The sequence below is a fragment of the Variovorax terrae genome, assembly GCF_022809125.1.
GTDB classification, from domain to species: Bacteria; Pseudomonadota; Gammaproteobacteria; order Burkholderiales; family Burkholderiaceae_C; genus Variovorax_A; species Variovorax_A terrae.
Genome location: NZ_JALGBI010000001.1, coordinates 2,576,430 through 2,632,027, shown reverse-complemented (window position 1 = coordinate 2,632,027; position 55,598 = coordinate 2,576,430). Strand labels below are relative to the sequence as shown.

52 protein-coding genes (2 of these 52 cut by a window edge) are annotated in these 55,598 nt (G+C 69.3%); 29 read left to right on the top strand and 23 right to left on the bottom strand.

Annotated features, from left to right (window positions below; translation table 11 throughout):
- Both MMF98_RS12385 and MMF98_RS12380 read left to right on the top strand, forming a co-directional pair.
- Positions 1–183, top strand: the 3' end of a protein-coding gene (locus tag MMF98_RS12385) for a Bug family tripartite tricarboxylate transporter substrate binding protein (protein ID WP_243306577.1). It extends 804 nt beyond the left edge of the window; only the last 183 of its 987 coding nucleotides appear in the window; its start codon lies beyond the left edge, outside the window; it ends in the stop codon at positions 181–183.
- Positions 184–192: 9 nt separating this feature from the next.
- Positions 193–1,326: a mandelate racemase/muconate lactonizing enzyme family protein gene (locus MMF98_RS12380; protein ID WP_243306576.1), complete on the top strand. Its 1,134-nt coding sequence runs from the start codon at positions 193–195 to the stop codon at positions 1,324–1,326.
- A gap of 63 nt (positions 1,327–1,389) precedes the next feature.
- Here MMF98_RS12380 and MMF98_RS12375 read toward each other — a convergent pair whose 3' ends face one another.
- From MMF98_RS12375 to MMF98_RS12350, 6 genes are read right to left on the bottom strand one after another with little or no spacing between them, the layout of a single operon-like run.
- Positions 1,390–3,714, bottom strand: a complete 2,325-nt coding sequence (locus MMF98_RS12375) for a molybdopterin guanine dinucleotide-containing S/N-oxide reductase (protein ID WP_243306575.1) — start codon at positions 3,712–3,714, stop codon at positions 1,390–1,392.
- A 49-nt stretch (positions 3,715–3,763) separates the two neighbouring features.
- Entirely contained in the window at positions 3,764–4,738 is a 975-nt protein-coding gene (locus MMF98_RS12370; protein ID WP_243306574.1) for a Bug family tripartite tricarboxylate transporter substrate binding protein, read from the bottom strand.
- A 29-nt stretch (positions 4,739–4,767) separates the two neighbouring features.
- Positions 4,768–5,637, bottom strand: a complete 870-nt coding sequence (locus MMF98_RS12365; RefSeq protein WP_243306573.1) for a sulfurtransferase — start codon at positions 5,635–5,637, stop codon at positions 4,768–4,770.
- A 29-nt stretch (positions 5,638–5,666) separates the two neighbouring features.
- Entirely contained in the window at positions 5,667–6,650 is a 984-nt protein-coding gene (locus tag MMF98_RS12360; protein ID WP_243306572.1) for a Bug family tripartite tricarboxylate transporter substrate binding protein, read from the bottom strand.
- A 51-nt stretch (positions 6,651–6,701) separates the two neighbouring features.
- Positions 6,702–8,063 carry an adenylosuccinate lyase gene (purB, locus tag MMF98_RS12355; protein WP_243306571.1) on the bottom strand — a complete coding sequence of 454 codons (1,362 nt, stop codon included), beginning with the start codon at positions 8,061–8,063 and terminating at the stop codon, positions 6,702–6,704.
- Positions 8,060–9,532 (bottom strand): FAD-binding oxidoreductase, encoded by a 1,473-nt coding sequence (locus MMF98_RS12350; RefSeq protein WP_243306570.1) that lies wholly within the window; start codon positions 9,530–9,532, stop codon positions 8,060–8,062. The genes purB and MMF98_RS12350 overlap by 4 nt, the downstream gene beginning before the upstream one ends.
- Positions 9,533–9,620: 88 nt before the next feature.
- Here MMF98_RS12350 and MMF98_RS12345 point away from each other — a divergent pair, with 88 nt between their 5' ends.
- Complete coding sequence (locus MMF98_RS12345; protein ID WP_243306569.1) at positions 9,621–10,400, top strand: IclR family transcriptional regulator; 780 nt, start codon at positions 9,621–9,623, stop codon at positions 10,398–10,400.
- A 119-nt stretch (positions 10,401–10,519) separates the two neighbouring features.
- Here MMF98_RS12345 and MMF98_RS12340 read toward each other — a convergent pair whose 3' ends face one another.
- From MMF98_RS12340 to MMF98_RS12325, 4 genes are all read right to left on the bottom strand, one after another.
- Entirely contained in the window at positions 10,520–11,893 is a 1,374-nt protein-coding gene (locus MMF98_RS12340; protein WP_243306568.1) for an MmgE/PrpD family protein, read from the bottom strand.
- A 231-nt stretch (positions 11,894–12,124) separates the two neighbouring features.
- Complete coding sequence (locus tag MMF98_RS12335) at positions 12,125–12,730, bottom strand: DUF4337 domain-containing protein (protein ID WP_243306567.1); 606 nt, start codon at positions 12,728–12,730, stop codon at positions 12,125–12,127.
- A 10-nt stretch (positions 12,731–12,740) separates the two neighbouring features.
- On the bottom strand, positions 12,741–13,226 hold the full coding sequence (locus tag MMF98_RS12330; protein ID WP_243306566.1) for a dihydrofolate reductase: 486 nt from the start codon (positions 13,224–13,226) through the stop codon (positions 12,741–12,743).
- Between the two features lie 11 nt (positions 13,227–13,237).
- Positions 13,238–14,089 (bottom strand): thymidylate synthase, encoded by an 852-nt coding sequence (locus MMF98_RS12325; protein WP_243306565.1) that lies wholly within the window; start codon positions 14,087–14,089, stop codon positions 13,238–13,240.
- A gap of 224 nt (positions 14,090–14,313) precedes the next feature.
- Here MMF98_RS12325 and MMF98_RS12320 point away from each other — a divergent pair, with 224 nt between their 5' ends.
- Complete coding sequence (locus MMF98_RS12320; RefSeq protein WP_243306564.1) at positions 14,314–14,940, top strand: LysE family translocator; 627 nt, start codon at positions 14,314–14,316, stop codon at positions 14,938–14,940.
- A 36-nt stretch (positions 14,941–14,976) separates the two neighbouring features.
- On the opposite strand, the gene MMF98_RS12315 is transcribed toward MMF98_RS12320, so the two are convergent.
- The gene (locus MMF98_RS12315) at positions 14,977–16,398 is read right to left on the bottom strand and encodes an FAD-binding oxidoreductase (RefSeq protein ID WP_243306563.1); all 1,422 of its coding nucleotides are present in this window, start codon (positions 16,396–16,398) and stop codon (positions 14,977–14,979) included.
- 3 nt (positions 16,399–16,401) lie between these two features.
- Positions 16,402–16,773: a DUF2069 domain-containing protein gene (locus tag MMF98_RS12310; RefSeq protein ID WP_243306562.1), complete on the bottom strand. Its 372-nt coding sequence runs from the start codon at positions 16,771–16,773 to the stop codon at positions 16,402–16,404.
- A gap of 21 nt (positions 16,774–16,794) precedes the next feature.
- On the opposite strand from MMF98_RS12310, the gene MMF98_RS12305 reads away from it, so the two are divergent.
- The gene (locus MMF98_RS12305) at positions 16,795–17,997 is read left to right on the top strand and encodes a YihY family inner membrane protein (RefSeq protein WP_243306561.1); all 1,203 of its coding nucleotides are present in this window, start codon (positions 16,795–16,797) and stop codon (positions 17,995–17,997) included.
- 6 nt (positions 17,998–18,003) lie between these two features.
- On the opposite strand, the gene MMF98_RS12300 is transcribed toward MMF98_RS12305, so the two are convergent.
- The gene (locus MMF98_RS12300; RefSeq protein WP_243306560.1) at positions 18,004–18,939 is read right to left on the bottom strand and encodes a LysR substrate-binding domain-containing protein; all 936 of its coding nucleotides are present in this window, start codon (positions 18,937–18,939) and stop codon (positions 18,004–18,006) included.
- Between the two features lie 175 nt (positions 18,940–19,114).
- Here MMF98_RS12300 and MMF98_RS12295 point away from each other — a divergent pair, with 175 nt between their 5' ends.
- From MMF98_RS12295 to MMF98_RS12285, 3 genes are read left to right on the top strand one after another with little or no spacing between them, the layout of a single operon-like run.
- Entirely contained in the window at positions 19,115–20,119 is a 1,005-nt protein-coding gene (locus tag MMF98_RS12295; RefSeq protein ID WP_481000462.1) for a porin, read from the top strand.
- 38 nt (positions 20,120–20,157) lie between these two features.
- Positions 20,158–21,120, top strand: a complete 963-nt coding sequence (locus MMF98_RS12290) for a Bug family tripartite tricarboxylate transporter substrate binding protein (RefSeq protein WP_243306558.1) — start codon at positions 20,158–20,160, stop codon at positions 21,118–21,120.
- A 12-nt stretch (positions 21,121–21,132) separates the two neighbouring features.
- Entirely contained in the window at positions 21,133–22,986 is a 1,854-nt protein-coding gene (locus tag MMF98_RS12285) for a CocE/NonD family hydrolase (RefSeq protein ID WP_243306557.1), read from the top strand.
- An 18-nt stretch (positions 22,987–23,004) separates the two neighbouring features.
- Here the strand turns inward: MMF98_RS12285 and MMF98_RS12280 are convergent, their stop codons facing one another.
- Both MMF98_RS12280 and MMF98_RS12275 read right to left on the bottom strand, forming a co-directional pair.
- Positions 23,005–23,337 carry an Mpo1-like protein gene (locus tag MMF98_RS12280; RefSeq protein ID WP_243306556.1) on the bottom strand — a complete coding sequence of 111 codons (333 nt, stop codon included), beginning with the start codon at positions 23,335–23,337 and terminating at the stop codon, positions 23,005–23,007.
- Positions 23,338–23,410: 73 nt separating this feature from the next.
- A complete protein-coding gene (locus tag MMF98_RS12275) occupies positions 23,411–25,498 on the bottom strand; it encodes a TonB-dependent receptor (protein ID WP_243306555.1) in 2,088 nt (695 codons plus the stop codon).
- A gap of 221 nt (positions 25,499–25,719) precedes the next feature.
- Between MMF98_RS12275 and MMF98_RS12270 the strand changes: the two genes are divergently transcribed.
- From MMF98_RS12270 to MMF98_RS12240, 7 genes are read left to right on the top strand one after another with little or no spacing between them, the layout of a single operon-like run.
- Positions 25,720–26,229, top strand: a complete 510-nt coding sequence (locus MMF98_RS12270) for a hypothetical protein (protein WP_243306554.1) — start codon at positions 25,720–25,722, stop codon at positions 26,227–26,229.
- A 50-nt stretch (positions 26,230–26,279) separates the two neighbouring features.
- On the top strand, positions 26,280–28,364 hold the full coding sequence (locus tag MMF98_RS12265; protein ID WP_243306553.1) for a hypothetical protein: 2,085 nt from the start codon (positions 26,280–26,282) through the stop codon (positions 28,362–28,364).
- 3 nt (positions 28,365–28,367) lie between these two features.
- Positions 28,368–30,983: a fused MFS/spermidine synthase gene (locus MMF98_RS12260; RefSeq protein WP_243306552.1), complete on the top strand. Its 2,616-nt coding sequence runs from the start codon at positions 28,368–28,370 to the stop codon at positions 30,981–30,983.
- 57 nt (positions 30,984–31,040) lie between these two features.
- On the top strand, positions 31,041–31,859 hold the full coding sequence (locus tag MMF98_RS12255; protein WP_243306551.1) for a peptidyl-prolyl cis-trans isomerase: 819 nt from the start codon (positions 31,041–31,043) through the stop codon (positions 31,857–31,859).
- Positions 31,856–32,809 (top strand): HupE/UreJ family protein, encoded by a 954-nt coding sequence (locus MMF98_RS12250; protein ID WP_243306550.1) that lies wholly within the window; start codon positions 31,856–31,858, stop codon positions 32,807–32,809. Before MMF98_RS12255 ends, MMF98_RS12250 begins: the two co-directional genes overlap by 4 nt.
- 1 nt (position 32,810) lies before the next feature.
- Positions 32,811–33,443 (top strand): putative 2OG-Fe(II) oxygenase, encoded by a 633-nt coding sequence (locus MMF98_RS12245; protein ID WP_243306549.1) that lies wholly within the window; start codon positions 32,811–32,813, stop codon positions 33,441–33,443.
- Between the two features lie 38 nt (positions 33,444–33,481).
- Complete coding sequence (locus tag MMF98_RS12240) at positions 33,482–33,907, top strand: copper chaperone PCu(A)C (protein WP_243306548.1); 426 nt, start codon at positions 33,482–33,484, stop codon at positions 33,905–33,907.
- Positions 33,908–33,949: 42 nt separating this feature from the next.
- On the opposite strand, the gene MMF98_RS12235 is transcribed toward MMF98_RS12240, so the two are convergent.
- On the bottom strand, positions 33,950–35,239 hold the full coding sequence (locus MMF98_RS12235) for a cytochrome P450 (protein WP_423837597.1): 1,290 nt from the start codon (positions 35,237–35,239) through the stop codon (positions 33,950–33,952).
- A 218-nt stretch (positions 35,240–35,457) separates the two neighbouring features.
- Between MMF98_RS12235 and MMF98_RS12230 the strand changes: the two genes are divergently transcribed.
- The 7 genes from MMF98_RS12230 to MMF98_RS23640 all read left to right on the top strand — a co-directional run bounded on the left by MMF98_RS12230 (position 35,458) and on the right by MMF98_RS23640 (position 38,524).
- Positions 35,458–35,940 carry a DUF2867 domain-containing protein gene (locus MMF98_RS12230; protein WP_243307386.1) on the top strand — a complete coding sequence of 161 codons (483 nt, stop codon included), beginning with the start codon at positions 35,458–35,460 and terminating at the stop codon, positions 35,938–35,940.
- Between the two features lie 14 nt (positions 35,941–35,954).
- Complete coding sequence (locus MMF98_RS12225) at positions 35,955–36,365, top strand: DUF6404 family protein (protein ID WP_243306547.1); 411 nt, start codon at positions 35,955–35,957, stop codon at positions 36,363–36,365.
- Positions 36,358–36,921, top strand: a complete 564-nt coding sequence (locus tag MMF98_RS12220) for a GNAT family N-acetyltransferase (protein ID WP_243306546.1) — start codon at positions 36,358–36,360, stop codon at positions 36,919–36,921. Before MMF98_RS12225 ends, MMF98_RS12220 begins: the two co-directional genes overlap by 8 nt.
- Positions 36,922–36,984: 63 nt before the next feature.
- Positions 36,985–37,371 (top strand): YciI family protein, encoded by a 387-nt coding sequence (locus MMF98_RS12215; RefSeq protein WP_243306545.1) that lies wholly within the window; start codon positions 36,985–36,987, stop codon positions 37,369–37,371.
- A gap of 123 nt (positions 37,372–37,494) precedes the next feature.
- Positions 37,495–37,893 (top strand): phosphopantetheine adenylyltransferase, encoded by a 399-nt coding sequence (locus MMF98_RS12210; protein ID WP_243306544.1) that lies wholly within the window; start codon positions 37,495–37,497, stop codon positions 37,891–37,893.
- 19 nt (positions 37,894–37,912) lie between these two features.
- Positions 37,913–38,371 (top strand): hypothetical protein, encoded by a 459-nt coding sequence (locus tag MMF98_RS12205; RefSeq protein WP_243306543.1) that lies wholly within the window; start codon positions 37,913–37,915, stop codon positions 38,369–38,371.
- An 18-nt stretch (positions 38,372–38,389) separates the two neighbouring features.
- Positions 38,390–38,524 carry a hypothetical protein gene (locus tag MMF98_RS23640; RefSeq protein ID WP_279343564.1) on the top strand — a complete coding sequence of 45 codons (135 nt, stop codon included), beginning with the start codon at positions 38,390–38,392 and terminating at the stop codon, positions 38,522–38,524.
- A 37-nt stretch (positions 38,525–38,561) separates the two neighbouring features.
- Here the strand turns inward: MMF98_RS23640 and MMF98_RS12200 are convergent, their stop codons facing one another.
- The 3 genes from MMF98_RS12200 to MMF98_RS12190 are packed head-to-tail and all read right to left on the bottom strand — an operon-like array spanning position 38,562 to position 43,376.
- Positions 38,562–41,240, bottom strand: a complete 2,679-nt coding sequence (locus tag MMF98_RS12200; RefSeq protein WP_243306542.1) for a GDYXXLXY domain-containing protein — start codon at positions 41,238–41,240, stop codon at positions 38,562–38,564.
- A gap of 10 nt (positions 41,241–41,250) precedes the next feature.
- Entirely contained in the window at positions 41,251–42,057 is an 807-nt protein-coding gene (locus MMF98_RS12195) for an alpha/beta fold hydrolase (RefSeq protein ID WP_243306541.1), read from the bottom strand.
- Complete coding sequence (locus MMF98_RS12190) at positions 42,057–43,376, bottom strand: O-acetylhomoserine aminocarboxypropyltransferase (protein WP_243306540.1); 1,320 nt, start codon at positions 43,374–43,376, stop codon at positions 42,057–42,059. The genes MMF98_RS12195 and MMF98_RS12190 overlap by 1 nt, the downstream gene beginning before the upstream one ends.
- Before the next feature lie 89 nt (positions 43,377–43,465).
- Between MMF98_RS12190 and MMF98_RS12185 the strand changes: the two genes are divergently transcribed.
- The 4 genes from MMF98_RS12185 (at position 43,466) to MMF98_RS12170 (ending at position 48,538) form a co-directional block, all read left to right on the top strand.
- Complete coding sequence (locus MMF98_RS12185) at positions 43,466–43,921, top strand: CBS domain-containing protein (protein WP_243306539.1); 456 nt, start codon at positions 43,466–43,468, stop codon at positions 43,919–43,921.
- Complete coding sequence (locus MMF98_RS12180) at positions 43,918–44,469, top strand: TlpA family protein disulfide reductase (RefSeq protein WP_243306538.1); 552 nt, start codon at positions 43,918–43,920, stop codon at positions 44,467–44,469. The genes MMF98_RS12185 and MMF98_RS12180 overlap by 4 nt, the downstream gene beginning before the upstream one ends.
- A gap of 338 nt (positions 44,470–44,807) precedes the next feature.
- Positions 44,808–46,718: a caspase family protein gene (locus MMF98_RS12175; protein ID WP_243306537.1), complete on the top strand. Its 1,911-nt coding sequence runs from the start codon at positions 44,808–44,810 to the stop codon at positions 46,716–46,718.
- Between the two features lie 29 nt (positions 46,719–46,747).
- Positions 46,748–48,538, top strand: a complete 1,791-nt coding sequence (locus MMF98_RS12170) for a caspase family protein (protein WP_243306536.1) — start codon at positions 46,748–46,750, stop codon at positions 48,536–48,538.
- Positions 48,539–48,557: 19 nt separating this feature from the next.
- Here MMF98_RS12170 and MMF98_RS12165 read toward each other — a convergent pair whose 3' ends face one another.
- Positions 48,558–49,778, bottom strand: coding sequence for a polyhydroxyalkanoate depolymerase (locus MMF98_RS12165; RefSeq protein WP_243306535.1), 1,221 nt, complete (start codon positions 49,776–49,778; stop codon positions 48,558–48,560).
- 127 nt (positions 49,779–49,905) lie between these two features.
- Here MMF98_RS12165 and MMF98_RS12160 point away from each other — a divergent pair, with 127 nt between their 5' ends.
- Positions 49,906–50,562 (top strand): glutathione S-transferase, encoded by a 657-nt coding sequence (locus MMF98_RS12160; RefSeq protein WP_243306534.1) that lies wholly within the window; start codon positions 49,906–49,908, stop codon positions 50,560–50,562.
- An 80-nt stretch (positions 50,563–50,642) separates the two neighbouring features.
- Here the strand turns inward: MMF98_RS12160 and MMF98_RS12155 are convergent, their stop codons facing one another.
- Both MMF98_RS12155 and MMF98_RS12150 read right to left on the bottom strand, forming a co-directional pair.
- Complete coding sequence (locus MMF98_RS12155; RefSeq protein WP_243306533.1) at positions 50,643–51,065, bottom strand: cupin domain-containing protein; 423 nt, start codon at positions 51,063–51,065, stop codon at positions 50,643–50,645.
- An 80-nt stretch (positions 51,066–51,145) separates the two neighbouring features.
- Complete coding sequence (locus tag MMF98_RS12150) at positions 51,146–52,531, bottom strand: MFS transporter (RefSeq protein WP_243306532.1); 1,386 nt, start codon at positions 52,529–52,531, stop codon at positions 51,146–51,148.
- A 57-nt stretch (positions 52,532–52,588) separates the two neighbouring features.
- On the opposite strand from MMF98_RS12150, the gene aroC reads away from it, so the two are divergent.
- Positions 52,589–53,683 carry a chorismate synthase gene (aroC, locus tag MMF98_RS12145; RefSeq protein ID WP_243306531.1) on the top strand — a complete coding sequence of 365 codons (1,095 nt, stop codon included), beginning with the start codon at positions 52,589–52,591 and terminating at the stop codon, positions 53,681–53,683.
- A gap of 3 nt (positions 53,684–53,686) precedes the next feature.
- A complete protein-coding gene (locus MMF98_RS12140) occupies positions 53,687–54,868 on the top strand; it encodes an MFS transporter (protein ID WP_243306530.1) in 1,182 nt (393 codons plus the stop codon).
- Positions 54,869–54,888: 20 nt separating this feature from the next.
- Here MMF98_RS12140 and MMF98_RS12135 read toward each other — a convergent pair whose 3' ends face one another.
- Positions 54,889–55,598, bottom strand: partial view of a DMT family transporter gene (locus MMF98_RS12135; RefSeq protein ID WP_243306529.1) — the 3' portion only. The gene runs 175 nt beyond the window's last position; only the last 710 of its 885 coding nucleotides appear in the window; its start codon lies off the right edge, out of view; its stop codon occupies positions 54,889–54,891.

Below are 55,598 nucleotides of genomic sequence, written 5' to 3'. Positions count from 1 at the left end.
ATCCAGCGGCTCAATGCCGAGTGGCAGAAGGCGCGCAGGCAGCCCGACGTGCACGCCAAGTTCGAAGCGATGGGCATGGGCGCGCTGTCGTCCGACACGCCCGGGCAGTTCGCGGCATTCCAGAAATCCGAAGCGGCTCGATGGAGCAAGATCATCCTCGACGCGGGCGTCAAGCCCGAGTGAACTCAACAAATGAAAGCTACGCGCATTGAAAAAATAGAGACCTTCCGTGTCGACCGCTGGTGCCTGCTGCGCATCTGGTGCGAAGACGGAACGGTCGGCATCGGCGAAGCCGGTGTGCATGGGTGGCCTGGCCCGACGCAGGCCACGCTGCACGCCATGGAGCCCTATCTGAAGGGCAAAGATCCCTCCCTTATCGAGCACCACGCGCAGTTGCTCCAGCGGAGCTCCCATTTCATGGGCGCGCTGATCTCGGGCGCCATCTCGGCCATCGACATTGCGCTGTGGGACATCAAGGGCAAGCGCCTGGGCGTGCCCGTCTACGAACTGATGGGGGGCAAGACGCGGGACCGGGTGCGTTGCTACATCCACGCACATGGCGACTCGCTCGACGATCTGGTGAGCGATGCGCTGCAGAAAAAAGCCGCGGGCTTCACGGCCATCCGCTTCTCGCCCTTTTCTGCGGACTACCACCTGCACCAATCCTTCGAGTCCTGGGCGTCCGACGCAGTGCAGCGCGTCGGGGCCGTTCACGAGGCCCTCGCCGGCGATGTCGACCTGTGCATCGAACTCCATCGCCAGATGAATCCCGCCGAGTCCGTTGCCCTGGCCGCGCGGCTGGAGCCCTTTCATCCCTATTTCTACGAAGACCCGATGCTTCCGGACAGCCCGGCCCTGATGGGCGAGCTCCAGGCCCGGTGCCGCTTGCCGATCGCCACGGGCGAGCGGCTCACCTCCATCTTCCAGTTCCAGGAACTGCTGGCCAGCGGAGGCTGCGACTTTATCCGCCCGGACCTGTGCCTGTGCATGGGCCTGAGCGGCAGCAAGAAAGCGGCTGCGCTCGCGGAGGCCCGCCACGTCAAGGTGATTCCCCACAACCCCTTGTCGCCTGTGTCAACGGCCGCCTGCGTGCAGCTCGATGCCTGCATCCCGAACTTCGCACTGCAGGAGTACACGGGTGAGTCCGACTACCCGAAGCGTGACCTCGTGAAGGCGCCGCTGCGCCTGGTTGGCGGCTATCTTGAAGTGCCCGAGGGGCCCGGCATCGGCATCGAGTTCAACGACGAGGCCTTGATGCGGCTCCCCGCCACCGACATCGTGCCGAACATGCGAATCGGCGTCGACGGCTCGGTCCAGGATTGGTAGCCCGGAACCCGGTTTGCCTGCTGCCGCCAAGGCCGGGCCGCGAGCATCACAAGGCAGCAGCGGTTAGACGTCGGAGCGCGAGACTGGCGACGGCGGCTCGTAGGCGCGGATGGCCGGCAGCGGGCCGTCGAAGCGCTCGGCCTGCACGGCCGTCAACTGGCCGCTGCAGCCTTGCGCCAGCGACGAGGTGCCGTGGTCGCGCGTGAGCACGTTGGGGTTGCCGTGCACGCACAGCGGCCGCTCGGCGGCGGGGTCCTGCGGGTCGTACCAGGCGCCGGTGGGCAACTGCACCACGCCGGGCATCAGCTCGTCGGTCACGCGCACTGAAGCCAGGCAGGCGCCGCGGTCGTTGAACAGGCGCACGATGTCGCCGTCGGCGATGCCGCGCGCGGCGGCATCGGCCGGGTGCAGGCGGCAGACTTCGCGGCCCTGGCGCTTGCTGGCCGTGCTGTGGCCACCGAAGTCGAGCTGGCTGTGCAGCCGCGTGGCCGGCTGATTGGCAATCAGGAACAGCGGGTGGCGCGCGTCGGGCACGTCTTGCTTGGGCAGCCAGGCCGGGTGGCCCGGGCAGTCGGCGTAGCCGAAGCCGGCCACGGTGGGCGAGCTGATCTGCACCTTGCCGCTGGGCGTGGGCAGCGGCTGGCCCGCCGGGTCGTCGCGGAAGGCGCGCAGGATGCCGCCGTCGTCGGGCCGCTGCGGCAGGCGCAGCTCGCCGCGCGCCCAGAAGGTGTCGAAGTCGGGCGCCTCGTCGCCGCGCGCCTCGAGTGCGGCGCGGGTCTTCTCGTACAGGTGGCGCAGCCAGCCGCGGGTGTCGCGGCCTTCGGTGAACGCATCGCGTTGTCCCAGGCGCTCGGCCAGGTCGGCGAAGATGTCGTAGTCGTCGCGGCTCAACCCGTGCGGCTCGGCGATGCGGTGCATCGCCACCATCAGCGGGTCGGTTGGCGTGGCGCCGATGTCCTCGCGCTCCAGCGTCATGGTGCAGGGCAGAACGATGTCGGCATGGCGCGCGGTGGCGGTCCAGGCGATCTCGTGCACGATCAGCGTGTCCAGGCGGCGGAAGGCCTCGCGCAGGCGGTTCAGGTCCTGGTGGTGGTGGAACGGGTTGCCGCCGGCCCAGTAGGCCAGGCGCACGTGCGGGTAGCTGCGGCGCTGGCCGTTGTAGTCGAAGGGCTCGCCCGGGTGCAGCAGCATGTCGGCAATGCGCGCCACCGGGATGAACTCCTTCACGGCATTGGTGCCCTGCGGCAGCGCGGCGCTGGGCACGGCGTTCAGGCGCTTGCCGTAGTGGGCCAGCGTGCCCAGCGCGTAGTTGTAGCCGCCGCCGGGCAGGCCGAGCTGGCCCAGGGCGGCGGCCAGCACGGCGCCCATCCACACCGGCTGCTCGCCATGCTCGGCGCGCTGCAGCGAATGGGCCACCACCACCAGCACGCGCTTGCCGTGCAGTTCGCGCGCGAGCTCGGCGATGCGGCGCTCGGGCAGGCCGCAAAGGGCCGATGCCCAGGCGGCGCTCTTGGGCGTGCCGTCGCTGCGGCCGAGCAGGTAGTCCTCGAAGGTATCCCAGCCGTCGCAGTAGCGCGCGATGAAGTCGCGGTCGTGCCGGCCTTCGCTCACCAGCGTGTGCACCAGGCCCAGCATGAGGGCGGTGTCGGTGCCGGGGCGCGCGGCCAGCCACTCGGCGCGCGCTTCCTCGGGCAGGTCGGGGCGCAGCGGGCTGATGTTGACGAAGCGGCAGCCGCGCTCGGCCGCCTGGCGCATCGATTCGCGCTCGATGTGGCGGCTGATGCCGCCCGAGGCCACGCGCGAGTTGCGCAGCGCCATGCCGCCGAAGGCCAGCACCACGTCGCTGTGCTCGACGATCTGCTCCCAGGTCACGTTGCGGCGCGCCACTTCGTCCATGCTGCCCAGGATGTGCGGCAGGATGACGGCCGAGGCGCCCGCGCTGTAGCTGTTGACCGAGCGCACGTAGCCGCCCAGGGCGGTGTTGAGGAAGCGGTGCACCTGGCTTTGCGCGTGGTGGAAGCGCCCCGCGCTCGACCAGCCGTAGGAGCCGCCGAAGATCGCGCCGATGCCATGCGCCTGCTCCACGCGGCGCAGCTCCCGCGCCACGAGGTCGAGCGCCTCGGGCCAGGGCAGGGGCACGTAGTCGTCGCAGCCGCGAGTGGCGTCGGGCCCGGGGCCGCGCTCCAGCCAGCCGCGCCGCACCATGGGCGTGGTCACGCGCACGCGGTGCCGCAGCGCATCGGGAAAGTTCTGCAGCAGCGGGTTCGGGTCGGGGTCGCCCGGGTGCGGCTGCACCGTGAGGCGCTGGCCGTCCCAGGCCGCGGAGAACACGCCCCAGTGGGCGCTGTGGGGCTTCATGGCGAGGCTGGGCGTATCGGTGGGCGGCATGGTGTTCACATCACGGGGGTCTGGGCGGGGCGATCCAGCGGCGGTCTCGCTATTCTGCTTTCAGGTTGCCGCGTTCGACGGCGCGCTTGTAGTTGGCGATGTCCTTCACGATGAAGCTGCGGAACGCATCGCCGGCCAGCGTGGATTCCTGCGCGCCGTCGGCGCGGTAGACCTTGATCAGCTCGGGGTCCTGCAAGGCGGCCTTGACCGCGCGCGAGAGCGTGTCCACCACGTCCTTGGGCGTGCCCGCGGGCGCGGCCAGGCCGTACCACTGCGTCATCACCACGTCGATGCCCGACTCCTTGAGCGTGGGCACGTTGGGCATGGCCGCCACGCGTTTGGCCGTGCTCACGGCCAGCAGGCGCAGCTTGCCGCCAACGATCTGGCCCATGAGCGGGGTGTAGGGCGCGAAGAAGCTGTCGACCAGCCCGCCGTACAGATCGTTGAGCGCCGGGCCCGAGCCCTTGTAGGGGATGTGCAGGATGTCGAGGCCGGCCTGCTGCTTGACCATCTCCATCACGATCTGTGCCGCGCCGCCGGTGCCGGTGGAGGCATAGGTGAGCTTGCCGCCCTTGGCCGCCGCGACGTATTCCTGCACCGTCTTGATCTTCGAGTTGCTGCCGACCATCAGGCCGAACGGCGTCTCCACGAGCTGGGCGATGGGCACGAAGTCCTCGGGCACCTTGTAGGGCAGGCTGGGACGGATGGCCGGCGCGCTGCCCAGGTTGCCGCTCATGGCGAGGATCAGGGTGTAGCCGTCGGGCCGGGCGCGCGCCACGGTCTCCGCGGCGATGTTGCCGCCGGCACCGGCCTTGTTGTCCACGATCATGGTCTGGCCGAGGTGCTTGCCCAGCGCGCTGGCGAGGGTGCGGCCGTACAGGTCGCCGCCGCCGCCGGGCGGGAAGCCCACCACCAGCCGGACCGGCTGCTCCGGGTAGGCCGCGTGCGCGGCGCCTGCCAGCAGGCCGAGGCAGGTGGTCAGCAAGGCCGCGCCGTGGCGGAACAGGTCGCGTTTGCGCATCATCGAAGGTCTCCGGTGTTGGGGTGAGAGCGTCAGGCCTGCGGGCCGGTGGCGATGGGCGCGCCGGGCTGGGCGCTCCATTCGCTCCATGAGCCGGGGTAGAGCACTGCGCCGCGAAGGCCCGCGATCTCCAGGGCCAGCAGGTTGTGGCAGGCCGTCACGCCCGAGCCGCACTGGCTGATGAGTTCGGCCGGCGGCCTGCCGCCGGTGAGGGCCTGGAACTCGCCGAGCAGTTGGGCGGGGGATTTGAAGCGGCCGTCGGCGTCCAGGTTGTCGCGGAACAGCCGGTTGCGCGCGCCGGGAATGTGGCCGCCGATCGGGTCCAGCGTTTCGTTCTCGCCGCGGAAGCGGTCGGGCGCGCGCGCGTCCAGCACCAGGCGTGCGCCGGTGTCGAGGTTGGCGCGCACCTCGCCGTAGCTGGCCGTGGTGACCAGCGCCGGCCGCAGGCTGAAGCGGCCGGCGGCTGGCGCTGCAGGCGTTTCGTCGGTGCTGACCGGCTGGCCGGCCGCCTTCCAGGCCGGCAGGCCACCGTCGAGCACGGCCGCGGCGGCGTGGCCGGCCCAGCGCAGCATCCACCACAGGCGCGCGGCGTACATGCCGCCGGCGTTGTCGTAGATGACGATCTGGGTGTCGTCGCCGGCTCCCAGTGCGGCCAGGGTGCGGGCGAAGTCCTCGCGGCTGGGCAGCGGGTGGCGGCCGTTGCGCCCGGTCCTGGGCGCGCTGAGCTGGTCTTCCAGGTGCACGTAGCGCGCGCCGGGAATGTGGCCGGCGTCATGCGCGCGGCGCCCGGCCGAGAGGTCGGCCAGCTCGAAGCTGCAGTCGAGCACCAGGGGGCGGGCAGCCTCGGGGCCGTGCAGGGCCTGCGCGAGGTCGGTGGCGGAGATCAGGGTCTGGTAGGTCATGTGAAAAAAGGGCCAGGCGGGCCGGAGGGTCATTGTGAAATCTGCTTCATCAGCTCGGGCGTGGCTGCCTCGCGGTAGCGCGCGATGTCGTCCACGATGTAGCGGCGGAACTCGTCGCCCGGCACGTTCTTTTCCAGCGCCGCGTCCTTGCGGATCGCCTGCTGTACCTCGGGCGTGGCCAGCGCGCGCGCCAGGTGCTCCGACAGGGTGCGCACGATGTCCCTGGGCGTGCCGGCCGGCGCCACCAGGCCGTACCACTGCGTGACCACGACGTTGATGCCGAGTTCCTTGAAGGTGGGCACCTCGGGCAGGGCGGGGCTGCGCCTGTCGCCGGTCAGGGCCAGCACCTTGAGCTGGCCCTGGCGCACCTGGCCGATCAGCGGCGAGGCGGTGGCGAAGAACATGTCCACCTGCCCGCCCAGCATGTCGGTGATGGCCGGGCCCGAGCCCTTGTAGGGCACATGCAGGATGTCCACGCCGGCGCGCTGCTTGACCATCTCCATGCCGATGTGGGCGGCCGCGCCGGTGCCGGTGGAGGCAAAGGCCAGCTTCTGCGTGCGGGCGGCGGCGAGCACCTCGCGCGCCGTCTTGAAGCGCGAGTTGTGGGCCACGAACAGGCCGTGCGGCGCTTCCAGGATCAGGCCCACGGGCTCGAAGTCCTCCGGCACCTTGTAGGGCAGCGTCTGCGGCTTGAGTGCGGGCGACACGGCGATGTTGCCGCTCATGGCCAGCAGCAGGGTGTAGCCATCGGGCTTGGCCTTGGCCACCACGTCGGCCGCGATGTTGCCGCCGGCGCCGGTGCGGTTCTCCACGATCACCGTCTGGCCCAGGGTCTTCGACAGCGCATTGGCGATCAGGCGGCCATACAGGTCGCCGCCGCCGCCGGGCGGAAAGCCCACCACCAGCTTGACGGGCTGCTCCGGGTAGGCCGCCAGCGCGGGCAGGGCGGCCAGGCCCAGCAGGGCGGCCAGTGCGAGCGCCATGTGGCGGCGCAGGGGGAGAAGGGGGGTCATGGGTTTTGTCTCCGGTGCGGGTTGTTGCGTGTCTTGCGCCGGGCTGCGGCTTCAGCCCTGCAGCCAGGCCTGCTGCTGCGCCACCACGCGGTCCACCGAGGTGCCGCACTGGCCCAGGTAGGCCGCGGGGTCGGTCAGGTCCTGGATCTCGGCTTCGGTCAGCAGTTCGCCCAGGCCCTTGTGCTGGCGCATGGCGTCGGCAAAGCTCAGCTTGCTGGTGATGCCGTGCATCGAGGCCTCGTAGATCCATTCGTGCGCGGTCTGCTTGCCCACGCGTTCGGACAGCTCCAGCATCACGCGCTCGGACAGCAGGTAGCCGCGCATCTTGTCGAGGTTGGCGGCCATCACGTCGGCGTTGACCTTGAGGCCTGCCAGCAGGTTCCTGGCCTGGAACAGCATGGCGCCGGCGATCAGGCAGCACTCGGGCAGGGCCTTCCATTCCATCTTCCAGGCGATGCCGTCGCGCTCGCCCTCCTGAACCATGCCCTCGACCATCATCGCGGCGTTGTAGCGCAGCGGGCGCGACAGGCCGGCCAGGTTCTCGGCCGAGGTCGGGTTGCGCTTGTGCGGCATCGTGGACGAGCCCAGCTTGCCCTCGGAGAAGCCTTCTTCCACCTCGCCGAACTCGTTGCGCTGCATGTTGAACAGCTCGTTGCCGATCTTCGAGAGCGTGGAGCCGACCATCGCCAGCAGCAGCGTGTATTCGGTGAAGCGGTCGCGCGCGGGCGCCCAGCTGATGGCGGGCGTGCCCAGGCCGAGCTTGTCGAGCATCAGGCGCTCCAGCTGCTCGGCCTGCTCGCCCAGCGAAGCCTGGCTGCCGACGGCGCCGGCCAGCATGCCGACCAGCACGCGCGGCGCGGCCTGCACCAGGCGCTCGTGGTGGCGGCCCAGCTCGTCGAGCCAGAGCGCGCACTTGTGGCCGAAGGTGATGGGCAGTGCCTGCACCCCGTGCGTGCGGCCCGCCATCGGCGTGTCGCGGTGGGCCGTGGCCAGGCGCGCGAGCTCCCGGCCCACGGCCTGCAGGTCGCGTATCACGACCGCGTGGAACTCCTTGAGCTGCAGCGCCACGCCGGTGTCCACCACGTCCTGCGTGGTGGCGCCGTAGTGCACCCACTCGCCGTTCTCCCTGGAGCAGGCGGCCTGCAACTGCTTGAGCGCCGGCACCAGCGAATGCTTGATGCGGCGGATCTCGGCGGACATCTTCGCGAGGTCGATGTTCTGCACCTTGGCGGCCGCGGCGATCTCCTGCGCGGCGGCGGCCGGGATGATGCCCAGCTCGGCCTGGGCGGCGGCCAGCGCGGCCTCGAAGTCGAGCCACTTCTGCACGCGGTTCTCCTCGGAGAAGATGGCGCGCAGCTCATCGGTGCTCCACAGGTGCTGGAGCGATTGCATGTCGAAAACGGAAACGGTCATCGGGAAGGTTCCTGGTGGGATGAAAGCCGGTCGCGCGGCAGCAGGCGGCCGGGGTTGAACAGGTTGGCGGGGTCCACGGCCTGCTTGATGCGGGCCATCAGGTCCAGCGCCACGGCGGGCTTGTGGTGCAGCAGGGCCGATTGCTTGAGCCGGCCGATGCCGTGCTCGGCCGAGATCGAGCCCTGCAGGCGCGCGGCGATGGCGTGCACCGCGTCGTGCACCGCGTCTTCGCGCGCGAGGAAATCCGCGTCGGCCATGCCGGCGGGTTTGCTCTGGTTGTAGTGCAGGTTGCCGTCGCCCACATGGCCGAAGCAGCAGATGCGGATGCCGGGCATCAGGGCCTGCAGCGCCGCATCGGCCTCGGCGATGAAAGCGGGGATGCGCGACACGGCCACCGAGATGTCGTGCTTGATCGAGGGGCCGTCCAGCCGCTGCGCCTCGGGCACATGCTCGCGCAGCGCCCACAGCGCATGGGCCTGCGCGCCGGTGGCGGCCAGCACGGCGTCGGCCACCAGGCCATCGTCCATGGCGGCGCCCAGCACCTCTTCTACGGCCGGCGTCGGGTCCAGCCGGGCCGAGGCCTCGGACACATCGAACAGCACGGCCCAGGCGGGGGCGTCGGCCAGCGGGTTGCGCATGCCGGGGCCGGCGTGGGCCAGCACCTGGGACAGCGCCTCGCGGCCGATCAGCTCGAAGGCCGTCACGCGCTCGCCGACGGCACCGGTCAGCCGCGCCAGCAGCTCCACCGCGGCCTGCGGGTCGCGCACGGCGACCCAGGCCGTGGCCACCTTGCGCGGCGGCGCGAACAGCTTGAAGGTGGCGGCCGTGATGACGCCGAGCGTGCCCTCGCCGCCGATGAACAGGTGCTTGAGGTCGTAGCCCGTGTTGTCCTTGCGCAGCGCGGTCAGCGCCTCGAGGATGCGGCCGTCGGGCAGCACCACTTCGAGGCCCAGCGCGAGGTCGCGCGCGTTGCCGTAGCGCAGCACCTGCTCGCCGCCGGCATTGGTGGACAGCACGCCGCCGATGGTGGCGCTGCCCTCCGAGGCCAGCGACAGCGGGAACAGCCGGCCCGCGGCGGCGGCGGCCTCCTGCGCGGCCAGCACGGTGCAGCCGGCCTCCAGCGTCAGGCTGCCGTCCAGCGGGTCCACGCTGCGCACGGCGTTCATGCGGGACAGGCTCAGCACGACCTCGGTGCCCGAGGCGTCGGGCGTGGAGCCGCCGACCAGCCCGGTGTTGCCGCCCTGCGGGACGATGGGCACGCCGTGCGCCGCGCAGGCGGCCACCACGCGCGACACCTCCTGCGTGTTCGCGGGCCGGACCACGGCGCGGGCCCGGCCCGGATAGCGGCGGCGCCAGTCGCTCACGTGGCGCGCCACGTCCTCCTCGCGGGTGAGAACCTGCGAGGCGCCCACGATGCCGGCGAGCATGGCCAGAAAGGCTTCGGGCGAGGCGGCTGCGCTTGTCTCCATAAGCTTATGCGTTTTATTGAATAAAATATGTTTTAATAATCGAAACTATAAAAGACCCACAGCTCTGCTGTCAAGCTAGACTCCCCGCATGCCGCGCACCCGCCCCCTTTCTCCTGCCGAAGAACAACCCGCCAGCGGGACCGACGACGCCTCTGCGGCCGGGGCCAGGCCGCCCTCGGGCGTGCTGGAGCGCGGTATCGCGATCCTCGAGAGCTTCAATGAAGACCGGCTGCGCCTGTCGTTGCGCGAGTTCGCCGAGCTGACCGGCCTGGACAAGGCCACGCTGCTTCGCCTGCTGGGCGTGCTGGTGCGCGCGCGCATGGTGCATCGCTTCGACAGCGGCAGCTATGCGCCCGGGCCGGCGCTGCTGCACATGGGCATGCTCTACCGCAGCACCTTCGACCTGGGCACGCGGCTGCAGCCAGTGCTGCACAGCGTGATGCGCCAGACCGGCGAGACCGTGGCGTTCTACGTGCGCAGCGGCGACGAGCGGGTCTGCCTGTACCGCGAGAACACCTCCAAGGAGGTGCGCCACCATGTGGAGGTCGGCACCCGCATCCGGCTGGCGGACGGCGGCTCCTCCGCCCATGTGCTGAACGCCTTCACCGGCGGCAGGACGCCGCAGTCGCGCGAGATCCGCGACAAGGGCTATGCGATGACGCGCTCCGAGCGGGTGGCCGAGATGACGTCGGTGGCGCTGCCGGTGTTCGACAGCGACGGCACGTTCCTGGGCGCGCTGGTGGTGATCGGCCTGGCCTCGCGCTTCAGCGACCCGGCCAAGCAGCAGGCGGTGGAGGTGGTGCGCCGCGAGCTGGCCCAGCAGAGCTTCGCGACCCGCCCGCCAGCCGACTGGCAGCCGGGAGGCTGAAAAACCCGGGCGGCGTGCTCGGCCAGCCGAATTTCAAACCAAATGGCCCGAAGGTCCTCGTCGGGCGGTCATTGTTTGCTATCAAATCAGGAGTAATCGGCGCCGACACCTGAGCGCACTCAGGCCGGGCCGAACAGCGCGGCGTCGGGCGTGCAGGGCGCGTCGTCGCGGCCCGCATCGGCAAAACCCTCGCACCAGGCCGTGATGCGCCGGGCGGCCGCGTCGTCCATGCGCGGCGCAAAGCTGCGCATGCGGGCCTGGAGCTGGTCCCAGCTGAACGGGTCTTCGGGGTCGCCGCGCCGCAGTTCGCGCAGCGCGCTGAAGCGCCGGCCGTCCTGCATCGTGATCGTGACGCGGCAGGGGCGCTTCTCGGGAAAGGCGCGCTGGAATGTTTCGTCGGTGGACACCGTGATCCTGCGCGCCAGCGCCAGCAGCGCGGGCTGGGCCAGGTCCGGCGCCTCCATGTCCTCGATGCGCAGGCCGCCCGTGCGCAGCAGCGTCGCCAGCACATAGCGCAGCGAAAAGCAGGTTTCGGCCGGTTTGGCGGGCCAGTCCACGCCCGCGATCTTGAGCGCGTGCGGAAAGATCACCACCTCCACCGACTCGATCTCCAGCGGCGCGGGCTGGTGCTCGTCCATCAGGGCGCGCGCGGCGTCCAGCGGCGTGAACAGCTGCGCGCAGCAGGGCCAGGCCTTGACGGTCGTGGTGTTGAGGCGCTCGGGCGCATCGAAGCCGGCGGTCAGCGCCGCCAGCGGGCCGTCGCTGGCAAGCAGCGCGTACAGGCCGCGCGGCCCCGAGACGAAGGCCCGCGCGCCCGGCAGGCCGGCGCGCGCCGCGAAGGCCGCCATCATGCCGTTGCGCACCGCGAACGCGGGGTGCAGCGACTTGGACTCATGCGCCTCGTCGTCCACCAGTTGCCACAGGCCCGCAGACTGCGTGGCGCCGATGCCCATGGCGTGGTGCAGTTGCCCGGGCGACAGGCCCAGCGCCACGCCCGCCGCGGCCGCCGCGCCGACCGCGCCGGCCGTGGCCGTGGCATGGAAGCGCGCCGCGTGCCGGGCACCGAGCGCCTCGCCCACGCGCAGCACGACCTCGTAGCCCGCGATGATGGCGTCGGCCACGCGGCGCTGCGGCAGCGGCAGGGCGGCCGCCAGCGCGAGCACGGGCGAGACCGCGACCACGCCGGGGTGCAGCATGGCGGCGCGGTGCGCATCGTCGATCTCGCGCAGATGGGCGATGCCGGCGTTGGCGAAGCCGGCGGCCAGCGGCGGCAGGCTGTCGCCGCCGAAGACCGGCGCGGTGCCGGGGCCTGCCAGGCAGTCCGCCGCCAGCGTGCGCAGCGTCTGCGCGGCCGGCATGCCCTGTGCGGACCAGCCGGCCGTGAACCAGTCCAGCAAGGCCTGCGCCAGGCGTTCGCGCGTGGCCGCCGGCAGCGGCTTGCGCTGCAGGTCGGCGAGATGGCGCACGAGCAAAGCCTCGGGAAGAAGATCCATGTGATTCATTGTGTTTTATTAAATGAAATTAATTTCATTATATAAACCACGCGAAGCCAAGCCCCTGCTGCTGCCATCGGCCGAGCAGAACGGCGGCACCTGACTCAAGACTTGCGGCGCGCGCGTTCGGAAGCGCCGCCCTGCCAGGCAGGATGCCGGCGAGCGACGCAGTGGACGTCGTTTTTCAGTGATTCCGACCCGAGGTCCAGGTCGGATGGCGATAGCTTGCTATCAAATATGTAGCGCGGCGAGTCCGCCGACCACCACGCCGATGCCCGCCACGGCGAACATGCCGTACTCCAGCCATTTCTTCTTGGTCAGCAGCGCGATGGCCGCCAGGGCAATGGCCACCTGCAGCGCCGTGGTGGCCTGGGCCCAGCGGTGGTGCTGGTGCATCTGCGCGTCGGACTGCTCGTCCCAGGCCTTGGATTCGCCCTCGAGCTTGTCGGCCACGAGCTTGATCTCGTTCTTTTCCTTCTCGTAGCGCTCCACCTTGGCCTGGTAGCCGGTCTTCTTGTCCTCGGGCGCAAGATCGCGCGCCAGCTCGGCCAGCGACTGCTTGGTGCTCTTGGCCTGGAAGTAGTTCCACTGGTTGGAGGCCTCGGTCTTCTTGATGGCCGCGTTGTTCTTGAACAGGCCGGCATTGGCCTGCGTGGCGCCGCCCATGTAGGCGAAGATCGCGCCCACGGTGGCGATGAGGGCCGTGAACACCGCGATCTGGTTGGTCATGCTGCCGCCGCCGACGCCGTGGTGCGCCGTCTCGCCGTGCTCTCCCTGCGCGGCGTGCTCGAGCTCGTGGTCGTGCGGGCCGTGCACGTGGAAACCCCCTCCGGACATGTCAATCTCCTTAAGACTTTTTGTAGGTGACGAAGCTGTACTTCAGCCCCGTGGATGAGGTGTGGTCCTCGCGCGCGGTTTCAATCCAGTCCGGCCCGAGCTCCGGGGCGTAGGCGTCGCCGTCGAAATCGCAGTGGATTTCGGTGACGACGGCGATTGAGGCCAGCGGCAGGGATTGTGCATAGATTTCGGCGCCGCCGATGATCCAGGCGGGAGCGTCCGCCGGGCACAGCGACACGGCTTCCTGCAGTGAGCCGGCGCGAACCGCGCCGGCTGCCCGCCAGTCCGCCTGGCGCGTCACCACGATGTTCCTGCGCCCGGGGAGCGGCCGGAACTTCGCCGGGATGGATTCCCAGGTCTTGCGCCCCATGACCACCGTCGCGCCCATGGTGGTGCGCTTGAGGTGCGCGAGGTCTTCCGGCAGATGCCACGGCATGGTGCCGTCCTTGCCGATCACGCCATTGGCGGCGCGCGCGAAGATAAGTTGAAGAGACATGGCGCGACTCGCTACACCGCCACGGGAGCCTTGATCGGCTCGTGGCATTGGTAGTCCTGCACCTCAAAGTCCTCGTACTCGTACTCGAAGATCGACGCCGGGCGGCGCTTGATGTGCAGCGTGGGGTAGGGGTAGGGCGTGCGGCTCAGCTGCAGCGCCACCTGCTCGTGGTGGTTGCTGTAGATGTGGCAGTCGCCGCCGGTCCAGATGAAGTCGCCCACGGCCAGGCCGCACTGCTGCGCCACCATGTGCGTGAGCAGCGCGTAGCTCGCGATGTTGAACGGCACGCCGAGGAAGATGTCGGCGCTGCGCTGGTAGAGCTGGCAGCTCAGGCGGCCCGGCTCACCCGCCACCTGCGATGGCGCCACGTAGAACTGGAAGAAGGCATGGCAGGGCATCAGCGCCATCTTCGACAGCTCGGCCACGTTCCAGGCGCTCACGATGATGCGGCGCGAGTCGGGGTTGGTCTTGAGGGTCTTGATGACCTCGGCGATCTGGTCGATGTGGCCGCCGTCGGGTGTGGGCCAGCTGCGCCACTGCACGCCATAGACCGGGCCGAGGTCGCCGTCGGGCCGCGCCCATTCGTCCCAGATCGTGACGCCGCGCTCCTTGAGCCAGTTGTTGTTGCTGGAGCCGGTGAGGAACCACAGCAGCTCCTGGATGATGGACCGCAGGTGCACCTTCTTCGTGGTGACCAGCGGAAAGCCCTCGTTGAGGTCGAAGCGCATCTGGTAGCCGAACACGCTTTTCGTGCCGGTGCCGGTGCGGTCGGTCTTGGGCGTGCCATGGGTGTCCACATGGCGCATGAAGTCTTCGTACTGGCTTCGGACCGGGCGAGAGGCGGGGGCAGGGGCGGTGGTCATGGGCGGCTGGCAGGTCAATGGAGGGAGCCCGGCGCTCCTGAGCGCGCGGCTTCCCGTGTGCCGGCCGGGATCATTCCAGGCCAGGGAAGACAAATTCTATGCGGACCGAGCCGGTGAGCGCAGAGGGCAGTGGTGCGGGGGGCCGAGCTGATATAAAACCGGCTGGCAGCTCGCGCCCCCGCATCGTGCTGGAGGCGTGCGGCCCCTTTTCGAGGAGCGTTCCCGTGTCCATTGAACTCTGGCTGGCCTTCGTCGCCGCGTCCGCGGTCCTGCTCATCATTCCCGGGCCGACCATCCTGACGGTCATCAGTTACTCGATGGCGCATGGCCGGCGCGCCAACATCCCGCTGGTCGCCGCCGTGGCGCTCGGCGATTCGACGGCACTGGGGGTGTCGCTGCTGGGCCTGGGCACCCTGCTGGCGGCATCGGCGTTCTGGTTCACGCTGGTCAAGTGGGCCGGGGGCCTGTACTTGCTCTACCTCGGCATCAAGCTCCTGCGGGCCGGCATGGCGCCGGCCCTGATGGCCGCGCCGGCCGTGCCGGGTTCGCGCTGGCGGCTGTTTGCCAACACTTACCTGGTCACGGCCCTCAATCCCAAGGGCATCGTGTTCTTCGTGGCCTTCCTGCCGCAGTTCATCAACCCGCACGCGGCGCTGGCGCCGCAGCTCTGGGGGCTGGCCGCCACCTTCGTTACCATGGCCACGCTCAATGCGACGCTGTACGCCGTGTTTGCCGGCTCGGCGCGGCGGCTGCTGGCGTCACCACGGGCGCAGCGCGGCTTTCACATCGCGGGCGGCTCGCTGCTGTCGGTTGCAGGGGTCTGGGCCCTGCTGGCCAGGCGCCCGGCATGACGGCGCCTGGCGCGCAGCCCTGCTGAGTCTTTTGCTTCAGGGCGCCTGCACCACCCGGCCCGGGTTCATCAGGTTCTGCGGGTCCAGCGCCTGCTTGATGGCGCGCATGAGCTGCAGGGCCACGGGCGACTTGTAGGCCGGTAGCTTGTCGAGCTTCAGGCTGCCGATGCCGTGCTCGGCTGAAATCGAGCCGTTGAACGCGCGCACCTGGTCGTACACCAGCGTGTTGACGCGGTCCTCCTGCTCGCGCAGGAACGTGCGCGCATCGCCGCTGGCCGGCGCCTGCACGTTGTAGTGCAGGTTGCCGTCGCCCAGGTGGCCGAAGTTCACCAGGCGCACGCCGGGGATCTCGCGCGCCAGCAGCGCGTCGGTCTCGGCGCAGAACGCGGGGATGCGGGACACCGGGATCGAGATGTCGTGCTTGATGTTCAGGCCTTCCTCGGCCTGCGCCAGCGGAATGCTTTCGCGCACATGCCAGAGCTGGTGGGCCTGGGTCAGGTTCTCGGCCACCACGGCGTCGATCACGTGGCCGGCCTCGAAGGCCGATTCCAGCAGGGCTTCGAAGCGCTCGCGCGCGTGCTGTTCGGACTCGCTGTCGGAGTTCTCCAGCAGCACGCAGTACGGCGCGTCGGCCTGTCCCAGGAACGGCACGCGCAGCTGCGAGAAATGCTTGCCCACCAGGCTCAGCGCGAATTGGCCCATGACCTCGAAGCCGGTGAGGCCGGCGCCGAGCTGCCGCTGCGCCAGGCCCAGCAGCGCCACGGCCTGCGCCAGCGAAGGCACGGCGGCCCAGGCGGTGAGGGTGGCCGCCGGCTGCGGGTAGAGCTTGAGGGTGGCCGCGGTGATGACGCCCAGCGTACCTTCGCTGCCGATGAACAGGTCGCGCAGGTCGTAGCCGGTGTTGTCCTTGCGCAGGCCCGACAGGCCGTCCCACACCTCGCCCTGAGGCGTGACCACCTCCAGCCCCAGGCACAGCTCGCGCGTGTTGCCATAGCGCAGCACCTGGGTGCCGCCCGCGTTGGTGCCGAGGTTGCCGCCGATGGTGCAGCTGCCTTCGGCCGCCAGGCTCAAGGGAAACAGAAAACCGGCTTTCTCCGCCGTCTCCTGCAGGGTCTGCAGCACGCAGCCGGCCTCCACCGTCAGGGTGAGGTTGGCCTCGTCGATGGCGCGCACCGCGCTCATGCGCGCAAGGCTCAGCACGATCTGCGTGCCGCTGTCGTCGGGGATGGAGCCCACGGCCAGGCCGGTGTTGCCGCCCTGCGGCACGATGCTCGTGCCTGCCGCGGCGCAGGCCTTGACCACGGCCGCGACTTCAGCCGTGCTGGCGGGGCGCACCACGGCCAGCGCCTTGCCGCGCGAACGCTTGCGCCAGTCCTGCTCCCAGGCCGTGAGGTCGCCGTCGGTGAGCACGTGGGCAGGGCCGACGAGGCGGCGCAGGGTGTCGATCAGGTCATTCATGGATCAAGGAGCGGTGGATGCGTTTTTCAGGCGCAGGCGCACATGGAGCGCGCAGGCAGTGAACAGGGCCAGGCACAGCAGGACTTCGACCAGGGCCAGCCAGGCGCTGGGCGCGCGGTCGCTCCAGGCGCGCACCACGCCCTCGGTGAAATACAGCCAGACCAGCAGGCTGACCCAGCGGTAGGTGTACATGCGGTTCTTCAGCAGGCCGGCCAGCGGAATGCACAGCGGCAGCACCTTGAGCACCAGCCAGGAGCCGCCGGGACGCAGCGGGGCCAGGAACAGTTCCCAGGCCAGGCCGAGCACGATCAGGCCCAGCAGGCTGCCCACGGCGAGCCAGCGCGTGGCGTCAACGGTCTTCAAGTCATTTTTCATCTCGGTGGCATCATAGCGGCGATGAATTTCCAGCAATTGTTGAAAGACCTCTCGCACTTTCCCTGGAGGACCACGGCACTGACCCTGCGCGAGCGTTTCCGCGAAGACCACCTGGGCCTCACCGCCAGCAGCCTGACCTTCACCACCTCGATCGCGCTGGTGCCGTTCTTCACCGTGGCGCTGGCCGTGTTCACCGCCTTTCCGATGTTCGCGCAGGTGCAGCAGGTGCTGCAGAAGTGGCTGATCGACAGCCTGATTCCCGACAACATCGCGCGCCAGGTGATCGGCTACCTCACGCAGTTCGCCGGTCAGGCCAGCAAGCTCGGCGGCGTGGGCCTGGCCGTGCTGCTGGTCACGGCCATCGCGATGATCCTCACGATCGACCGCACGCTCAACGGCATCTGGCGTGTGCGGCGCCCGCGCCCGCTGGCGCAGCGCGTGCTGATCTACTGGGCGGCCATCACGCTGGGGCCGCTGCTGCTGGGCGCCAGCCTGACCATCACCTCGTACGCGATTTCGGCTTCGCGCGGCGTGGTCGGGGCGCTGCCGGGCGGCGTGCGCCTGCTGCTGGACACCCTTGAGTTCTTCCTGCTGGCCGGCGGCATGGCGGCGCTGTACCACTACGTGCCGAACACGCGGGTCAAGTGGGGCCATGCCTGGGTGGGCGGGCTGTTCGTGGCCGCGGGCATCGAGGTGGCCAAGAAGATGCTGGCGATCTACCTCGGCATGGTGCCGACCTACTCAATGGTGTACGGCGCCTTCGCCACCTTGCCGATCCTGCTGGTGTGGATCTACGTGGCCTGGATCATCGTGCTGCTGGGCGCGGTGATCGTGGCCTACCTGCCCAGCCTGCTGACCGGCGTGGCGCGGCGCGGCGGTACGCCGGGCTGGCAGTTCCAGCTCGCGGTGGAAGTGCTGCAGCAGTTGCACCGCGCCCGCGCAACCGAGGTCCGGGGGCTGACCATGACGGAGCTGGTGCAGCTTCTGCGGATCGACGCCCTGCAGCTTGAACCGGTGCTCGAGGCGCTGCTGTCGCTCGACTGGATCGGCCAGCTCAGCGAGGCGCAAGCCGGGCAGGAGCCGCGCTACCTGCTGCTGGCCGATGAGCAGACCACGGTGATGGAGCCGCTCATCCGGCGCTTGCTGCTGTCGCTGTCGGGCACCACGGCCGGCTTCTGGTCGAGCGGGCGGCTGGCCTCGGTGGGCCTGAAGGATGTGATCTGAGCCGCCTCACGCGGCCGGCGCGCTGATGATGCGGGTGTGGTCTTCCGGGCGCACGGCCGCCAGGATGGCGTCGAGCAGCAACTGCGAGAACGCGGCGTTCAGCGGCGCCTGTGCCGAGCTCCCGAGCGTGGCCACACCGAGCTGGTAGCTGATGCGCGGCTTGAACGGCCGGCTCGAGAACCCCATGGGCCGGCAGTAGCTGGCCAGCAGGGCATTGACGATCGACACGCCCAGGCCCTGGGCCACATGGCTGCAGGCGACGCTGACCGAATGCACCTCGATCGCCACGCGCGGCTGCACGCGCGCCTGGCGGAACGCCATGTCGATCTCGTGGCGGATCAGGCGCTGGCGGCCCAGCAGGATCAGCGTGGTGTCGAGCAGGTCGAGCGGGCTGATCGACGGCAGGTGCTCCAGCGGATGGCCCAGCGGCATGATGCACACGGCATCCGATTCCAGGCAGGCGCTGGCGTGCAGGCCCGGCATCTCCATCGGAAGGCGCACCAGGCCGACATCGGCATCGCGGCTCAGCAGGGCGCGCTCGGTGTCGGAGTAGGAGCCCGACAGGATCTCCAGCACAGCGTCGGGGTGTTCGCGCATGAAGCGCTGCGCGATCGAGGGCATGAGCGCCGTGGCGAGCGTGCTGGGCACGGCCACTTTCAGCAGGCGGCGCTTGAAGCCGCCCAGGCGCAGTTGCTCGGAATGGCGGCGCAGGCACTGGGCCGAATCCACCAGGCCCTGCGCATCCTGCAGCAGGGCCTCGGCCTCGCGCGTCGGCACCAGCCGGCCTTTCTCGCGCACGAACAGGCGCAGGCCCAGATCTTCCTCGAACTGCGCGAGCAGGCGGCTGATGGCCGACTGCGACAGCCCCAGGCGCTCGGCCGCGCCCGTGGCCGAGCCGCTGGCCATGATGGCCTGGAAGGCTTCCAACTGCTTGAAATTCATACGCTGAAGATGGGGTGAAACGACCCTATCTTTGCAGGGGCGCCTGCCCGAGGCAAGTCTGCCGCAAATCGCATGGGGTCATGCGCAACCGTCATACCGTTGTGGGAGTGCGCACCCCGCCAGAGAATCCGCCGACTCAAATTTTCAACACGAGGAGCGAGATTCAATGAAGCAGATGTTCATCCGCACCGCGGCTGCCGCGGGCCTGGCGGTGGTAGCCCTGTCGCAGGCGGCAGCGCAGGGCGTGCAGGTTTATGGCCAGATCCGCCTGACCGTCAACAGCCTCAAGAACGGTGACGGCAGCCGGGTCCTGGAGGAGCGGGACAATGCCTCGCGGCTGGGCTTTCGCGGCAGCGAGGACCTGGGCGGCGGCGCTGCCGCGCTGTTCGGCCTGGAGATGGGGATCGATGCGGACAGCGGCAACGCCACCGTGCCGGCCTTTCGCAACAGCTACGTGGCCCTGCGCGGCAGCTATGGCACGCTGGCGCTGGGGCGGCTGGATTCGGCCAACCCGACCGGCTCGCCGCTGTACTCGCAGGTGACGGCCATCACCTCGTTCGCCGCCAATGACGCCGGCGCGACGGCCATCGGCACCTCGATGCTGAACGCGCGCAACCGCACCTCCAACGCGATCGGCTACCAGAGCCCGGCCTGGGGCGGCTTCAACGTGCGTGCACGCTACTACCTGCGCGGCGACCCGAAGACGCCCGACGAGGAAAACGGCGCCAAGTCGCTGGACCTGGGCCTGAACTACGCCAGCGGCCCCTGGACCGCCGGCATCGGCTATGGCAAAGATACGCGCCCGGGCGGGCTGCTGCTCAACGAGTTCTCCAGCAAGTGGCAGGCGGGCCTGCGCTACAGCTTCGGCGCGATCGAGCCGTATGTGCTGGTCGGGCGCGACCAGTACCAGAACAAGCCCGGCAGCAGCCGCGCCGATGTGGGCTACCGGCTGGTGGGCGCCAAGTACAGCCAGGGCCTGCACGCGGTAGTGCTCAACGTGATGCAGCGCGATGTGCAGACCTCCCTGAACGGCCAGCGCAAGCGCCAGCAACTCGCCTATACCTATGCGCTGTCCAAGCGCACCGAGCTGCAGGCCTTCGTCGACCGCGACGGCATCGATTCGAGCCGCAGCAACGTTGCCGTGCGCGCGATCGGCGCAGGCATCCGCCACGATTTCTGACCCGCCGGCCCGCCCGGCATGTACCCTGGAGCCTTCCAATGAACAGATTCAAGCCATTCCTGATGCTCCTGCTGCTGGCGGGGCTGGCGCTGCCGGGCGCCCGAGCCGCGGACTATCCCGAGAAGCCGGTGCGCATCGTGGTGCCGTTTCCCGCAGGCGCCGCGGCCGACGCAGCCATGCGCGTGGTGGCGCGCAAGCTGTCGGACCTGTGGCACCAGCCGGTCATCATCGACAACCGCCCCGGCGTGCCCGGCATGCAGGCCGTGGCGGCGGCACCCGCCGACGGCTACACGCTGCTGCTGGGCGCCGGCTCGGGCATCGTGACGGCGCCGCTGCTGTCCAGCAAGCTGGCCTACAACCCCGCGCGCGATTTCGCGCCGGTGGGCCGCGTGCTCATCAACATCCCCATCCTGACGACGCACCCGAGCCTCAACACGCACTCGGTCCAGGAGCTGATTGCGCTGGCGCGCAAGAACCCCGGGTCGCTGAACTACAGCTCCAGCGGCAACGGCAGCCCGGGCCATCTGTCCATGGAGATGTTCCAGGCGGCCACCGGCACGCGCATGGTGCAGATTCCCTACAAGGGCGGCGCTCCGGCCGTGAACGAGCTGGTGGGCGGACATGTGCAGCTGGGCATCAACGCCGTGCCCAGCGTGGTCCAGCAGATCAAGGCGGGCAAGCTGACGCCGCTGGCGGTGGCCAGCGCGAAGCGCTCGCGCGCACTGCCCGACGTGCCCACGATGGCCGAGGCGGGCGTGCCCGGCTTCGAATACGACATCTGGTATGCGCTGTTCGCGCCGGCCCGCACGCCGCCAGAGGTGATCGCCCGTGCCAGCGCCATGTTGCAGCGTGCCCTCGGCGATCCCGAGGTGGCAAGCCAGTTGATCGCCCAGGGCGCCGAGCCTGCGCCGACGACCTCGCAGGAGCTGGCGCGCTTCATCCAGGACGACACGGCACGCTGGGCCAAGCTCGTCAAGGACCGCAACCTCAAGCTCGACTGACCGGGCCCACCCATGAACGAAGAACCGATCACCCTGGACGGCGGCGTCGTCAAGACCACCTGGCGGGTGGCCATGCGCGACGGCGTGCATCTGGCCACCGACCTGTACCGGCCCGCGGCCGAGGCAGCGCTGCCCGTGCTGCTGGAACGCACGCCCTATGGAAAGGATGCCGAAACCCGGCGCGAGCGCAGCGCCGCCGATCCGCGGCCGATGCGCCGGAGCGAAGTGGCGGCCCGGTTCGCGCGGCAGGGCTATGCCGTGGTGGTGCAGGACTGCCGCGGGCGCTTCGATTCGGAAGGCCAGTTCACCAAGTACCTGGGCGAGGCCCGCGACGGTGCCGACACGATGGCCTGGATCACCGGCCAGCCCTGGTGCAACGGCCGCGTCGGCACCTACGGCCTGTCGTATGCGGCTCACACCCAGACGGCGCTGGCGAGCCAGCGGCCGCCGGGGCTGAAGGCCATGTTCCTCGAGTGCGGTGGGTTTTCCAATGCCTTCCGCGGCGGCATCCGGCATGGCGGAGCGTTCGAGCTCAAGCAGGCCACCTGGGCGTTCCGCAATGCGCAGAACGGCATCAACCAGTCCGACGCCGCGGCGCAGCAGGCCCTGGCGGCGGCGGACATCGGCGCCTGGTTCAAGCGGCTGCCGTGGACGCGCGGCGACTCGCCGCTGCAGTGGGCGCCCGAGTACGAGGAGTACCTGTTCGAGCAGTGGGAGCGCGGCAGCTTCGACGACTACTGGCGCCAGCCCGAGCTCTACGCGGCAGGGCACTACGATGCGTTCGACGGCATCCCGGTCATGCTGCTGTGCGGCTGGTGGGATCCCTACGCCCAGACCACCACCGACAACTACCTCGGCATCTCCAGCCGGCCCCGGGGCCTGGCACGCATGGCGCTCGGCCCATGGACGCATGGCGAGCGCAGCGTCACGCACGCGGGCAACGTCGATTTCGGGGCCGCGGCCACGCTGGACGGTTCGCTGGCCGAGGACTATGTGCAGATGCGGCTGGCCTGGTTCGACCACTGGCTCAAGGGGCGGCCCATGCCGCCCGGGCAGGACGCGGCCGTGCGCTACTTTCGCATGGGCGGCGGCTCGGGGCGGCGCACGCCCGAAGGGCGGCTGGACCACGGCGGCGGCTGGCATGCGGCCCCGGACTGGCCGCTGCCCGGCACGCGGTTCACGCCCTGGTTCCTGCACGCCGACGGCACGCTGTCAACGCAGCCTGCCGCAAACGAGGCCGTGCTGAGCTACGAGTTTGATCCGGCGCACCCGGTGCCCACCGTTGGTGGCTCGATCACCTCGGGTGAGCCGCTCATGGTGGCTGGCGCCTACGACCAGCGCACCCACGCCGGCCTGTTCGGTGCCGGGCCGATTTTCGGGCCGCTGGCGGAGCGCGAGGACGTGCTGGTGTTCCAGTCGCCGGTGCTGCAGCAGGACATTGAAATCACCGGGCCGGTGAGCATCCGGCTGTGGGTGTCGTCGAGCGCGCCCGACACCGATTTCACCGCCAAGCTGATCGATGTGTACCCGCCCAGCGCCGATCACCCGCAGGGCTATGCGATGAACCTGACCGACGGCATCCTGCGCTGCCGCTACCGGCGCTCGTGGGAGGAGCCGCAATGGCTGGCGCCGGGCGAGGTGGCCGAGATCACGATCGAACCGATGCCGACGTCCAACCTGTTCCGCAAGGGGCATCGCATCCGGCTGGACATTTCGAGCAGCAACTTTCCGCGCTTCGACGTGAACCCGAACACCGGTGCGCCCGAGGGCAGCGCCGGACCCCGGCAGAAGGCGCGCAACAGCCTGCATCTGTCGGCGCAGCATCCCTCGCAGGTGCTGCTGCCCATGGTGCCGGCCCGGGATTAGGGAAAGGTGGAGGCGGGCTCAGAGCGGGATCTTGCCCGTCCAGACATCCTTGTACATCGTCCAGTCGCCCATGAAGCTGTACAGCGGGCGCTTGAAGCTGGCGGGCTTGTTCTTCTCGAAGCCGAAATGGCCGACCCAGGCGAAGCCGTAGCCGCACAGCAGGCCGGCCAGCAGCCACAGCGGCTGGCCGGTGGCGGCCAGCGCGGCGAGGCAGACCAGCGCCAAGCTGCAGCCGAGGAAATGCAGGCGGCGGCAGGTGCGATTCCGGTGCTCGTTGAGGTAAAACGGATAGAACTCGGCAAAGCTCGTGAAGCTGCGCGGGTCGACGGCTTCAGGCGTGGTGGTGCTCACGGCGTGTCTCCTTGTTGTGTCTGCCAGTTTAGGCCAGGCCGCGCCGCGCCCGCAAGAAGCCCCTGTAACGGGCTCAGAACGTCATTCGCGCGCTGATCCGCACCGTGCGCGGCTCCATCGGGTGCACATGCCGGTCGTCCACACCTCCACCGCAGTTGCCGCCCGCCACTTCGCGGGCGGTGCACGAGGCGTAGTAGTACTCGATGTCGTTGCCCTTGCGCCCGGCGATGTTGAACACGTCCAGGCCCAGGGTCAGGTGGTGGTTGACCCGGTAGCGGGTCCCCAGGTTCAGCAAGGTCGCGGACTGCGAACGCACCGTGTTGAGGGTGTCCAGCGCACGAGGGCCCAGGTAGCGCAGCCGCAGCGATGCGGTGAGCGGGCCGGACTGGTAGGTCAGGCCGGCGGCCAGCACGCGCTCGACGGCGTTGTCGACATAGTTGCCTTCGCCGGCAGGCGCGTCGCCCCGGAACCGCGCCCGTGAAAGGGCTGCGTCCAGTTCGACTTTCCAGGCCGAGTTGAGGCGCTGGCGCAGCGTGGCTTCCACGCCGCTGCGCTGGCTCGCGCGGCCCGGTTCAGTGGTGCCGGCATCGCCGACGTAGACCAGCTCCGAATCCAGCTTCAACTGCCACAGCGCCAGCGTGGCACTGGTGTCTTCGCTGGGCTGGTAGCGCCAGCCGATCTCCGAACCGGTGCCCTTGACCAGCGCCGGCACCCGGTCGGCAGGCAGGCCCGATTGCGGATCGACGCGGATGGTGGCGCCGCGCACGTCGTTGCTGTGGAAACCCACGCCGGCATTGACATACAGCTCGTTCGCCGGGTTGACGGTGTAGGCCAGGCCGAACTTGGGGCTGACGATGGCGTCGTGGCCGCTGCCGCTGTTGGCCGCGCCGTTCACCGCCTCGCGGCCCTTCACGTCGTAGCGCAGCAGGTCGCCGCGCAGGCCCGCATAGCCGCGCAGCCTGTCGGTGAAACTGAGCAGTTGCTGGGCATGCACCGAGAACAGGTCCTGCGACACCTTGTCGTCGCGCACGGTGGACAGGCGCTCGCGCGCCTCGGTGTTGTACAGGCCCACCTGCCCGATGCGGTCGCCGCGCCATTGCACGCCGTAGCTCAGCAGGCCGCTCAGCCCGCCCACGCGGTTGGCCATGCTGCGTGACGCATGCGCGCCATAGACCTGGCGCCGGTCCACCTGCTCGAACTGGTCGCCATTGACCGGGTTGTTCAGGAAGTAGGTGAAGTCCGAGAACAGGTCGAAGCGGTAGTCCATGGCGTAGAAGCCCAGCTGCGTGTCGCCCTGCGGTCCCTTGTCAAACCATTTGCCTGACAGGCTGAGGCGCCGGGTGCTGCCGCCGTCGGTGTTGTTCAGCGAGCCGAAGCGGCCGATGTCTCCGCTGTCGATCAGCCGCTGCGGGATCTGGTCGGTCGCGGTCCAACTGCTGCGGTAGGCCATGCCGGTGACGCTGAAGCCGCGCTGCTGCGAGCCCTGTGAATAGCGCACCACCGCGTTGATCTTCTTCAGGTTCTCCGCCACGTCCCAGGGGCCGTTGTTGCCCTCGACTTCGATGCCGCCCAGCCAGGTGCGGTCGTCCACCGTGCGCGACCCGGCGGCCACCAGGCGGCGGAAGTTGTGCGAGCCCAGCGTCACTTCGGCAAAGGGCGCGTCCAGCGCGCTGACGTAGTCGAGGCTGGCGCTGCCCGCCAGCGAGAAATCGCCGCTGTCGGCGAAGTAGGGGCCCTTGCGGTAGCGCACGCCCGAGACCAGTTCGGGAATCAGGAAGTTGAGATCGGCATAACCCTGGCCGTGCCCGTGGGTCGGCATGTTCACCGGCATGCCATCGACGGTGACCGCGAAGTCGGTGCCGTGGTCCAGGTTGAAGCCGCGCAGGAAGTACTGATTGGCCTTGCCGTCGCCCGAGTGCTGGGTGGCAACCACGCCGGGCACGGCTTCGACGATGTCGCCGGGCCGCAGCTTGGGGCGTGACTGGAACGATTGCTTGTCGGCGGCGCCCTCGCTGGCGCTGTCGGCGCTACCGATGGTGGCGTCCCGCGGGCCGCTGATCTCCACCTCTGGCAAGTGGCCCGGAGGGGCGTCGTGCGCGAACGCCGCGCCATTCAGGAATGCAGCCAGCAAAAGAGGGTGCCGGCAAAGTGGCTGAGGCATGTTTGTTTTGCGATTTTGTAGGAAGAAAAGCAAATTATTCATACCGCTGATGTCAATTTGATTAAGGCTTGCGCGCACCTTTTGTGCCAGCTCCGTCATCGAACCGTCACGCCTTCGTAATGACATGTTTTTAGACTGAACTTGTTCCACAGATTTGGATCAACGGCGTCCCGCCGAAGGTCTGAAAAAAATTTCAAACCCTCCTGGAAAGGCTTTCAAACATGGTTCCGCACCGATTCGTTTTGCGCAGCGCGGCCGCCGCCGCCCTGCTGGCCCTCTTGTCCGCCTGCGGTGGCGGTGATGGCGACCTCGCCACCACCACCCCGTCCGGCGGCGGCGCCACGCCCACCGCTGCCCAGCAGTCCGCCTTCATCAGCAGCTACGGCGGCGGGCTGGCCGCGCTCAATAGCTACAGCGGCCTGACCAGCCCCGCGTTCCTGGACACGATCGACGACAGTTTCCTCGACGCCGGTTACACCAAGGAGCAGATCCGCGCCCACCTGGCTCAGGAAGCCACCGCCCGTGCCACCACGCCGGACCTGGTGTTTCCCGGCGTGACGCTGTCGAACGCCACCATCACCGACTGCGACGCCAAGGGCTTCTGCACGCTGACCGCCACGGTCACCAACGCCGACGCTGACAGCACCGCCACCACCTTCACCACCCGTGTCAGGCTGCAGGACAGCAAGGTGCGCCTGTACGGCGACCAGGCCCAGGCGCCCACCGTCTGAGCCACGCCGGCCATCCCTCTTTATTTCTGACCGACCACAGGACTTTTTCCATGAAGCACACTTCCTTCAAGATGCGCGAGACCGCCCTGGCCCTGGCCGCCCTGGCCGCCGCACTGCCGGCCATCGCGCCGCAAACCGCCCAGGCCGCCGACCGTGCCAACACCAAGGCATCGGGCACCTACGTCACCGGCGACTTCCACAACCACACCACCTGCTCCGACGGCACGCTGTCGATGAAGAAGCTGATCGACAAGTCGGCCGGCACTTTCAACCTCGACTGGTTCGTGCAGGCCGACCACGGCGGCAGCAGCACCCGCAACTGCACGCTGGCGGAAGACCCGTTCGAGCCGGTCGCTCCGGCGCTGGGCATTCCCAGTGGCGACACCATTCCCAGCGGCGGCCAGCCGGCCAGCGCCGGCAAGGGGCCCAACCAGACCTGGCAGGCCACCATCGGCCGTGACGCCATCAAGGGCGACGGCACCGCCACCACCAAGGCGATGTGGCGCTGGCAGGAAATCTCGGAGTTCCAGTACCCGATCACCGAAGCCGAGAGCCGCAACCGCAAGAAGCCGATCTGGATCGGCGTCGAGCAGAACGCCCCGGGCCACGAGCACATCTCGACCACGGTGCTGAACGGCCAGCTGCCCTTCCCGGCGACGGGCAACAGCGGCAATGCCAACCTGCAGGCGCAGTACGAATACTGCTTCGACCGCAGCGACACCGACACCAGCCGCGGCGCCAACAACAACTGGGACTGCTCGGTCAGCGGCAGCAGCAACAACGCGCTGATGGACGCCACCGCCCGCAAGATCCTGGGCACCAACGCTTCCGCCACCGCCAACCTGGGGCACCTCAAGACCCTGGAAGGCATCAAGTGGATGAACGAAAAGGCGCCCTCGACCAGCTACTTCGTGCCGGCCCACCTGGAGCGCGCAGGCGCCTACAACCCGACCAGCAACAGCGGCTTCAACATCGAGCACCTGCGCAACTTCAACAACGCCGCTCCGCGCATCGCCTTCGGCTTCGAATCCATGCCCGGCCACCAGGCTGAGGCAGGCCGCGGCAGCTACGGCACCGGCGCCGTCGGCGGCGGCACCTATGGCGGCACGGGCGTCTATGCCGCACAGGTCGGCGGCGTCTGGGATGCCCTGCTGGGTGAAGGCCGCAACTGGTGGTTCTTCGCCAGCTCCGACTACCACAACCGCGGCAGCTTCGGCCCCGACCAGCGCGAATCCACCGCCGACTTCTACCCCGGCGAATACACTCGCGACTTCGTGATGGTGCGCAAGGGCAAGGGCGACCTGACCGCCGGCGGCATCATCGACGGCCTGCGCAGCGGCAACAGCTTCGTCGCCAACGGCCAGCTGATCGACCGCCTGTCGTTCACCGTCTGCGCCGCCCACCCGGGCCTGCCGCGCAATGCCGGCAAGGCGCTGCTGGAAAAGGCCGGCGCCAACGCGGCCGCCGCCAACGGCGACGTGCGCATCGACGGCTGCGCCACCATGGGCGAAAAGCTGGTGGTCCGCCCCGGCACCGACCTGGTCGTGACGGTGGTGCTGCGCGATCCCCCCGGCACCAACAACTCGCCGTATTCGTTCCCGAACCCGTCGCTCAAGCAGGTCAGCATCACCCAGCCGCTGAACCAGCCGGTACTGGACCACGTGGACGTGATCAACGGCCGCGTGAGCGGCTATGTCGACCCGTCGGACGGCGCCCGCTACGCCGGCCTGCTGAACTCGACCGCCGCCACCAACAGCTCGGCCAAGATCGCCAAGGTGTTCAACAGCAAGAACTGGACGAAGGCTGCCGACGGCACCATCAGCATGAGCTACATCGTGCCGGCCGCCACCGCATCGCAGTACTTCCGCCTGCGCGGCACCAACCTGCCGGCCTCGGTGCCGAACGAGACCGATGCCGACGGCAACCCGCTGCTGGACTTCCTGGCGAACCCGGCCGACAGCAGCCAGCCCGGCAAGATCCCTTGCAGCGACGCAGCCTGCCCGGCGCACCTGCGCACCCTGAATGGCGTGAAGTACTCCAGCTACGACGTGGCTGGCTGGTCTGACCTGTGGTTCTACAGCAACCCGGTCTACATCGAAGTGCTGAACTCGGTCAAGGTCGCCGGCGTCAAGTAATCAATGCTGCGTGCATCCGCACCGGGGGCAGGCGCCTCCGGTGTTCTCAACCCGCCGGCCCTGGGGCCGGCGGGGCAGATCCAAGCCGGCCTCGTGCCGGCCTTGTTCGTCATGCTGCTGTCCGGTGCCGCGGGCCTGGGCTGGCAGGTGGTCTGGACCGCGCAGTTCGGCGCCGGCCTGGGCCACGAGATCGTCGCCGTGCTGGCCGTGCTGGCCGCCTTCTTCGGCGGGCTGGCGCTGGGCGCCTGGGGCCTGGGGCGCACCATCGCCGCCAGCCGCCGGCCCGGCCGCTGGTACGCCGCCTGCGAGGCGGTGCTGGTGCTGTGGGGCCTGGCCCTGAGTTTTCTGATGCCCGTGCTGGTCGAGGCCGGTGCGCGGCTGATCGGTGCCGAGCCTTCCATCGGCTGGCACTGGACGGTTGCCTTTGCCCTGCCTCTGGTGCTGTTGCTGCCTGCCAGCGCTGCCATGGGCGCCACGCTGCCGGCGCTGGAAAGCCAGCTGCGCGCCAGCCACAGCCGCCTGGGCGCGCTGTATGCCGCCAACACACTGGGAGCGGTGCTGGGCCTGCTGGCCGTGGTGTTCGTGGCCTTGCCGCTGTGGGGCCTGCAGCACACGGCCTGGCTGTGTGCCGCGGCCAATGCGGCCTGCGCCCTGATCGCCTGGGGCCTCTGGCGCGACAGCACGGTCATGCCCGCCGCGCCGGCCGCGGAGTCATCGGCTGGCTGGCGCCTGCCGGGCCTGCTGCTGGCCACCGGCCTGCTGGGCATCGGCTACGAGGTGCTGGCGGTGCGCGTGCTGAGCCAGGTCACCGAGAACACCGTCTACAGCTACGCCTTGCTGCTGGCCCTGTACCTGCTGGGCACCGCGGCGGGCGCGGCCCTGTACCAGCGCTATCTGCCGCGCCTGGGCGATGCAGAACAACTGCGCGACCGGCTGCTGCGCTGGCTGGCGCTGGCGGTGCTGCTGTCGGGCGCCGGCCTGCGCTGGGCCGATGTCCTGTGTGCCTGGCCCGCGGCCTGGCTGGGGCCGGGTGCGGCGTCCGCCCTGGCGGGCGAGGCCCTGGCCGCCGCGGCCGCCATGCTGGCGCCCACCGTGGTGATGGGGGCGCTGTTCACCCACCTCTGCCTGCAGGCGCAGCACCAGGGCTGGCCGCTGGGCCGGGCCCTGGCCGTCAACACCGCGGGCGCCGCGCTGGCCCCGGCGCTGATCGGGGTCTGGCTGCTGCCGGCGGTGGGCGCCCATGCGGTCATCGCGTTGCTGGTGCTGGCTTATCTGCTGCTGCAGTGGCCTGCAGGCTGGCGCCGTCCGCAAGCCGTGGCGCTGGCCGTTGCGGCGGCGCTGCTGGTGCTGGCGCTGCCGCCCCTGCGCTTCATCGAGATCCCCGAAGGCGGCCGGCTGCGCAGCTACCGCGATGGCGTGATGGCGGCGGTCAGCGTGGTCGAGGACGAGGACGGCGTTTCACGCCTGCGCATCAACAACCGTGTGCAGGAGGGCAGCAGCGCCAGCGGGCTGGTCGAGTGGCGCCTGGCCCAGTTGCCGCTGCTGCTGCACCCGGCGCCGCGGCGCGCGCTGCTGCTGGGCCTGGGCACGGGCTTCACCGCGGCGGCGGCGGCCCAGCAGGCCGAGTTGCAGGTCGATGCGGTCGAGCTGCTGCCCGAGGTGGTGGCTGCCACGGCCCTGTTCGCGCAGGCGCCGCAGGCACCGCGTGCGGCGCGCCCGGTGCATGTGGCCGCGGCCGATGCGCGGCGCTATGTGCAGGCCAGCGGCCCGGCGTACGACGTGGTGGTGGCCGACCTGTTCCACCCGGCCCGCAGCGGCGCGGGTTCGCTCTACACGGTGGAGCAGTTCGCGGCGGTGCGCGCGCGGCTGGCGCCGGGCGGTCTGTTCTGCCAGTGGCTGGCCATCCACCAGATGGACCTGCAGACGCTGCGCAGCATCGTTGCGGCTTTCCAGCAGGTGTTTCCCAACGCCATTGCGGTGCTGACCAGCAACAGCCTGGACACCCCGGTGCTGGGCCTGGTGGCGCTGCCGGGCGACGGGCGCATCGATGTGGATGCGCTGCGGACCCGGCTGGCCGGCGTTCGCGGCACCCCCGCGCTGGCCAAGGGGCTCGCCACCGCCCGGCTGGAAGACGACTACGCCATCGCCGGCAGTGCCATTGCCGGTGCGGCCGCCCTGCGGCGGTTTGCCAGCGATGCGCCTGCCAACACCGACGACCGTCCGGTGGTGAACCACCGCGCACCCTGGGCCACCTACGCCCCCGAGTCGCGGCCGCGCGAGCGCCTGATGGCCTTGATCGACGGGCTGGTGCCCGATGCCGCCGAACTGCTGCGCCAGCCGCAGGGGCCGGATGGCCTGCGCCTGCAGGCCTACTGGCAGGTGCGCCGCCAGTACCTGCAGTTCGGCACCACCGTGCGGCCCGACCCCGATCCGGCGGTCATGCTGGGGCGCGTTGAGGCCACGCTGCTGGACCTGCTGCGCCAGAGCCCTGAGTTCCGGCCTGCCTGCGACCCGTTGATCGCCCTGGGCCGGGCGCTGGTGGCCACCGAGCCGCAACGGGTGCGCGAGCTGCGCGCCACCCTGGACCAGTTGCAGGTGCGCTGCCTGCGTCCGTCTTGAATCCGTGAACACCCGACCGTCAACGGCGATTCACATCCTTATTGCAAGCTATCCGATATGAACCTATCCCCACTTTTCAAGCAGGCCGCCCGTGAGCCGCTGCTGCATTTCCTGTTGCTCGGTGCCCTGATCTTCGGCGTCGACCACCTGCTCGACGCCGGCCGCGCGGATCCGCAGACCATCGTCGTCGGCGCCGATGTCCAGAAGGAAGCCCGCGACATCTTCGCGGCCGGCATGCAGCGCCAGCCGAGCGCCAGCGACATGAAGAAGCTGCTGGACCGCTGGACCGACAACGAGATCCTCTACCGCGAAGGCCTGGCGCTGGGCCTGGACCGGGGCGACGCGACCATCCGCGAGCGCGTCATCTTCAAGGCCCTGAGCGTGGCCCAGGCCGGCATCACCTTGCCCAAGATCGACGAGCCCGGCCTGCGCAACTGGTTCGAGGCGCGCCATGCCCGCTACGACGCGCCGGCCCGCTACAGCTTTCTGGAAGCCGTGGTGACGAGCGAGAGCACGCCCGAAGTGCTCCAGTCCTTCGTGAAGGCGCTCAATGCCGACACCAAAACCGATGTCCAGAGCGACCTGCGCGTCTTCAAGGACCGCCCCCGCGGCAACCTGCTGGAGAGCTACGGCAGCGATTTCGCCGAGGCACTGGACAAGGCGCCCGTGGGCACCTGGCAGGCCATCCCCAGCACCAGCGGCCTGCGGGTGGTCCGCCTCGAATCGAGCAAGCCGCCCATTCCCGCCAGCTTCGACCCGATCAAGGAAGCCGTCTACCAGGATTGGCGCGACGACACCATGGCCGAGATGACCTCCAAGGCCGTGCGCGAGATGGGCAAGAAATACGCGGTGCGTATCGAAGGCGAGAAGCCATGAAGTCCCTGCTTCGACTGCTGCTGGCCGTGCTGCTGGCCGGCGTGGCGGGCCTCGGCCAGGCCCATGAGATGAGCCTGGCCGAGATGACCATGCGGGAAGTCGGCCCCGGCCAGTTCATCTGGAACTGGGGGGCGCCGGCCAAGACCAAACCCATCGCCGAGGAGCTCACACCGGTCTGGCCCGCGGGCTGCAGCGGTGACGCGCGCGTGCTGAACTGCGGGCCCTCGGGCCTGGCGGGCACGCTGGCGGTCGAGGGCGTGGGCAAGGCCTATTCGGCGGCCATCGTGCGCATCGTCTGGCGCGACGGCCAGCAGAGCGTGGTCACCGTGAGCGGCTCGCAGCCCACGGTGCAATTGTTCGGCAGCGCCCGCGACGAGCGCGGCGGCTTCGAGCTGGCCTGGCTCTACACCGTGCTCGGCGTGGAACACATCCTGAGCGGCATCGACCACCTGATGTTCGTCATCGGCCTGCTGTTCCTGGTGGGCCTGAACCGCCGCCTGGTGGGCACCATCACCGCCTTCACCGCAGCCCACAGCCTGACGCTGGCGGCCAGCGCGCTGGGTTGGCTCACGCTGCGGCCGCCGCCGGTCGAGGCCTGCATCGCGCTGTCCATCGTGCTGGTCTGCGCCGAGGCCATGCGCGACCGCGAGACCCTGAGCCGGCGCTGGCCGGCGCTGGTGGCCTTCCTGTTCGGGCTGGTGCATGGCCTGGGGTTTGCCGGCGCGCTCAAGGACATCGGCCTGCCGCAGCAGAACATCACCGTGGCGCTGCTGGGCTTCAACCTGGGCGTCGAAGCCGGGCAACTGCTGGTGGTGGGCCTGGCCTGGGGCGCCGTCAGGCTGTTTGGCCGCCTGCGGGGTTTCACTTCGCTGCGCCGGCCGGCGCTGTATGTGATCGGCGCGGTGGCGGCCTACTGGTCGCTCACTCGCATCGTGGCCATTGTGGGCTGAGATGGCCGAGTCTCAAGTCTTTGCGCTGTTCCCGACCCCGGTGATGCGGGTCGAGCAGGTGATCGATGCCGCGCAGGTGCAGGCGCTGCGCGATGGCCTGCTGGGCGATGCCGCGCTGGCCAACCACCATTCGCAAGAGCTGCAGCACACCCGCATCCTGGGCCCCGGCGACCAGCCCGAACTGCTGCAGCAGCTGGCGCAGCGGCTCGGGCCGCACATCGTCGAACTGGGCAGCCTGCTTTTCGGCGAGAAGCAGCAGTGGGGCATCAAGGAAATGTGGGTCAACGCCATGCACACCGGCGGCCGGCAGGCCGTGCACAACCATGCCAACTGCTTCATCTCCGGCGTGCTGTACCTGAGTGACTGCGATGCCTCGGCCAACACCGTCTTCATGCGCAACCTGGGCGGCCGCGACTACGTGTTCGGCAACACCCATGCCGGCGCCGCGGTGGGCCCGTTCAACGCCGACAAGTGGATCGGCCCACCCCCGGCGGCTGGCGACCTGCTGCTGTTTCCCAGCTACCTGCTGCACGAGGTGCCCGTCAATCGCGGCGGGCCGCGCGTGACGCTGGCCTTCAACGCGATTCCCCAGCGCCTGGACGCCTGGGGCTATTCGATTTCCTTCTCTTCCTGATTCCTTTCCTGATTTTTTCTGATTTGCGAGTGACCACCATGAAATTCCCCCGACTCTGCCTGGCGCTGGCCCTGCTGGGCGCCGCTGCCGTTGCCGACGCCCACGAGTACTACCTGCCCGGCCTCACCTTCGTCCATCCCTGGGCCGAACCCACCGCGCCCGGCGCCACGTCGGCGCCGGTCTACTTCACCGTGGAAGCCGTCAGCAAGGGCGACAAGCTGGTGAAGGTGGTGACGCCCCTGGCCGAGAAGGTCGAGTTCCGCGATGCCGGTCCGGCCAGCAAGCCGCCGCTCAAAAGCCTGAGCATCCAGCCCGGCGGCGACACCGAGTTCACCGAAGGCAAGCGCCACCTGCTGCTGCAGGGCCTGAAGATGCCGCTGCAGTGGGGCCGCAGCTATGAGATGACCCTGATGTTCGAAAAGGGTGGGCCGTTGCAGGTCATGGTGTCGGTCGGCGCGCACTGAGGATGGCTGCGGCAGGTGCCGGGTCCGGCTTGCCGCCGTAGTTCAAACGAGGCTGAGCGGCGCGCGCAGAAAACCCCTGAACCGTGCGCGGCCTCCGCGCGTGGGCGCGGCCGTGAGCCGGTAGTGCGGAAAGCGCTGCAGAAAGCGGCCGATGGCAATGCGCCCCTCCAGCCGCGCCAGGCTCAGGCCCGCGCACTGGTGGATGCCGAAGCCGAAGGCCAGGTGGCGGTTGTCGGCGCGCGCCAGATCCAACTGGTCGGGATTAGGGAACTGGGCCGGGTCGCGGTTGGCCGCGCCGATGCACAGCGTCACCAGCGCGCCTTCGGGCAGGGCCACGCCGCCGATCTCGCAGGCGCGCAGCGCGCGGCGGTTGCCGAGCTGGTTGGACGACTCGAAACGCAGGAATTCATCGATGGCAAGGGTCAAAATGGCCTCATGTCCAGGTGCAGCGGTCGTGGAGTGCTCTAGTTTTGATAGCAGATCGGCTTTCTGGCCGGGCCATTCCTGCAGCGCCACCAGGGCGTTGCCGATCAGGTTGGTGGTGGTTTCGTGGCCGGCATTGAGGATGAACACGCAGTTCTGCAGCAGCTCCATCTCGCTGAGCTGCTCGCCCTGGCCTTCGCCCTGGATCAGCCGCGTGAGCACGTCGTGCTCCGGGTCGCCGGGACGGCGGCGGCGCTCGGCCACCAGGCCTTGCAGATAGGCCGTGAATTCGCGCACGCTGTGGTTGCCCAGCGCCTCCTGCTCGGGCGTGAGCCGCGGTTCCAGCGCGCCGAGGATGGCGAGCGACCAGCCGCGCAGCGGCGCGCGGTCGGCATGCGGCACGCCCAGCAGGTTGCCGATGATCTCCACCGGGATCGCCGAGGCAAAGTCCTCGATCAGGTCGCCGCCGCCCCGGGCCTCGATGGCGTCGAGCAGGCTGTCCACCAGGCTCACCAGGCCCGGCTCCAGGTCGGCGATGGCGCGGCGCGTGAGCGCGCCCATGATGAGCTTGCGCACGCGGGTGTGCAGCGGCGGGTCGTTGAACACCAGGCTGGTGGTGTGGTGCGCGAACAAGGGCGAGGCGCCGCCGTACTTGGGCTCGAACTCCACCTTCTTGTCCGAGCTGAACGCCTGCGCGTCGCGGTACACCGCCACCAGGTCGGCATGGCGGGTGAGGAAGTACGAGCCGTCGGGCATGCGCCGCACCGGCTCGGTGTCGCGCAGCAGCGCGTAGACGGGGTAGGGGTTGGCGTAGAAGTCGGGGGGCAGGGCGCGCAGGTCCAGGCTGGCGGCGATGTCGCGGGCGCGCCCCGGCGCCATGGGCGGGGTGATGGAGAGCGGAGAAGCCATGCGGCGTTATACCTGCGGGGCGCGCTTCATCGGTCTATGGAAATCCCGCGGCAGGGCGGCTGAGGGCGCGGGCGCGTGGACTGGGGTTTCCGGGGGCAGATTTCCCGATGCGTTCGCATCCAGCCGCGAGGGTCTCATGTATGCTTGATCTTCAAGTGTGACCCATGCCCCCAGCACCAAAGACCGTCGAGGAATGCGACTTCCCCTCCGTGAGCGTGATGGACCGCCGCTGGGTTGGGGCGGCCTACTTCCGGGATTCGTATCGTGCGCCGATGCACCGGAGCGACGCGGGCGCCGTTGACCTCTTTCTTGGAATTTTTGCACACCGCCCCACCTGGATCCGGGTGATCCTGATGATCCGCAACGCAGCGGCCTCGCTCTGTGGACTCGATGCCCCGACGGCGGCCGAGGTCATGAACCCCGTGTTCAAGGCGCGATACGCCGTCGGCGACAGGATCGGGGCCTGGCCGATCTTCGCCTTGACCGACAACGAACTGGTGGCGGGGCGCGACAACCGGCATCTCGACTTCAGGGTTTCCGTGCTGCGGATGGTGGATGGCGGAACGGCGAGCGTGGTCGTGTCCACGGTTTGCGTGGTCCACAACACCTTTGGCAAGGTCTATCTCTTCTGCATCGTTCCATTTCACTCATGGGGTGTTCGGCGGCTCATCTCGAACGCAGTGACCTCAGGAAGACTGTGAGCCGACAAGACGCCATGGATTTCAACCAGAAGCTCAAGGCGGCATTGGATCTGCTGGCATCGGCAGGCGTCTCGCGCAGCCTGTCGGCTCCGCCGAACTACGGCCTGCTCTGGTGGTTGCGCGTCCCGGTTCCGCCGCCTCATTTTTCGGGGTTCGGGTTCAATTTCGCCTTCAGCGCCGTTTGCTTCATCGTCACCTGTGCGCTCATCAATGGGGTGGCGGTGCTGCTGCAGGCCGCGGGATGGATCGCGATCGATTCCGACGCGCCGCCCTGGCAGGGGCTTGTCGTCATCATCGGCTCGGCCTGCCTGCTCGGGCTGGCGCTGGCGGCCTACTACCGCCGCAGTGCGCGCAGGAACGCCATACCGCACTGGCAGCAGTTCCGGCCGCAACCCCATGGGAAGAGGTCTCCGGCAGATGGCTGAACTGATCGAGCTTGAAACCGGGCGCCTGTACCTGCGGCAGTGGAAGGCCTCGGACCGCGAGCCGTTCGCGGCGCTCAATGCCGACCCGAAGGTGATGGCGTTTTTCCCGGCACCGCTCGAGCGCGCTGCCAGCGACGCAATGGCCGAGCGCTGCCAGGCGCTGATCGCCGAGCGCGGCTGGGGTTTCTGGGCCGTCGAAACGAAGGAGGCGCGGCAGTTCATCGGGTTTGTCGGCTTGCACACGCCGATGGCCGAGCTTCCGTTTGCTCCGTGCGTCGAAATCGGATGGCGGCTTGGCTTTTCGTCTTGGGGTCAGGGGTTCGCTACGGAAGCGGCCGGCGCGGCGTTGCGCGCGGGCTTCGAGGTGCTGCGCCTGCCCGAGATCGTCTCCTTCACCGCCGTTCGCAACCTGCGCTCGCGCGCCGTGATGGCGCGCCTGGGCATGCTTGAAGCCGCCGGCACGTTCGAGCATCCGGCGGTGCCGGTGGGCAATCCCCTTCGGGAGCATGTCCTGTACCGGCTTTCGCGCGAGCAGTGGAGCGGGCAGGGTGCCTAGAATCCTGTTCCCAGGCGCCAGGGTCTATCCCGATCCGGCGCGCGACACCGCAGGACGCCCGCCATGACCGCAAACACCGCCCTCTCGGAGTACCTCGTCATCTCTCGCGGGCAATGGGATGCGGATGTCTCGCGGGAGGCGATACAGGATGCGATCGACCGGTTCTACGCCTGGCACGACCAACTGGTGGCCGAAGGAAAGATGAAGGCCGGGCAGCGGCTGGCCAGGGAAGGGAAGATCGTGTCGAGGCACAGCGTGACGGATGGACCGTTCACCGAAGCCAAGGAGGTCATCGGCGGCTACTGGTTCATCCTGGCCGGCAGCCTCGATGAAGCCGCGCGCATCGCGGCGGGAAACCCCTGCCTGGCTTGCGGCCTGGCGTACGAGATCCGGCCCATCGACCCGGTGCGCGCCAGCGCCTTCATGGTGGCGGCGGAGACGCCCCTGTGACGACGGGGGCCGCCTCCGGCGCCAAGCCACGGCAGCGCGCGACGTCGAACGCCTGGCCCGCCGTGTTGACCTCCCCGGTCATGGCCGTCCTGCGCCCGCATGGGGTACAAACCGGTGAACACCATGCCCGGGATCGACGCCATGCGCTACTTCATCGCCGCCACGCTGCTGCTGACGGGCATCATTCACCTGCTGCCGCTCTCCGGCGTGGCCGGCCCCGAGCGCCTGTCGGCGCTCTATGGGATTCCTGTGGCCGAACCCAATCTGGAAATCCTGCTGCGCCATCGGGCGGTTCTCTTCGGGCTGCTCGGCGCCTTTCTGGTGTATGCGGCGTTTTGCCCGCAGTACCAGGCCATCGGGTTCGTGGCGGGGCTCGCAAGTGTCGTTTCTTTCGTGCTGCTGGCGGTGGCGGTCGGCGGGTACAACGCGCCATTGGCCCGAGTCGTCTTCGCGGATATGCTTGCCCTGGTGCTGCTTGTGGCGGGAGGCGCTGCGCTTCTCCTGTCCAGGCGCGGAGCGTGAAACTTCAGGAAGGAATGCCATGATGCTGCGCGACCGGCCCTACGCGGTCTTCTTCTGCCTTGCGGTGCTCTTCTTCCTGGCCACGACGTTCGGTGCGGATGTCCTGGCGCGAACCTCGGTGGGCGATGACAGCCTCGCCCAGGCGATGCAGGCGCACGCCCGCCAGGCGGTCGCCGAGCCCCTGGGCACCGCCATGCTGCTGCTGCCGTTCCTGCTGCTCGGCTGGATGTCGGCCTCCCTGGCCCGGAAAAAAGGAGTGGACCGCGGGCTCGTGGTGTTTCTTTTCGGGGCCCTGCTGCTGGGCCTGGCGTACTTTTTCGCCTACCACGATGCGCAAATCCACTTGAAGCAGCAGATGTGGACCGCCGCCGCCCTGTCCATCGGGCTGCTGCCATACCAGTGCGTTCCGCTGCTGGCCATTTGCCTCGGTTTCCGGTGGTGGGTGGCGCGAAGGAAGGGCGACGGGGCCCCGGCCTGAGTTCACGAGGAATCCGCCATGGCGCTGCACTGGAAATGCTCGCTGGACGGTCTCGACTGGAATGAGCTGTCCGCGCTCTACCGGGCTGCTCCTCGGGGCAACAAGAGCGCCTCGGGTCTCGCGCTCGAGCGCGGGCTGATCACGGACGCCTAGTTTCTTTTTTCCGGCATTCCCGGAATGAGGCGATCTTTCAAGGCCGTATCGGCTGCAGCCGCTCGTCGGCCATGCCCACCAGCAGGGCCGTGCCATCGGGCAGCACGCGGAATTCGCCATAGCGGGCCGCCGCCCAGCGCGCGGCGTCTCCTTCCCTGAAGTACCAGGCATCGCTGACCAGGATCCAGCGCCCGTCCTTGGGGCTGAGCTCGATCAGGAACTCGTCCGCCGCCAGCGGCGCGCCCGGCGCCTGCAGGCGCAGCAGCGTGGCCACGCCGCGTGCGTCGCGCCGCGCCATGGCCTGTGGGCGCCCGAGCGCGACGAGCGAGTCGAGCGAGTCGAGTTCATGCCGCACGCCGTCGGGAATGCGGAAGTTCAGCCGCATGTAGTCGCCCTGCATCAGCGAGCGCGGGTCCACCGGGGCCAGTTCGACGTACACGGGCTGGCCGTGGGCAATCAGGCGTTCCTTCTGCCAGATCGCGAAGTTGGCCACGGCCAGCGTGGCCACCAGGCCCAGCGCCACCAGCATGGGCGCGCGTTGCGGGCCTGCGGGGGCCGGCCGCTCCGGCGCGCGCGCGTGTGCATCGCGGCGCCAGGCCAGCCAGGCGATGGCGCCCAACAGGGCGCCGGCCGCGGCCAGCATCATGGCCTTGGTGGCCAGGGGCCACTGCAGCTGGTAGTAGAAGCTGCCGACGATCCAGGCCGCTGCCAGCGCGGCCGCGGCCGCCAGGCGCCAGCGCTGCGTGGTGGCGGTGAGCGCAGCCGCCAGCAGCACGCCCCCGAGCGCCGGCAGGCAGGCGGCCAGCGCCACCAGCACCCCGCCGACGGCGGCGCACAGCGGGCGGCGCAGGCTTGGCCAGGCGCGGCCTGCCAAGGCGGTGGCCAGCAGTGCGAGGCCGACTGAAGCGGCCGGCAGCAGCAGGGCGGAAGGCCCTGTGGCGCGCGTTCGCGTGCCCAGCTCGCGGGTGATGTCGGCGGCCAGTCCGTTGCCGAGCGTGCCGCCGACCAGAAAGCTCATGCCCGAGAACCAGGCCAGTCCGGCCAGCGTGGCCAGCAGCCAGCCGGTGGCGATGGACTCCAGCGCTGCCGCCCACGGCGCCCGCGCCCCGCCGTTCAGCCCCTGGCGCTGCGCAGCAAGCGCCAGCAGCCACAAGGCCAGCACCGCGTGCAGCACCAGCCACGGCGTCGTGGTGTCGCGGCGGCCGAAACCGAGCCACGGGTCGGGCGAGAGTGCCCGCATCACCAGCACGGCGGCGGTGGCGCCCAGCAACCCGCGCAACCAGGGGCGCCTGAGGGCCCAGGCCAGCACGAGGGCCATGGCGGCCAGCAGCGCGGCCGCGGCCTGGACCGGCAGGTCGCGGAAGGCGCCAAAGCCCAGGCTGCCGCCGCCCACCAGCAGCGCCGGCACCGCCAGTTGTTCGAAGAACACCGGCACGTCGCGGGTGCGCAGCACCACGGCCGCGCCGGCCAGCACCAGCAGGCCGACCAGGTAGGGGCCGGCGCCACGGCTCAGCAGATCGCCCAGCAGCAGGCCCACCACGCCCAACAATGGCACCGCGGCCAGCCACGCGCCCAGGGCCGTGAGCACCACCACCGGCCAGGGGCGTGTCTCCGAGTCGGGGCGGCGGGCTTCGGCGGGAAGAACGCCGCTCTCGATGGCAGCTTGCAAAGCAGCGCCGAGGCGGTCGCCGGCCCGGGGAGCCGCCACTTGCGGCGCCGGCGCTTCGCGCGCCGCGCCGGCCGGCTCCGGTGGCAGGTTTGCGGGCCGGCGTGCGAGCCGCAGAATGCCGTTGACGCTGGCGGCGAGCAGGCCGGCCGAGGCCAGGCCGATGAGCAGCAGGGCGCCGATGGGCTCGCCATGGTGGTCGCTGAACAGCAGCCGCACCAGGCCCGCCACCACCAGCGCATTCAGGCCCAGGGCCGCCGCACTCAGCCCGTAGATCTCGAAGCCGCGGCGCCGCGCGAACAGCGCGCAGGCGGCCGCGAGCAGCAGCAGGCCCAGCAGGTAGTGCGGCGCCACGGTCTCGTAAAACAGCCCGCCGATGGCGGTGAACGTGACCATCGCCACCGCCAGGGTGGCGGCCGTGCGCCCGGCCCAGGGGCCGGCACCGGTGATGCGCCGCGCGGCGCCGCCGAGTGCCAGCACCAGCAGCGCGGCGGCGGCCCAGGCCAGCCCGTGCGTGCCCAGGTCGCCGGGCTCGACGCGCCAGCGGTGGCCGGTGTGGGCGTGAGTCCAGAGCGAGATGGCGGTCATGGCCACCAGCGCCCAGGGCGCCCACAGCACATCGCTGCGCGCCGCGAGGCACAGCGGCAGCGCCAGCGCGGCCCACAGGGCGAACAGTTGCCAGGGGTCGGCGCCGGTCTGGTAGGTCTGGCCGAAGTAAGCGAACAGGCCGCCGGTGCCCAGCAGCGCGAGCAGGCCCAGCGGCGCGCGCGCCGCCGGCCGCCAGGCCGCGCCCAGGCCCGTGGCGAGCACAAACCCCTGCAGCAGGGCAAAGCGGCCGAAGCGGCCCAGCGTGTCCCAGTTGGCGGCGATCCAGAGGATGACGCCCAGGCCGCCGAGCGCTGCCGCCAGCACGGCCACGCTGCGCCAGAACCACGGGGCGAGCGAGGCGGGCTCCTGCTCGAGTTGCGCGGCATCGAACAGTTGCCGCTGTGCCTGCGGCGTCAGCCGGTGCCGGTGCGCCAGTTCATAGAGGGCCAGCCGCAAGTCCATGGCGCGCCGCTCAGGGCTGGAGGAAGTCCTTGAGCGCGAACAGCACCGCGTCGGGCGCTTCGGTCATCAGCGCATGGCCGGCTTCCAGCGTGACGATGCGGCCGTGCCTGGCCTTGGCCGCGAGCGCCTGCATGGCGCGGGGCGGGGTCATCTGGTCGTTTCGGCCTGCTATGAAAAGGATAGCGCACTGTGACCGCGCCGCCTGGACTTCGCCGCCCTGGTAGTCGTCGCAGGCCTTGAAGCCGAGGTGGAAGACGTTGTGCCGCGGGTTGCTGGCCAGCACCCGCTTCATCAGCGCCCGGGAGCCGCCAAGCAGCCAGGTGCCGGGGCCGAGCGAGGAGGGCGGTGGCGCCAGCATCGAGTGCGAGAAGGTGTTGACCATGTCGATGGCCTTCATCGGCTGGTTCAGCGAGGCGTCCAGCAGCGCGGGCGACACCTTCATCGGGAAGGCCGTGCCCACCATCACGAGCTGGCTCACGCGCTCGGGCGCGCTGCCGGCCACCTCGAGCGCGATCAGCGAGCCGAAGCTGTGGCCGACCAGCGCGGCGCGCGGCACGCCGGCGGCGTCCAGCAGCGCGACGATGAAGCGCGCGGCCTCTTCGACCGAGCGCGGCGGCTCGCCGGCGCTGCGGCAGTGGCCCGGCAGGTCCACCGCCAATACGTTCCAGCCGTGGTGTGCGAAGTAGCGGCTCTGCAGGATCCAGACGCTGTGGTCGTTCAGCACGCCGTGGATGAAGACCACGGTGGGTTTGGCGGGATCGAAGGGCTTGCCGCCGGTGTAGCAGTAGCTGGCGTGGCCGTTGACTTGCAGCTCCATCACGCACCTGCCTTCTCTGCGGCCTTCAGCGCGCGCTTGAGGTCGTCGATCAGGTCGTCCGGGTCTTCGAGCCCGATCGACAGGCGGATCGTGCCCTGCGAGATGCCGCCCGCGGCCAGGGCTTCGTCCGTCATGCGGAAATGCGTGGTGCTGGCCGGGTGGATCACCAGCGAGCGGCAGTCGCCCACGTTGGCCAGATGGCTGAACAGCTTGAGCGTTTCGATGAACTTCTTGCCCTGCTCGCGGTTGCCCTGGATGTCGAAGCTGAACACCGAGCCCGCGCCGCGCGCGCCGAAGCGCAGCAGCTTCTGCGCCAGCGCGTGGCTGGGGTGCGATTCGAGCAGCGGGTGGCCCACGCGCGCCACGAACGGGTGGCTGGCGAGGAACTCCACCACCTTCTGCGTGTTGCTCATGTGCCGCTCCATGCGCAGCGGCAGCGTCTCGATGCCCTGCAGGATCAGCCAGGCCGTGTGCGGGCTCATGCAGGCGCCGAAGTCGCGCAGGCCCTCGCGCCGCGCGCGCAGCAGGAAGGCGCCCACGGTGCTTTCCTCGGTGAAGACCATGTTGTGGAAGCCGTCATAGGGCGCGGTCAGTTCAGAGAATCGGCCCGCGGTCTTCGGGCCATCCCAGTCGAAGCTGCCGCCGTCGACCACGATGCCGCCGATCACCGTGCCGTGGCCGGAGAGGAACTTGGTGGCCGAGTGGTAGACCAGGTCGGCGCCCAGCTCCAGCGGTTTCACGAGGTAAGGAGAGGTCAGGGTCGAATCCACCAGTAACGGCACACCGGCTTCGTGCGCGATGGCGCCCACGGTGGGGATGTCGAGCACATCCAGCCCGGGGTTGCCCACGGTCTCGCCGAAAAACAGCTTGGTGTGCGGGCGAACGGCCGCGCGCCAGCCGTCGATGTCGCCGGGCTTGACGAAGGTGGTCTCGATGCCGAAGCGGCGCATCGTGTAGTGCAGCAGGTTCTGCGAGCCGCCGTAGAGCGCGGTGCTGGCCACGATGTGCGAGCCCGCGCCCATCAGCGTGGCCACGCTCAGGTGCAGCGCGGCCTGGCCGCTGGCGGTGGCGATCGCGCCGATGCCGCCTTCGAGCGCCGCCACGCGCTGCTCCAGCACCGCATTGGTGGGGTTGCTGATGCGCGAATAGACATGGCCCGCGCGCTCCAGGTTGAACAGCGCGGCCGCGTGGTCGCTGGACTCGAACACGAACGAGGTGGTCAGGTGGATCGGCACCGCCCGCGCGCCGGTGGCGGGGTCGGGCGCGGCGCCGGCATGCAGCGCCAGGGTGTCGAAGCCGGGGTCGGAATAGCCGGGCATGCGGTCTCCAATGGAAGTTCGGGGTATTGTGGGCTATATTTCAAGGGCGGCCCGCCCGGGTGGACGAGGCCGACACAGAGGAGAACACCATGAAAGTCAGCGACATCCTGCGCGTCAAGGGCAACACGCTCTACACCGTCACGCCCGACGAGCCCCTGGCCCGTGCGGTGGATGTGATGGCCGAAAAGGACATCGGTTCGCTGGTCGTCATGGAGCATGGCGACCTGGTGGGCATGCTGACCTTCCGCGAAGTCATCCTGAGCATCGTCAAGAACAGCGGCCAGGTCGGAGCGACCCTGGTGCGCAGCGCCATGGACGACCACCCGCTCACCTGCACTTCGGAAACCGACCTCGACGAGGTGCGCCGCATGATGCTGGACCGCCATGCGCGCTACATGCCCGTGATGGACCGCCGCATGCTCATGGGGGTGATCAGCTTCTACGACGTGGCCAAGGCCGTGGTGGACAGCCAGAACTTCGAGAACAAGATGCTCAAGGCCTACATCCGCGACTGGCCGGCGGAAGACGAGCCAAGCCAGGCATGAGGGCCCGCCAGGCGCTGCGGTCCACGGGTCCGCAGGCGCTCGCGCTGCTGCTGGGCCTGCTGGGCGCTGCTTCCTGCCTGGCCTGGTCGCCGGAAAAAGGAGAAATACCGCTGGCGCCCGATGTCTACGAGTACGTGGACGGCACGGACATCTCGCTCGCCGCGCTGCGCGGGCGGCCCACGGTGCTGTATTTCGGCGGCGACTGGTGCATTCCGTGCCAGGAGACGCGCCCCTATGTGCTGAAACTGGCCAAGGAACTGCCGGGCAAGGTCAACGTGGTGTTCTTCAGCTCCGATGACAACCGCGACAGGCCGGCCAAGCTGGCGGAGAGCCGCGCCAGCGACTACCGGATCGCCATGCCCCGGTACAGCGCCTATCCGCCGGGCAGCCGGCCCAAGGGGCTGCGCGACGTCGGGGCGTTCGGCCGCATCTACAGCTTTCCCACGGCGATCGTGCTCGACGCCAGCGGCAAGGTGGTGCAGAAATACGAGCGCGGCATGAGCATCCGCACCGAGATCGGGCCGTACGTGGCCGCCATGGCGCGGTGACGGCAGGGCCCTCGATCGCTTCCTGTTCGCTTGTTGTATTCATCCGACACCCATGAATATGGGATAGGCGGCTGGCCGAAGGCGCCGATGATCGGCAGGGCCATCCGCCCGGGCGGAACCCCATGGCGCACCGCGGGCGGGGTGGCGCAATTTCCCCACCGGGTGGCAGGCCTGCGGGCCCATCGTCCGGGCGACCTCCATCCTTGAGTTTCATGAGATCTGTCACCGCGTCCTTGTTCGAGCTTGCGCCGATGCGCACTTTTTTGGCTGTCATGTGGCGCGGGCTGGGGTTGGGGCTGCTCCTGGTCTTTGTGGCGCCGCATGCAATGGGCCAGGGGTTGGCGAAGAGTCCTGAGCCTTCCGAGAAGCGCGTGGCGCTGGTGATCGGCAACAGCACGTACAAGAACTCGCCGCTGAAGAACCCGACGAACGATGCGAAGGACATGGCGGCGAAGCTGCGCAGCCTGGGCTTCGAAGTGATCGAGCGCAGCAACCTGCGCACGCGGCAGATGGGCGCTGCGCTGCGCGAGTTCCGCAGCAAACTCACACCGGGTGCGGTGGCGCTGGTGTTCTATGCGGGCCATGGCGTGCAGATTCGGGGCGAGAACTACCTGCCCACGGTCGATGCGGAGATCGACTCCGAGGAAGACATTCCGAGCCAGAGCCTCTCGGTGAAGCAGGTCATGGACGTGCTGGACGATGCCAAGACCCGGCTCAACCTCGTGTTCCTGGACGCGTGCCGCAACAACCCCTATGCACGGAGCTTCCGTTCGGCGGCGGGAGAGGGACTGGCGCGAGTCAGCGCGCCCAGCGGCACGCTGATCTCTTATGCCACCCGCCCCGGCAGCGTGGCGGCCGACGGGGAGGGCCGCAATGGCCTGTACACGGGGTACTTGCTCAAGCAGATGGAGCAGTCGAATCAGCCGGTGGAACAGGTGCTCAAGCGAGTGGTGTCAGGGGTGAAGGCAGCATCACAGGGCCGCCAGGAACCGTGGATGGAGGGCAGCATCGAGGGCGACTTCTGCTTTGGCAACTGCGCCGCGGGCGGCACAGCGGCCAGCCCGGCGCGCATCCGCACGGCGGGGGAGATCGAGGACGACCTGTGGGAGTCGATCCGCGGCAGCGGCAGCAAGGCGGCGTTTGACGAATACCTGCGCCAGTACCCCAGGGGCAAGTACGCCGCGCAGGCGGCAAGCCTGGCGAAGGCGCCGGTGGCCGACGACAGCCAGCAGATGGCGGCATGGAGCCGGGCGGACAAGTCGCGCAGCGTGGCGGACTACGAGGCGTACCTGTCGAGCTATCCGTCGGGCCGGTTTGCGGCGCTGGCGGCGAGCCGCATCGCGCTGACGCGCAACGCGGCGGCCGACGACGAGGCCTGGGCCAGGGCGAGCCAGGCCAATTCGAGGCCGGCGCTGATGGCCTACGTGAATGCCTATCCGGGCGGGAGCCACGCCGATGCAGCCCGGCAAAAGCTGCGCGACCTGCCTGCGGCCCAGGCGCGGCCCCATCTGCCCTTCCAACTGAGCGAGGACACCTGGAACAGGCTCGAGGCTTCGGAGGCGTTCCAGAGAACCCCCGAGCCCCGGGCGATGGAAGTGCAGGTGGACTTGCGCACCAACTCGCAGGAAGGCAAGGTCGAGAGCTGGGCCAAGGAAGTGCGGCGCCTGCGCCAGCCGGCGCCAGGCTGGCTGGAGGTGCGCTCCAACACCAGCAGCCAGCAAAAGTTCAATGGCCTCATGGGCTCGACGGGCAGCGTGCAGTCGGTCCAGGAATATGCCTATTGGGCCTTTGGCGGGCTGCTGCAGATCGGCCGCCTGCAGGGCAGCACCGTGGCGAGCTACATCGCGAGCATCGACCGCATCGAGGGCAGCCTGTTCCCGATGAGGGAAGGCGCGCGCATCCGCGTGGAAGGCAAGTACAACAACGGGGCCGTCCTGAAGCTGTCCAAACAGGTCGTGGGCAAGGTGGCGGCGTCCAGCCTGTCGCCGGAACTGACGGGCGACGCCTGGCAGGTGAAGCCGGCCGAGGGCGACGTGCCGCGCAACGAAGGCAAGTACACCGTCACCGAAGACTATTTCCTGGAAGACCTGGGTGTTTTCCTGTCGCAGGTGGCGGTGCGCACCGTGCCCGAGAAGCCGCTGCTCATGTCGCCTCCCGGCGGCCAGTACTTCTGGGACATGCCTTATGGCAAGGAGATCGTGCGAACCAACTACATCATCGACCGGCACGTGCTTGCGGCGTCGAAGTAGACACACCCACCCACCCCACAGAACAGCGCATGCAAACCCAACACCCTTTGATCCGCCGGGCCCTGGCCTTTCTGATGGCCTGCCTGCTCGGCGCAGCCGCCCATGCCGCCGACGCCGAGAAGCGCGTGGCGCTGGTGATCGGCAACAGCACGTACAAGAACTCGCCGCTGAAGAACCCGACGAACGATGCGAAAGACATGGCGGCGAGGCTCAGAGCGCTGGGCTTCGAGGTGATCGAGCGCAGCAACCTGCGCACGCGGCAGATGGGCGCCACGCTGCGCGAGTTCCGCAGCAAACTCACACCGGGCGCGGTGGCGCTGGTGTTCTATGCGGGCCATGGCGTGCAGATTCGAGGCGAGAACTACCTGCCCACGGTGGACGCGGAAATCGACTCCGAAGAAGACGTGCCCAGTCAGAGCCTGTCCATGAAACAGGTGATGGACGTGCTGGAAGACGCCAAGACGAGGCTGAACCTCGTGTTCCTGGACGCCTGCCGCAACAACCCGTATGCGCGGGGCTTCAGATCGACAGGCGAAGGCCTGGCCCGAGTCAGCGCGCCCAGTGGCACCCTGATCTCCTACGCCACGCGGCCCGGCAGCGTGGCGGCCGACGGCAGCGGCAAGAACGGGCTGTACACGGGGCACCTGCTCAAGCAGATGGAACAGTCGAACCAGCCGGTGGAGCAGGTGCTCAAGCGGGTGGTGACCGGGGTGAAGAACGAATCGGCGGGGCGCCAGGAGCCGTGGATGGAAGGCAGCATCGAAGGAGACTTCTGCTTTGGCAACTGCGCGGCCGGCACGCTGATGGCCTTGGCCGCCCCATCGGCCGGCGAGATCGAAGACCAGCTGTGGGACAGCATCAAGGCCAGCCGCAGCCCCGCCGTGTTCGAGGACTACCTCGCCAAGTACCCGCGTGGGCGCTACATGGCGCAAAGCCGTGTGCGCTTGGCGAGCCTGAAGGGCGATTCCTCCAGCGAAGCCGCGGCGCGCGACGCCGAAGCGGCTTTCTGGCGCGCGGCGGAGGCGGGCGGCACTCGCGCCGAACTGCAGGCCTACCTGGCGCAGTACCCGCAAGGCCAGTTCGTGCAGACCGCGCGCACCCGCATCATCGCGATCGAGGAAACCGACGCGCGCAAGAAGAAAGAGCTGGACGAGGCCGACCGCGCCGCACGCGCATCCGCCGCCAAGGTGGCCAGCGTGGACCCCGACATGTTCATTTCGGACAAGGTGCGCGGGGAAATCGCCCGCTCGCGCGCGTTGTTTCCCCAGGCCCATCCCACCCGGACGGCCAAGGTCGTGATGGCGGTCGGCGGCAAGGATCTCAACATGACGGTGCGCCATGAGAACGGCCTCTGCGTCGTCGAGTACGGCAACGGGCTCACGGTGTTCTACCATGCGGCGGGCACGCTCGCGGCAGGGGGCACCAAGGCGCTGCATTTCCTGCATGCGCGGGTCGTGGAAACCGAGCAGGTCTTCAACGGCAGCATCGCCACGCTGTCGCCGGGGCAAAGCATGGTGGCGACGATCCAGAGCCGCGGCCTGCCCGGCGAAACCCGGGTGTCCGTGGGCGAGACGCGGGCGAGCTGGCCTGAATACAACTTTCCCTACCCCGGCACCCAGCTCAGGATCGTGCGCGACTTCGAGACGGCGGGCGGCTACCTGAAGGCCGAGGAAATCAGGCTGTATTCGCCCGAGGTGGGTTGCGCGCTGCCGGTCAGCGAGGACATCACGGAAATCCACGGCAACAAGCTGTTCGGGCAAAAGCTGCAAGGCAAGGCGCAAACCAAGGCCTTCACCCTGGCAGACCTGGCGAGCCCATGAGCGTGGCCCTGGCGCCGCCTCAACCCAGGCTGGAGTGGATGACCTCGCGCACGCGCGGGTAGATCTGCTGGTTCCACTTGCGGCCGCTGAATACGCCGTAGTGGCCCACGCCCACCTGGATGTGGTGGGTCTTCCGGTAGGGGCGGATGCTGCTGCACAGGTCCTGCGCGGCCACGGTCTGGCCGACGGCGCAGATGTCGTCGCGCTCGCCCTCGACGGTGAGCAGGGCGGTGCGGCGGATCGCTGCGGGGTTGACGAGGCGGCCGCGGTAGGTGAGCCTGCCCAGCGGCAGGTCGTAGGTCTGGAACACCTTTGCCACCGTCTCCAGGTAGAACTCGGCCGGCAGGTCGTTGACGGCCAGGTACTCGTCGTAGAACGCGCGGATGACGTCGGCCTTCTCCACCTCGCCTTCAACGAGGAACTGGTACAGGGCTTCGAAGGATTTCTTGTGCCGCTCCAGGTTCATGCTCAGGAAGGCGCCGAGCTGCACGAAGCCCGGGTAGACGCGGCGCATGTGGCCGGCATGCGGCCACGGCACGTGGCTGATCAGGTTCTGCTCGAACCACTCGATCGGCTTGCTGGTGGCCAGCCTGTTGACCTCGGTGGGGTTGACGCGGCAGTCCACCGGGCCGGCCATCAGCGTGAGGCTGCGCGGCTGGGCCGGGTGGTCGTCCTCGGCCATGAGGGCGGTGGCGGCCAGCGCCGCCACGCAGGGCTGGCACACCGCCACCACATGGGCGCCGGGGCCGATGGCCTCGGTGAAGCGCATCAGGTGGTCGATGTAGTCGTCCAGCCCGAAGGCGCCGTGGCGCAGCGACACGTCGCGCGCGTTGTGCCAGTCGGTGATGTAGACGTCGTGGTCCTGCAGCAGGGTGCGCGCGGTCTCGCGCAGCAGGGTGGCGAAATGGCCGGACAGCGGCGCGACCAGCAGCACCGGCGGGTGCTGCGGCCTGTCGCCGTCCAGGGCCTTGTTGAAGTGCAGCAGGGTGCCGAACGGCAGCGTCAGCACCGGCTCCTCGGCCACGGCAACCTCGTGCCCGTTCGCCGTTACGGAGCCGATGCCGTAGGCCGGACGCGAGTGCGTGAGCCGCAGGCGCGAGAACACCTCGAACGCCGCCGACAGCCTGCGCAGCATCGAGCCTTCGGTCTCGCGCAGCCAGAGCGCGGCGCTGCCATGCTGGGCCAGCAGCCGCCATGGCGACATCAGGTCGGACTGGGTTTGATAGGCCTGATACAGCATGGAATTCCTGACGGAGGGTCGTGGCCCCAGGGGTGCAGGCAAGTTGCGGGCCAGCCGGCTCAGGAGGGACGCCGGGCGGCGGTGGCACATCCCTTGCTGAGGCCCTGCACACTTCCAGGAGCAAGCCATGGCCAAGGCCGTTCTCACCATCAGCAGCAAGAACTACGGGGCCTGGGCCTTGCGCGGCTGGCTGATGGCCCGGCTGTCGGGGCTGGATTTCTCCGAGAAGGTCATCCCGCCGGACGACCCGGCGATGAAGGCCGAGATCCTGCTGCTGTCGTCGTCCATGCTGGTGCCCTCGCTGCTGCACAACGGCATCAAGGTCTGGGACACGCTGGCCATCGGCGAGTACCTGCACGAAATCAAACCGCGGGCCGGCCTGCTGCCGGCCGACGCCAAGGCCCGCGCCCATTGCCGCGCGATCTGCGGCGAAATGCATTCGGGCTTCAGCGCGCTGCGCGGCTCGCTGCCGATGAACCTCAAGGCGCGCTTCCCCGGCTTCAAGGTCTGGTCGCGTGCGCAGGGCGACATCGACCGCGTGATCGCGATCTGGAAGGAGTGCCTGGTGGCCTATGGCGGCCCTTACCTGTTCGGCCGGCAGCCGGGCATGGCCGACGCCATGTACGCGCCGGTGGTGACGCGTTTTCTGACCTACGACGTGGCCATCGACAAGGTCTGCGCGGCCTACTGCAAGCGCATCATGGAACTGCCCGCGATGCAGGAGTGGGTGGCCGCCGCCCGCCAGGAGCCCGAGGCCATCGACGAGCTCGAAGCCGAGTTTTGAAGCTCTGCGGTGGTTGCTATTAAAATGAGAGCATGAAATAACCGCCCGACAAGGACATCGGGTCGATTTGCCTTGAAAAATCACTTCCAGGGCGTGGGCGGCGGAATTTCGCAGACCGGATCGACGTCGATGCTCTTGAAATCCGCCGGCGAAACGATTTCCAGGTACTCCATGTCGGGCGAGTAGTCGAACAGGTAGTGGCGGATGCCGGGGCGCTGGTGCACGCAGTCGCCGGCTTCGACCCGGGTTTCCCGGTCTTCGTACATGAAGCGCGCCCAGCCCTTGAGCATGATCACGATCTGGAAATCCGCCTCATGCCGGTGCCATCCCGTGCCCTGTTCCGGTGCCATGTTGGCCTTGACCAGGTGGGCGATCACTTTTCCGTGCGTGGCCTCGGCGACCCCGAGGTCGCGGTAGAGGAAGAAGTCGCGCAGGCCGCCGGCAACGTAGGCGGTGTCGCCGGGCTTGACGTGGGAGAACTGGGTGGTCGTGCGGTCCAGCATGGGGCGCTCCTGGGAAGTGGTCAGAATGCTGCGTTGCAGCATGCATAAAGCGTTCCCGCCGCGGCCCGGCCGGCAGGTGCTCAGCGCAGTCCGGCGCCTTCGTCCTTGTCGAGCCGCACGAAGAAGAACAGCGACAGCAGCGTCATCGCGCCGATCACCGCGAACGCGGGCGAGAAGTCGCGCGCCGTCAGGTGCGCCGCATCGCCGCCATGCCAACAGGCCGCCGCGCTCACCAGCGAGGCGCCCAGCACCACGCCGAAACTCAGGGAGAGCTGCTGCGCCATGCTGGAGAGCGTGGTGGCGTGGCTCATGCGCGGCTTGGGGATATCCGAGAAGCCCAGCGTCTGCAGCGCCACCATGCCCATCGAATTGACCAGGCCGCCCAGCAGCAGCGTGCAGAACATCAGCACATGCGGCGTGTCGGGGCGGAACAGGCTGTAGCTCGCGTAGAACAGGCTGGTCAGCGTGGTGGTGGCCAGCAGCAGCGTGCGAAAGCCGATGCGGCGGATCGCCTGGGTCATCACCGTGCGGGTGGCCAGCGAGCCGAGCGCGGTGGCCACCGTCAGCAGGCCGGAGTCCAGCGGCGACAGGCCGAAGCCCAGCTGCAGCATCAGCGGCAGCAAAAAGGGCGAGGCCCCGATGGCGATGCGCAGCGGCGTGCCGCCGATGATCGAGGCGAAGTAGGTCGGGTGGCGCAGGATGCGCAGGTCGATGATCGGGCTGGCCATGCGCCGGCTGCGCAGCAGGTACAGGCCCATGGCGAGCGCGCCCGCTCCGGCCACCGACCAGCTCACCCAGCCCGGCACCAGGGCCTTGCCAGCGGTTTCCAGCGCGCCGAGCAGGCCGATCAGCCCCAGCGCCAGCAGCACGAAGCCGCCGGTGTCGAAGGGCTCGGGTGCGGTGTCCTCGCGGCGGTCGTCGATGAACCACAGCGCCAGCGCGATGCCCAGCAGGCCGAACGGCACGTTGACCAGGAAGATCCAGCGCCAGGAGGTCCAGGTCACGATGGCGCCGCCGAACAGCGGGCCCACCATGCGCCCGATGGCCGGCGGCACGGTGAACCAGACCATCGCCGCCACCATCTGCGCGGGCGGCACGCTGCGCAGCAGGATCAGGCGCCCCACCGGCACCATCATCGCGCCGCCCAGGCCCTGGAGGATGCGGAACAGCACCAGCGCCGGCAGCGAGGTGGCCGCGCCGCACAGCGCCGAGCCGAGCGAGAAGAAGGCGATGGCGCAGCAGAACACGCGCTTGGGCCCGAAGCGCTCGGCGCACCAGCCGCTGACCGGCAGGAAGATCGCCAGGCTCAGCAGGTAGGAAGTGATGGCGAGGTTCAGGTGCAGGGCCTGCACGTTGAGCGAGCGCGCGATGCTGGGCAGCGCCGTCGCCATGACCGAGGTGTCCAGGTTCTGCAGGAAGAGCGGGCAGGCCACGATGAGGGGAACGAGTCTGCCGCGATGTGCCATGCCGGGATTCTAGGGGCCGCCGCGCCGCCGCGCGGCCCCTCTGGGATAATCGAGGGCATGAGCGGCAACACCCTAGGAACACTTTTCGCGGTCACCAACTTCGGTGAATCGCACGGCCCGGCCATCGGTTGCGTGATCGACGGCTGCCCCCCGGGCATGGAGCTGGCCGAGGCCGATATCCAGGCCGAGCTGGACCGCCGCCGTCCCGGCACCAGCCGCCACGTGACCCAGCGCAACGAGCCCGACGCGGTGGAAATCCTCTCCGGCGTCTACGAGGGCAAGACCACCGGCACGCCGATCTGCCTGCTGATCCGCAACACCGACCAGCGCAGCAAGGACTACAGCGCCATCGCCCAGACCTTCCGGCCCGGCCATGCCGACTACACCTACTTCCACAAATACGGCATCCGCGACCCGCGCGGCGGCGGCCGCTCCTCGGCCCGGCTGACCGCGCCCACGGTGGCCGCGGGCGCGGTCGCCCGGAAATGGCTGGCCCAGCAGTACGGCATGCAGTTTCGCGGCTGCATGGCGCAGATCGGCGAGATCGAGATTCCGTTCGAGTCGTGGGAGCATGTGCCGCACAACCCGTTCTTCGCCCCGGTGGCCGACGTTTCGGCGCTGGAGGACTACATGGACGCGCTGCGCAAGGCCGGCGACTCCTGCGGCGCGAAGATCCGCGTCACCGCCAGCGGCATGCCCGTGGGCCTGGGCGAGCCGCTGTACGACCGGCTCGACGCCGACATCGCCAAGGCCATGATGGGGCTGAACGCCGTCAAGGCGGTGGAGATCGGCGCCGGCTTCGCCAGCGTCACGCAGCGCGGCACCACGCACGGCGACTCGCTCTCGCCCGAGGGCTTTCGCTCCAACAACGCGGGCGGCGTGCTCGGCGGCATCAGCACCGGCCAGGACCTGGAGGTGACGATCGCGATCAAGCCCACCAGCTCCATCATCAGCCCGCGCGAGACCATCGACATCGAAGGCCGCTCCACCGAGGTCATCACCAAGGGCCGGCACGACCCCTGCGTCGGCATCCGCGCCACGCCGATCGCCGAGGCGCTGCTGGCGCTGGTGGTGATGGAGCATGCGCTGCGCCAGCGCGCCCAGTGCGGCGACGTGCGCCTGCCGGTGGCGCCGATCAAAGCCTCGGCCTGAGGCATGGCCCAGGGGGCTGCGGCGGCCAGCGGCCGCCAGATCGTTCCGTTCGCCGCGCTGTCGGCGAGCTATTTCGCGCACATCGGCTTCTTCAATCCCTACCTGCCGCTGTGGCTCAAGGACCTGGGGTTCCCGATCTTCACCATCAGCCTGCTGGCCTCGGTGCAGTCGGTCACGCGCGTGTTCGCGCCCTATGCCTGGGGCGCCTTGAGCGACCACACGGGCGAGCGCGTGAAGCTGCTGCGCATCAGCGCGGCCGTGGCGCTGGCGGCCTCGCTCGGCCTGTGGTGGCATGGCGGCCACTGGTGGGTGGGGCTGGTGCTGCTGGTGATGTTCACCCACACCAGCTCGATGATGTCGCTGACCGAGGCCGCCATGGCCCACGTGGTGGCGGGCGACTGGGGCCGCTACGGCCGCATCCGGCTCTGGGGCTCGACCGGCTTCCTGTTCACGGTGCTGCTGGCCGGCGGCTGGTTCGAGCATTTCGGCATGGGGCATTTCCCGGCCTGGGCCGGCGTGACGCTGGCGCTGGTGCTGTGGTGCACCTGGCGCCTGCCCGATGCGAAAGAGAGCCCGGCCGCTGCGCATGAGCGCGGCGCGCCGATCGGCGCGGTGCTGCGCCAGCCGGTGGTGCGCTGGTTCTTCGTCTCGCTGCTCTTCCACGTGATGGCGCATTTCGCGGTCTACGCCTTCCTGTCGCTCTACCTCGACTCGCTGGGCTACAGCAAGGCCGCGATCGGCGCGCTGTGGGCGGTCTCGGTGGTCATGGAGATCGGCTGGTTCTTCGTGCAGGGCCGCTTCCTGCACCGCCTGCCGCTGACGGGCTGGCTGCTGGCCTGCGGCGCGGCCACCGCGCTGCGCATGGCCGCCACGGGCGGGCTGGGGCAGTGGGCCTGGGCGATCCTCCTGGGCCAGGTGCTGCACGCCATCACCTTCGCGGCGCACCACACGACCTGCATCGCCGTGGTCTCGCACTACTTCCCGGGGCGGTTGCGCGGCCGCGGGCAGGCGCTGTTCACGGTGATCGGCTACGGCTGCGGCGGCGTGCTGGGGGTACTGGCCGGCGGCGCGCTGGCCGCGCGCCATGGCTTCCAGGTGGTGTTCCTGGTGGCGGCGGCACTGGCCCTGCTGGCCACGGCCTGCGCCTGGCGCATGCGCCGGCTCGAGCAACCGGCCGCCGTCTGAGCGGCTGTGAACGGCGCCCGTCAGGGCTCGGGCGGCACGCTGCGGAACGGATTGAAGCCGGTCACCAGCGCGGTGGCCGCCAGCACCAGCACGCAGCCAGGCAGCATGCCCGAGGTGACGGGCTCATCCAAAAACAGGCTGCCCCAGGTGACGCCGAACAGCGGGATCATGAAGGCCGAGGAGGTGGCGGCGCTGGCTGGAATCTCGCGCATCAGCCGCATGCTGATCCAGTACATGAAGCCCGAGGTCACGATGCCCAGCGTCGCCACGGCCAGCAAGGCGCCGGAGGTGGGGCGCATCGCGGGTGCCGACGCCGCGGCTGGCAGCAGCAGCACCAGCGCCGCCGCCACATGCACGGCGGCCGAGGCGGGCAGGGGCTGGTGCGCCATGGTGGCGCGCTTCATCAGGATGGCGCCGCAGCCGTAGCAGGCCGAGGCGGCGATGCAGGCCAGCGCGGCCAGCAGCACTTCGCGGCTCACCGCCACCGGGCCCAGCTGCACCAGCAGCGCCACGCCGGCGAAGCCGACCAGGCAGCCCAGCAGGCGGCGTGCGGTGAGCCGCTCTTCGCCTGCCAGCGCGGCCGCCAGCACGCCGAACAGCGGCACGGTGGCGTTGAGCACGGCCGAGTAGCCGGCCGGCAGGATCAGGCCGGCCCAGCTGAACAGCACGAACGGCGCCACCACGGTGAGCAGGCTCAGCATCAACAGCAGCGGCCAGGCGCCGCGCGCCG

Coding starts and splice junctions, on each gene's coding strand:
- MMF98_RS12195 (WP_243306541.1), bottom strand. CDS start 42,057: ATGGAGCTGCAAGTCAACGGCCACGCCAGCTACTGCTACACCGGCGGC.
- MMF98_RS12295 (WP_481000462.1), top strand. CDS start 19,115: ATGTTCATCCGCACCGCGGCTGCCGCGGGCCTGGCGGTGGTAGCCCTG.
- MMF98_RS12325 (WP_243306565.1), bottom strand. CDS start 14,089: ATGACCACCGCCCCTGCCCCCGCCTCTCGCCCGGTCCGAAGCCAGTAC.
- MMF98_RS12375 (WP_243306575.1), bottom strand. CDS start 3,714: ATGCCGCCCACCGATACGCCCAGCCTCGCCATGAAGCCCCACAGCGCC.
- MMF98_RS12210 (WP_243306544.1), top strand. CDS start 37,495: ATGCCCGGGATCGACGCCATGCGCTACTTCATCGCCGCCACGCTGCTG.
- MMF98_RS12255 (WP_243306551.1), top strand. CDS start 31,041: ATGAACCTATCCCCACTTTTCAAGCAGGCCGCCCGTGAGCCGCTGCTG.
- MMF98_RS12350 (WP_243306570.1), bottom strand. CDS start 9,532: ATGGAGACAAGCGCAGCCGCCTCGCCCGAAGCCTTTCTGGCCATGCTC.
- aroC (WP_243306531.1), top strand. CDS start 52,589: ATGAGCGGCAACACCCTAGGAACACTTTTCGCGGTCACCAACTTCGGT.
- MMF98_RS12165 (WP_243306535.1), bottom strand. CDS start 49,778: ATGCTGTATCAGGCCTATCAAACCCAGTCCGACCTGATGTCGCCATGG.
- MMF98_RS12260 (WP_243306552.1), top strand. CDS start 28,368: ATGCTGCGTGCATCCGCACCGGGGGCAGGCGCCTCCGGTGTTCTCAAC.
- MMF98_RS12245 (WP_243306549.1), top strand. CDS start 32,811: ATGGCCGAGTCTCAAGTCTTTGCGCTGTTCCCGACCCCGGTGATGCGG.
- MMF98_RS12205 (WP_243306543.1), top strand. CDS start 37,913: ATGATGCTGCGCGACCGGCCCTACGCGGTCTTCTTCTGCCTTGCGGTG.
- MMF98_RS12285 (WP_243306557.1), top strand. CDS start 21,133: ATGAACGAAGAACCGATCACCCTGGACGGCGGCGTCGTCAAGACCACC.
- MMF98_RS12290 (WP_243306558.1), top strand. CDS start 20,158: ATGAACAGATTCAAGCCATTCCTGATGCTCCTGCTGCTGGCGGGGCTG.
- MMF98_RS12190 (WP_243306540.1), bottom strand. CDS start 43,376: ATGCCCGGCTATTCCGACCCCGGCTTCGACACCCTGGCGCTGCATGCC.
- MMF98_RS12250 (WP_243306550.1), top strand. CDS start 31,856: ATGAAGTCCCTGCTTCGACTGCTGCTGGCCGTGCTGCTGGCCGGCGTG.
- MMF98_RS12230 (WP_243307386.1), top strand. CDS start 35,458: ATGGACCGCCGCTGGGTTGGGGCGGCCTACTTCCGGGATTCGTATCGT.
- MMF98_RS12140 (WP_243306530.1), top strand. CDS start 53,687: ATGGCCCAGGGGGCTGCGGCGGCCAGCGGCCGCCAGATCGTTCCGTTC.
- MMF98_RS12150 (WP_243306532.1), bottom strand. CDS start 52,531: ATGGCACATCGCGGCAGACTCGTTCCCCTCATCGTGGCCTGCCCGCTC.
- purB (WP_243306571.1), bottom strand. CDS start 8,063: ATGACCGTTTCCGTTTTCGACATGCAATCGCTCCAGCACCTGTGGAGC.
- MMF98_RS12215 (WP_243306545.1), top strand. CDS start 36,985: ATGACCGCAAACACCGCCCTCTCGGAGTACCTCGTCATCTCTCGCGGG.
- MMF98_RS12270 (WP_243306554.1), top strand. CDS start 25,720: ATGGTTCCGCACCGATTCGTTTTGCGCAGCGCGGCCGCCGCCGCCCTG.
- MMF98_RS12365 (WP_243306573.1), bottom strand. CDS start 5,637: ATGACCTACCAGACCCTGATCTCCGCCACCGACCTCGCGCAGGCCCTG.
- MMF98_RS12360 (WP_243306572.1), bottom strand. CDS start 6,650: ATGACCCCCCTTCTCCCCCTGCGCCGCCACATGGCGCTCGCACTGGCC.
- MMF98_RS12380 (WP_243306576.1), top strand. CDS start 193: ATGAAAGCTACGCGCATTGAAAAAATAGAGACCTTCCGTGTCGACCGC.
- MMF98_RS12305 (WP_243306561.1), top strand. CDS start 16,795: ATGAATTTCCAGCAATTGTTGAAAGACCTCTCGCACTTTCCCTGGAGG.
- MMF98_RS12335 (WP_243306567.1), bottom strand. CDS start 12,730: ATGTCCGGAGGGGGTTTCCACGTGCACGGCCCGCACGACCACGAGCTC.
- MMF98_RS12330 (WP_243306566.1), bottom strand. CDS start 13,226: ATGTCTCTTCAACTTATCTTCGCGCGCGCCGCCAATGGCGTGATCGGC.
- MMF98_RS12370 (WP_243306574.1), bottom strand. CDS start 4,738: ATGATGCGCAAACGCGACCTGTTCCGCCACGGCGCGGCCTTGCTGACC.
- MMF98_RS12240 (WP_243306548.1), top strand. CDS start 33,482: ATGAAATTCCCCCGACTCTGCCTGGCGCTGGCCCTGCTGGGCGCCGCT.
- MMF98_RS12315 (WP_243306563.1), bottom strand. CDS start 16,398: ATGAATGACCTGATCGACACCCTGCGCCGCCTCGTCGGCCCTGCCCAC.
- MMF98_RS23640 (WP_279343564.1), top strand. CDS start 38,390: ATGGCGCTGCACTGGAAATGCTCGCTGGACGGTCTCGACTGGAATGAG.
- MMF98_RS12225 (WP_243306547.1), top strand. CDS start 35,955: ATGGATTTCAACCAGAAGCTCAAGGCGGCATTGGATCTGCTGGCATCG.
- MMF98_RS12300 (WP_243306560.1), bottom strand. CDS start 18,939: ATGAATTTCAAGCAGTTGGAAGCCTTCCAGGCCATCATGGCCAGCGGC.
- MMF98_RS12235 (WP_423837597.1), bottom strand. CDS start 35,239: ATGGCTTCTCCGCTCTCCATCACCCCGCCCATGGCGCCGGGGCGCGCC.
- MMF98_RS12160 (WP_243306534.1), top strand. CDS start 49,906: ATGGCCAAGGCCGTTCTCACCATCAGCAGCAAGAACTACGGGGCCTGG.
- MMF98_RS12155 (WP_243306533.1), bottom strand. CDS start 51,065: ATGCTGGACCGCACGACCACCCAGTTCTCCCACGTCAAGCCCGGCGAC.
- MMF98_RS12275 (WP_243306555.1), bottom strand. CDS start 25,498: ATGCCTCAGCCACTTTGCCGGCACCCTCTTTTGCTGGCTGCATTCCTG.
- MMF98_RS12345 (WP_243306569.1), top strand. CDS start 9,621: ATGCCGCGCACCCGCCCCCTTTCTCCTGCCGAAGAACAACCCGCCAGC.
- MMF98_RS12265 (WP_243306553.1), top strand. CDS start 26,280: ATGAAGCACACTTCCTTCAAGATGCGCGAGACCGCCCTGGCCCTGGCC.
- MMF98_RS12185 (WP_243306539.1), top strand. CDS start 43,466: ATGAAAGTCAGCGACATCCTGCGCGTCAAGGGCAACACGCTCTACACC.
- MMF98_RS12180 (WP_243306538.1), top strand. CDS start 43,918: ATGAGGGCCCGCCAGGCGCTGCGGTCCACGGGTCCGCAGGCGCTCGCG.
- MMF98_RS12220 (WP_243306546.1), top strand. CDS start 36,358: ATGGCTGAACTGATCGAGCTTGAAACCGGGCGCCTGTACCTGCGGCAG.
- MMF98_RS12170 (WP_243306536.1), top strand. CDS start 46,748: ATGCAAACCCAACACCCTTTGATCCGCCGGGCCCTGGCCTTTCTGATG.
- MMF98_RS12200 (WP_243306542.1), bottom strand. CDS start 41,240: ATGGACTTGCGGCTGGCCCTCTATGAACTGGCGCACCGGCACCGGCTG.
- MMF98_RS12340 (WP_243306568.1), bottom strand. CDS start 11,893: ATGGATCTTCTTCCCGAGGCTTTGCTCGTGCGCCATCTCGCCGACCTG.
- MMF98_RS12310 (WP_243306562.1), bottom strand. CDS start 16,773: ATGAAAAATGACTTGAAGACCGTTGACGCCACGCGCTGGCTCGCCGTG.